Source organism: Serratia rhizosphaerae (assembly GCF_009817885.1).
GTDB classification, from domain to species: Bacteria; Pseudomonadota; Gammaproteobacteria; order Enterobacterales; family Enterobacteriaceae; genus Serratia_B; species Serratia_B rhizosphaerae.
The window spans coordinates 4,004,195-4,061,865 of sequence record NZ_CP041764.1; the positions used below are offsets into that span (position 1 = coordinate 4,004,195).

The 57,671-nt window shown below is 60.2% G+C and carries 47 protein-coding genes, 3 tRNA genes and 1 pseudogene (1 of these 51 cut by a window edge); 33 read left to right on the plus strand and 18 right to left on the minus strand.

Translation table 11 applies throughout. The features are described from left to right. Window positions 1–93 precede the first annotated feature (93 nt). Together FO014_RS18525 and FO014_RS18530 are read left to right on the plus strand one after the other, a co-directional pair. Complete coding sequence (locus tag FO014_RS18525) at window positions 94–864, plus strand: IclR family transcriptional regulator (protein WP_160030581.1); 771 nt, start codon at window positions 94–96, stop codon at window positions 862–864. Between the two features lie 250 nt (window positions 865–1,114). Next, window positions 1,115–1,552 (plus strand): cupin domain-containing protein, encoded by a 438-nt coding sequence (locus FO014_RS18530; RefSeq protein WP_160030582.1) that lies wholly within the window; start codon window positions 1,115–1,117, stop codon window positions 1,550–1,552. Between the two features lie 138 nt (window positions 1,553–1,690). Here the strand turns inward: FO014_RS18530 and blc are convergent, their stop codons facing one another. Next, window positions 1,691–2,215: an outer membrane lipoprotein Blc gene (gene blc / locus FO014_RS18535; protein ID WP_160030583.1), complete on the minus strand. Its 525-nt coding sequence runs from the start codon at window positions 2,213–2,215 to the stop codon at window positions 1,691–1,693. A 119-nt stretch (window positions 2,216–2,334) separates the two neighbouring features. On the opposite strand from blc, the gene FO014_RS18540 reads away from it, so the two are divergent. Both FO014_RS18540 and FO014_RS18545 read left to right on the plus strand, forming a co-directional pair. Next, complete coding sequence (locus tag FO014_RS18540) at window positions 2,335–3,060, plus strand: MerR family transcriptional regulator (RefSeq protein ID WP_160030584.1); 726 nt, start codon at window positions 2,335–2,337, stop codon at window positions 3,058–3,060. A gap of 435 nt (window positions 3,061–3,495) precedes the next feature. Further along, a complete protein-coding gene (locus FO014_RS18545; RefSeq protein WP_160030585.1) occupies window positions 3,496–4,455 on the plus strand; it encodes a YbgA family protein in 960 nt (319 codons plus the stop codon). A 189-nt stretch (window positions 4,456–4,644) separates the two neighbouring features. Here FO014_RS18545 and FO014_RS18550 read toward each other — a convergent pair. Both FO014_RS18550 and dpiA read right to left on the minus strand, forming a co-directional pair. Continuing rightward, a tRNA-Asn gene (locus FO014_RS18550) sits at window positions 4,645–4,720 on the minus strand. Window positions 4,721–4,882: 162 nt separating this feature from the next. Beyond that, entirely contained in the window at window positions 4,883–5,569 is a 687-nt protein-coding gene (gene dpiA, locus FO014_RS18555) for a two-component response regulator DpiA (RefSeq protein ID WP_160030586.1), read from the minus strand. Window positions 5,570–5,875: 306 nt separating this feature from the next. On the opposite strand from dpiA, the gene citC reads away from it, so the two are divergent. The 10 genes from citC to alkB all read left to right on the plus strand — a co-directional run bounded on the left by citC (window position 5,876) and on the right by alkB (window position 15,480). Further along, on the plus strand, window positions 5,876–6,946 hold the full coding sequence (gene citC, locus FO014_RS18560) for a [citrate (pro-3S)-lyase] ligase (RefSeq protein WP_160030587.1): 1,071 nt from the start codon (window positions 5,876–5,878) through the stop codon (window positions 6,944–6,946). Further along, window positions 6,946–7,254: a citrate lyase acyl carrier protein gene (citD, locus tag FO014_RS18565; protein WP_160031440.1), complete on the plus strand. Its 309-nt coding sequence runs from the start codon at window positions 6,946–6,948 to the stop codon at window positions 7,252–7,254. The genes citC and citD overlap by 1 nt, the downstream gene beginning before the upstream one ends. Beyond that, window positions 7,238–8,158 (plus strand): citrate (pro-3S)-lyase subunit beta, encoded by a 921-nt coding sequence (citE, locus tag FO014_RS18570; RefSeq protein WP_105231797.1) that lies wholly within the window; start codon window positions 7,238–7,240, stop codon window positions 8,156–8,158. The genes citD and citE overlap by 17 nt, the downstream gene beginning before the upstream one ends. Then, entirely contained in the window at window positions 8,155–9,660 is a 1,506-nt protein-coding gene (gene citF, locus FO014_RS18575) for a citrate lyase subunit alpha (RefSeq protein ID WP_160030588.1), read from the plus strand. Before citE ends, citF begins: the two co-directional genes overlap by 4 nt. A gap of 3 nt (window positions 9,661–9,663) precedes the next feature. Further along, the gene (citX, locus tag FO014_RS18580) at window positions 9,664–10,212 is read left to right on the plus strand and encodes a citrate lyase holo-[acyl-carrier protein] synthase (protein WP_160030589.1); all 549 of its coding nucleotides are present in this window, start codon (window positions 9,664–9,666) and stop codon (window positions 10,210–10,212) included. Then, window positions 10,190–11,080 carry a triphosphoribosyl-dephospho-CoA synthase CitG gene (citG, locus tag FO014_RS18585; protein WP_160030590.1) on the plus strand — a complete coding sequence of 297 codons (891 nt, stop codon included), beginning with the start codon at window positions 10,190–10,192 and terminating at the stop codon, window positions 11,078–11,080. Before citX ends, citG begins: the two co-directional genes overlap by 23 nt. Window positions 11,081–11,105: 25 nt before the next feature. Continuing rightward, window positions 11,106–12,569 carry an anion permease gene (locus FO014_RS18590; protein WP_160030591.1) on the plus strand — a complete coding sequence of 488 codons (1,464 nt, stop codon included), beginning with the start codon at window positions 11,106–11,108 and terminating at the stop codon, window positions 12,567–12,569. 141 nt (window positions 12,570–12,710) lie between these two features. After that, window positions 12,711–13,940, plus strand: coding sequence for a bifunctional glucose-1-phosphatase/inositol phosphatase (gene agp / locus FO014_RS18595; protein ID WP_160030592.1), 1,230 nt, complete (start codon window positions 12,711–12,713; stop codon window positions 13,938–13,940). 96 nt (window positions 13,941–14,036) lie between these two features. After that, window positions 14,037–14,732, plus strand: a complete 696-nt coding sequence (locus tag FO014_RS18600) for a 4'-phosphopantetheinyl transferase family protein (protein WP_160030593.1) — start codon at window positions 14,037–14,039, stop codon at window positions 14,730–14,732. Window positions 14,733–14,832: 100 nt separating this feature from the next. After that, window positions 14,833–15,480: a DNA oxidative demethylase AlkB gene (gene alkB, locus FO014_RS18605; protein WP_160030594.1), complete on the plus strand. Its 648-nt coding sequence runs from the start codon at window positions 14,833–14,835 to the stop codon at window positions 15,478–15,480. Here alkB and FO014_RS18610 read toward each other — a convergent pair. Continuing rightward, window positions 15,458–16,414, minus strand: a complete 957-nt coding sequence (locus FO014_RS18610; RefSeq protein ID WP_160030595.1) for a LysR family transcriptional regulator — start codon at window positions 16,412–16,414, stop codon at window positions 15,458–15,460. The genes alkB and FO014_RS18610 overlap by 23 nt on opposite strands. Before the next feature lie 76 nt (window positions 16,415–16,490). Here FO014_RS18610 and FO014_RS18615 point away from each other — a divergent pair, with 76 nt between their 5' ends. The 10 genes from FO014_RS18615 to FO014_RS18660 all read left to right on the plus strand — a co-directional run bounded on the left by FO014_RS18615 (window position 16,491) and on the right by FO014_RS18660 (window position 28,282). Next, entirely contained in the window at window positions 16,491–17,120 is a 630-nt protein-coding gene (locus FO014_RS18615; protein WP_160030596.1) for an alanyl-tRNA editing protein, read from the plus strand. A 231-nt stretch (window positions 17,121–17,351) separates the two neighbouring features. Next, window positions 17,352–17,675, plus strand: coding sequence for a PTS sugar transporter subunit IIB (locus FO014_RS18620; RefSeq protein ID WP_054307116.1), 324 nt, complete (start codon window positions 17,352–17,354; stop codon window positions 17,673–17,675). Then, on the plus strand, window positions 17,672–18,994 hold the full coding sequence (locus FO014_RS18625; RefSeq protein WP_105231790.1) for a PTS sugar transporter subunit IIC: 1,323 nt from the start codon (window positions 17,672–17,674) through the stop codon (window positions 18,992–18,994). The genes FO014_RS18620 and FO014_RS18625 overlap by 4 nt, the downstream gene beginning before the upstream one ends. A 14-nt stretch (window positions 18,995–19,008) precedes the next feature. Further along, on the plus strand, window positions 19,009–20,400 hold the full coding sequence (locus FO014_RS18630) for a glycoside hydrolase family 1 protein (protein WP_160030597.1): 1,392 nt from the start codon (window positions 19,009–19,011) through the stop codon (window positions 20,398–20,400). Then, the gene (locus FO014_RS18635) at window positions 20,400–20,723 is read left to right on the plus strand and encodes a PTS lactose/cellobiose transporter subunit IIA (protein ID WP_105231788.1); all 324 of its coding nucleotides are present in this window, start codon (window positions 20,400–20,402) and stop codon (window positions 20,721–20,723) included. The genes FO014_RS18630 and FO014_RS18635 overlap by 1 nt, the downstream gene beginning before the upstream one ends. Window positions 20,724–20,928: 205 nt before the next feature. Beyond that, a complete protein-coding gene (locus FO014_RS18640; RefSeq protein WP_105231787.1) occupies window positions 20,929–21,849 on the plus strand; it encodes a LacI family DNA-binding transcriptional regulator in 921 nt (306 codons plus the stop codon). 330 nt (window positions 21,850–22,179) lie between these two features. Continuing rightward, on the plus strand, window positions 22,180–23,160 hold the full coding sequence (locus tag FO014_RS18645) for a hypothetical protein (protein ID WP_160030598.1): 981 nt from the start codon (window positions 22,180–22,182) through the stop codon (window positions 23,158–23,160). A 323-nt stretch (window positions 23,161–23,483) separates the two neighbouring features. Next, a complete protein-coding gene (locus FO014_RS18650) occupies window positions 23,484–25,379 on the plus strand; it encodes a glucose PTS transporter subunit IIA (RefSeq protein ID WP_160030599.1) in 1,896 nt (631 codons plus the stop codon). A gap of 12 nt (window positions 25,380–25,391) precedes the next feature. Next, on the plus strand, window positions 25,392–26,825 hold the full coding sequence (locus FO014_RS18655) for a 6-phospho-beta-glucosidase (RefSeq protein ID WP_160030600.1): 1,434 nt from the start codon (window positions 25,392–25,394) through the stop codon (window positions 26,823–26,825). 185 nt (window positions 26,826–27,010) lie between these two features. Further along, window positions 27,011–28,282: a DUF2254 domain-containing protein gene (locus FO014_RS18660; RefSeq protein ID WP_246167991.1), complete on the plus strand. Its 1,272-nt coding sequence runs from the start codon at window positions 27,011–27,013 to the stop codon at window positions 28,280–28,282. Window positions 28,283–28,341: 59 nt separating this feature from the next. On the opposite strand, the gene FO014_RS18665 is transcribed toward FO014_RS18660, so the two are convergent. Then, window positions 28,342–28,417, minus strand: a tRNA-Asn gene (locus FO014_RS18665). A 318-nt stretch (window positions 28,418–28,735) separates the two neighbouring features. Between FO014_RS18665 and nac the strand changes: the two genes are divergently transcribed. The 4 genes from nac (at window position 28,736) to FO014_RS18685 (ending at window position 40,666) form a co-directional block, all read left to right on the plus strand. After that, window positions 28,736–29,659 (plus strand): nitrogen assimilation transcriptional regulator NAC, encoded by a 924-nt coding sequence (nac, locus tag FO014_RS18670; RefSeq protein WP_105231756.1) that lies wholly within the window; start codon window positions 28,736–28,738, stop codon window positions 29,657–29,659. A 157-nt stretch (window positions 29,660–29,816) separates the two neighbouring features. Continuing rightward, the gene (locus tag FO014_RS18675) at window positions 29,817–33,815 is read left to right on the plus strand and encodes an autotransporter outer membrane beta-barrel domain-containing protein (protein WP_160030602.1); all 3,999 of its coding nucleotides are present in this window, start codon (window positions 29,817–29,819) and stop codon (window positions 33,813–33,815) included. A gap of 164 nt (window positions 33,816–33,979) precedes the next feature. Beyond that, window positions 33,980–39,400, plus strand: a complete 5,421-nt coding sequence (locus tag FO014_RS18680) for an autotransporter outer membrane beta-barrel domain-containing protein (RefSeq protein WP_160030603.1) — start codon at window positions 33,980–33,982, stop codon at window positions 39,398–39,400. Between the two features lie 261 nt (window positions 39,401–39,661). Next, a complete protein-coding gene (locus tag FO014_RS18685; RefSeq protein WP_160030604.1) occupies window positions 39,662–40,666 on the plus strand; it encodes a LacI family DNA-binding transcriptional regulator in 1,005 nt (334 codons plus the stop codon). Here the strand turns inward: FO014_RS18685 and FO014_RS18690 are convergent. The 5 genes from FO014_RS18690 to mtfA all read right to left on the minus strand — a co-directional run bounded on the left by FO014_RS18690 (window position 40,659) and on the right by mtfA (window position 45,667). Further along, window positions 40,659–41,543 carry an NAD(P)-dependent oxidoreductase gene (locus tag FO014_RS18690; RefSeq protein ID WP_160030605.1) on the minus strand — a complete coding sequence of 295 codons (885 nt, stop codon included), beginning with the start codon at window positions 41,541–41,543 and terminating at the stop codon, window positions 40,659–40,661. The genes FO014_RS18685 and FO014_RS18690 overlap by 8 nt on opposite strands. Before the next feature lie 54 nt (window positions 41,544–41,597). Beyond that, a complete protein-coding gene (locus FO014_RS18695; protein WP_160030606.1) occupies window positions 41,598–42,953 on the minus strand; it encodes an NAD(P)H-dependent oxidoreductase in 1,356 nt (451 codons plus the stop codon). A 34-nt stretch (window positions 42,954–42,987) separates the two neighbouring features. Beyond that, window positions 42,988–44,346, minus strand: coding sequence for an MFS transporter (locus FO014_RS18700; RefSeq protein ID WP_160030607.1), 1,359 nt, complete (start codon window positions 44,344–44,346; stop codon window positions 42,988–42,990). A 354-nt stretch (window positions 44,347–44,700) separates the two neighbouring features. After that, a tRNA-Asn gene (locus tag FO014_RS18705) sits at window positions 44,701–44,776 on the minus strand. A 102-nt stretch (window positions 44,777–44,878) separates the two neighbouring features. Further along, a complete protein-coding gene (gene mtfA / locus FO014_RS18710) occupies window positions 44,879–45,667 on the minus strand; it encodes a DgsA anti-repressor MtfA (protein ID WP_160030608.1) in 789 nt (262 codons plus the stop codon). A gap of 376 nt (window positions 45,668–46,043) precedes the next feature. Between mtfA and FO014_RS18715 the strand changes: the two genes are divergently transcribed. The 4 genes from FO014_RS18715 (at window position 46,044) to FO014_RS18730 (ending at window position 49,928) form a co-directional block, all read left to right on the plus strand. Then, complete coding sequence (locus FO014_RS18715; protein WP_160030609.1) at window positions 46,044–46,847, plus strand: alpha/beta hydrolase; 804 nt, start codon at window positions 46,044–46,046, stop codon at window positions 46,845–46,847. Further along, on the plus strand, window positions 46,844–47,215 hold the full coding sequence (locus tag FO014_RS18720; protein ID WP_105231750.1) for a RidA family protein: 372 nt from the start codon (window positions 46,844–46,846) through the stop codon (window positions 47,213–47,215). Before FO014_RS18715 ends, FO014_RS18720 begins: the two co-directional genes overlap by 4 nt. Window positions 47,216–47,317: 102 nt before the next feature. After that, the gene (locus FO014_RS18725; protein ID WP_160030610.1) at window positions 47,318–48,508 is read left to right on the plus strand and encodes an amino acid aminotransferase; all 1,191 of its coding nucleotides are present in this window, start codon (window positions 47,318–47,320) and stop codon (window positions 48,506–48,508) included. A gap of 16 nt (window positions 48,509–48,524) precedes the next feature. Further along, window positions 48,525–49,928: an amino acid permease gene (locus tag FO014_RS18730; protein WP_105231749.1), complete on the plus strand. Its 1,404-nt coding sequence runs from the start codon at window positions 48,525–48,527 to the stop codon at window positions 49,926–49,928. A gap of 57 nt (window positions 49,929–49,985) precedes the next feature. Here FO014_RS18730 and FO014_RS18735 read toward each other — a convergent pair whose 3' ends face one another. Beyond that, on the minus strand, window positions 49,986–50,444 hold the full coding sequence (locus FO014_RS18735; protein ID WP_160030611.1) for a hypothetical protein: 459 nt from the start codon (window positions 50,442–50,444) through the stop codon (window positions 49,986–49,988). 171 nt (window positions 50,445–50,615) lie between these two features. Here FO014_RS18735 and FO014_RS18740 point away from each other — a divergent pair, with 171 nt between their 5' ends. After that, the gene (locus FO014_RS18740; RefSeq protein WP_212603822.1) at window positions 50,616–50,906 is read left to right on the plus strand and encodes a putative T6SS immunity periplasmic lipoprotein; all 291 of its coding nucleotides are present in this window, start codon (window positions 50,616–50,618) and stop codon (window positions 50,904–50,906) included. A 45-nt stretch (window positions 50,907–50,951) separates the two neighbouring features. On the opposite strand, the gene paaY is transcribed toward FO014_RS18740, so the two are convergent. The 7 genes and pseudogenes from paaY to paaG form a co-directional block, all read right to left on the minus strand. Continuing rightward, window positions 50,952–51,548 (minus strand): phenylacetic acid degradation protein PaaY, encoded by a 597-nt coding sequence (paaY, locus tag FO014_RS18745; protein WP_105231745.1) that lies wholly within the window; start codon window positions 51,546–51,548, stop codon window positions 50,952–50,954. An 11-nt stretch (window positions 51,549–51,559) separates the two neighbouring features. Further along, window positions 51,560–52,501: a phenylacetic acid degradation operon negative regulatory protein PaaX gene (gene paaX, locus FO014_RS18750; RefSeq protein ID WP_105231744.1), complete on the minus strand. Its 942-nt coding sequence runs from the start codon at window positions 52,499–52,501 to the stop codon at window positions 51,560–51,562. Between the two features lie 91 nt (window positions 52,502–52,592). Continuing rightward, complete coding sequence (gene paaK / locus FO014_RS18755) at window positions 52,593–53,900, minus strand: phenylacetate--CoA ligase PaaK (protein ID WP_160030613.1); 1,308 nt, start codon at window positions 53,898–53,900, stop codon at window positions 52,593–52,595. Window positions 53,901–53,910: 10 nt separating this feature from the next. Beyond that, on the minus strand, window positions 53,911–55,122 hold the full coding sequence (gene pcaF / locus FO014_RS18760) for a 3-oxoadipyl-CoA thiolase (protein WP_160031441.1): 1,212 nt from the start codon (window positions 55,120–55,122) through the stop codon (window positions 53,911–53,913). Next, entirely contained in the window at window positions 55,119–55,559 is a 441-nt protein-coding gene (gene paaI, locus FO014_RS18765) for a hydroxyphenylacetyl-CoA thioesterase PaaI (protein WP_160031442.1), read from the minus strand. The genes pcaF and paaI overlap by 4 nt, the downstream gene beginning before the upstream one ends. Before the next feature lie 25 nt (window positions 55,560–55,584). Beyond that, window positions 55,585–57,090, minus strand: a pseudogene (locus tag FO014_RS18770) (3-hydroxyacyl-CoA dehydrogenase); the annotation flags it as partial. 2 nt (window positions 57,091–57,092) lie between these two features. Next, window positions 57,093–57,671, minus strand: the 3' portion of a protein-coding gene (gene paaG / locus FO014_RS18775) for a 2-(1,2-epoxy-1,2-dihydrophenyl)acetyl-CoA isomerase PaaG (protein ID WP_105231739.1). 213 nt of this gene lie beyond the right edge of the window; only the last 579 of its 792 coding nucleotides appear in the window; the start codon falls outside the window, past its right edge — the gene reads right to left on this strand; the stop codon is at window positions 57,093–57,095.

Below are 57,671 nucleotides of genomic sequence, written 5' to 3' on the forward strand. Positions count from 1 at the left end.
GGTTCGGATGTCAATATACTGAAAACAAACGAATTTTGTAGGATGTGGCATTACGGCTACAATAACGGAAATTTTTCGAATGGGAGTAACGGGATGTCAGGTAGCGAGAGCACGAACTCTTCCAGCATTGATAAGGTTTTAACGCTGTTGGAAGAAATAGGAGACCATCCCGAAGGCATATCGCTGGCGGCGTTGGTCAAGCGTACCCAGATAGCGAAAACGACCGGATTCCGCATCCTGGAAACCCTCAAGGAGCGGCAGTATGTGATGCTGGACAGCGCGACGGAGCGCTATCATCTGGATCTGAAAAGTCTGGAACTGGGGATAAAAGGATTAATGAATGTGAACCTGGTTGAGGTTTCCATTCCGTACCTGAAGAAGCTTTCCGCCAAAACTGAAGAAACCTGTTTTCTGGGCGTCTACAACGACGGCCACGTGGTCTACCTGTACAAAAGCGAAGGGACGCTCTCCATCCAGACCAACGCACAGCTGGGTGCGCGTCTGCCGGCCTACTGCACCGGGATTGGCAAGGCGCTGCTGGCCTTCCAGCCGCAGGAAGAAATCGACCGCGTGCTCAGCAAACCGCTGACGGCGTTTACCGAGAAAACGCTGGTCGACCGCGTGGCGCTGTATGAGGTGCTGGCGGATATTCGCCTGAAAGGCTACTCCCTCGATAACGAAGAGAACGAAGAGGGGCTGACCTGCGTGGCGCACCCGATCTTCAACTATACCGGCAGCGTGGTCGGCGCGCTGAGCGTCGCGGGGCCGACGCACCGTATGCAGCGTAAAATCGAGCGGGTTAACCAGGAGCTGGAGCAGGTCTGCTCATTGATTTCCCGCCGTCTGGGCTACCTGGGGAAATAGGTTTTTCCCGCTGCGGATGCTTGCGGCACGGTTAACGCCGTGCCGTTTGCGAAGGGTCGGCATGGTTAACGAGAACGCCCGGCAGGACGTGCTGAATGATGTTGATGGCCGCAGTACAGGCGGCAGAAACTACCGTTAGCGCAATATTTGTACATACTGTGTAAAGCCGGGCAGTGTTTCCCGGATGCGCTGAAGGCCCGCCGGCGCTTCATGCGTTATTTATCAGGTTGTATAACATAAGGATTGCGCTATGCGTTGGCCTAAACACACCTTGGTAATCTGCACCGCCGCGATGTTATCCCTTCCCACCTTTTTTGCTCAGGCGCACGGCGATAAGCGCGGCGTCGACAGCGAAACGCTGCTGGAATCGGAACACGCCTGGGACGGTACGCGATATTCCGCCTATCCGCAGGGCACTCCGCAGCTTTCGGTGCTGAAGATCACCATTGCTCCCAACAGCAGCCTGGACTGGCATCAGCATCCGATCCCGAATGCCGCCTATGTACAGAGCGGCGTGGTGACGATAGAGAAGAAATCCAGCGGGGAAAAACGACAGGTCACCGCTGGCGAGGTGTTGCCCGAAGTGGTAGATATTGCCCATCGCGGCTATACCACCCAAGAGGGCGCGGTGCTGATTGTGTTTTACGCCGGCAAGAAGGGCGTGCCGCTGTCGGAGGCGGTTGAATAATAGATCTTGCCGGCCCCCGTGGAATAGTGATAACCCAGACGACCTCAACGCCTCCTCACCCTGTTGTGGCGGGGAGTGAGGCATCCATCACTAACCGGATCCCAGACCCGGCAAGCTTGAGAAATTTCACCCGTACGGTTACTGCTTCACCCAAACGAGCCGATCGATCTGGAAGCCTAGCTTCTGAGCCGTTTTCAGGTAATCCTGCTTAACGGCATCAGGCAGGGTCGGTGTGCGCGACAGCAGCCACAGATAGTCACGGTTTGGGCCGCTGACCAGTGCGTATTGATAATTATCGTCCAGTCTAAGGACGTTATAGCCGCCGTAAAAGGGGCCAAAAAACGAAACCTTCAACGCGGCGACGGTGGGTATACCGGTAAAATAGGCTTTGCCTTTGCTCTCTTTCCATGTGTTTTTCACCGGATCATAGCCACGATTAAGCACGCTAATGCCCTCATCGCTGCGCTTGCCGTATGTGGCGGTCACCTGCTCCAGCCCGCGTTCGAAACGGTTTTCCAGACGAGCAACTTCGTACCATTTTCCCAGATATCGATTGGCATCAAAGCCGCTGATGGGCTGAACACCTTTCGGTGGCGTAGGGGATTGACAGGCAACCAGGGTCAAGGCAATAGCAATGCCGGTCGCAACGGGCCATAGTTTCATGATAGCTCCTTTCATCTGCGCGGTTGGATGTACAGCGGGGTACAAACGTTGCCGCTTTCATTCAATCCGCCATTAGTCGTAGTATATTAAGCGCACTTCTTTGTTATAAGGCTTACTTTATGTCTTACTCCATAGGCGAATTTGCCCGACTTTGCGGGATAAATGCGACCACGCTACGCGCCTGGCAGCGTCGCTATGGCCTGCTAAAACCGCTGCGTACCGATGGCGGACATCGCCAGTACAGTGATGCCGATATCCAGCAGGCGCTCAAAATTCTCGACTGGGTAAAGAAAGGGGTCCCTGTCAGCCAGGTGAAACCGCTGCTGGTTCGTCCCGGCGCGCGCCAGACTGATAACTGGCTCACCCTGCAGGATAATATGCTGCAGCGGCTGAAAGAGGGAAAAATAGAGTCCCTGCGTCAGCTTATTCACGAAGCCGGACGCGACTATCCTCGCCCGGAACTGGTGGTAAACGTGCTACGCCCGCTGCGCAGCAAAGTCTCGGCCAACATCCCGGCCATCATGACCCTGCGCGAAATCCTCGATGGCATCATCCTTTCTTACACCGCATTTTGTCTTGAAGGGGACAGAAAAGCGCCGGGCGATACCTATCTGATTACCGGTTGGCATCTGGCTGACCCTTGCGAAATCTGGCTTGAAGCGCTCAAGCGAACCGGCCAAGGGCAGCGCATTGACGTGCTTCCCGTACCGCCAGCCACACTGGCCCCGGAAATTCTCCCGCAGCGGAAATGGCTGCTGGTTACCACCGGTAAGCTTACCTCCGCCCGCCAAAAACAGATTGACCTCTGGCAGCAGGCCGTTTCCCTCGAGGTTATCACTCTGTAATTTCGTTTCCCGACATGCGTCCCTGGGCCTGGCAGCTTCCCGGAGAGGCTGACGGGACAGTATGTGACGCCTGAAAAATACAACGCCTGTGAATCTGGTTTTATTTCAACGTATTGAAATGTTTGAGTAATACAACAATCTTACCTGAAAACTTGTACAAATAATTGTAGTTGTGTAATTTTAGTTATGCAATGGCTCCGTTGCCCAGGCAAGATGAAGCCCATGCGTGCCATACCCTCTGTCTTCAATCGGTTTTAACGGCAAGAAGCACAATAGGTATGGCATATCCGGCGCGTCAGCCGCTCTGGCATGAGCGGTGGATGTCTCAGCAGGATGAGACATATTTGTTTAATAGAACGGAGATCACGCAATTTGGCATCATCGCAGGAACAGCCACATTTTTTATCCGAGAAACGTAGTAACGAGGGTTGCGCCATGAAGACCTACCCCAACATTGGGATCAGCGGATGTTTAACCGGTTCTGCCGTACGGTTTGACGGCGGACATAAACGGATGGCCTTTGTCATGGATGAGTTGGCGCGGTGGGTAACCTTCAAACCCGTTTGCCCGGAAATGGCTATCGGCCTGCCCGTACCTCGCCCGGCGCTGCGCCTGGTAAAAACCAGCGAAGGGGATATCAGTATGCGTTTCAGCCATACGCCGCACGATGATGTGACGGAAAAAATGACCGGCTTCACCGCTGAGTATCTTTCACGTCTGGGCGAGTTGTCGGGTTTTATCGTCTGCGCCAAATCGCCGAGCTGCGGGATGGAGCGCGTGCGCATTTACGATGAAAAGGGTAACCGCGGGCGTAAAGAAGGCGTTGGGCTTTTTACCGGAGCTTTAATGGATAAATATCCGTGGCTTCCCGTTGAAGAGGATGGGCGTCTGCACGATCCGGCTCTGCGGGAAAATTTCGTTGAGCGCGTTTTTGCCCTGCATGAACTCAATACTCTGCGGGCTGAAGGTCTGACCCGCCGTGCGTTGCTGGGTTTCCATAGTCGTTACAAACTTCAGTTGCTGGCGCATCATCAGGCGGGCTATCGTGACCTCGGGCCGTTTGTCGCTTCGCTGCACCAGTGGGAGGATCTGGACGCGTTCTTCGCGGTATACCGCGAAAAGCTAATGGCGATCCTCAAACAACCAGCCTCACGGAAAAATCACACCAACGTACTGATGCATATCCAAGGTTATTTCCGTAATCAACTGAATGCTCGCCAGCGCGGCGAGCTACGTGACGTGATCCTCCACTACCGCGCCGGGCTGTTGCCGATACTGGCTCCGCTGACCCTGCTGAAACACTATCTGGCCGAATATCCGGATCGTTATTTGTTGACGCAGAACTACTTTGATCCCTACCCGAAAGACTTAGCCTTGCGTTTGATGATCAATTGACGAGGCAGGATATCTTTATCAAGGAGCCCGTGTGCGGGTCAGTGTCAGCGCGGTGCTGTTGTACAGGAGAGGTAATAGTGGACAGCTTTGCTATCGTGATGAACGATTGAACCTGTCTGGTTTAGCGTCTGCAATACGTTATCAAGCAAAAAGCCCGCTTAAGTTTCCTTAAGCGGGCTTTTCTGAATATGGCTCCTCTGACTGGACTCGAACCAGTGACATACGGATTAACAGTCCGCCGTTCTACCGACTGAACTACAGAGGAATCGTGTGAACGGAGCGAATCATAGCGAGCCGTCGCAGGCATGTCAAAGGGGGAATACGCATTCTGTGACCGTTTGCTTACAGAATGCGCAATTGCTTGAGTTTTTTGCAGATTTAGCGCATTTCACCGCCAAAATGCCGGCCCTGTATCGGGGCACAGCCGTCAGGATGCGGCGACGCCGCGATAAATCCGCTGGGGGCGGCCGACCTTGCCGTACACCATCTCCGCCGTCAGCTGCTGGTGCGCACTGCAAAACTCCAGGTAGCGGCGGGCGGTGGTGCGGCTCAGCCCCAGTTGCTGCGCCACGCTTTCGGCGGTGTGGCGGATGGCCGGGTCGGCGAACAGCTCGCGCACCTTGGCCAGCGTCAGCGCGTCGATGCCCGCCGGCAGCGTCGCCTGCCGCTCGCTGCGGGCATAGGTGTTGAACATCTCGTCAATGCGCTGCTGGCTGACGCGGGTTTTGCCCTTCAGCGCCTGCCGCCGCTGGCTGAAGCGCTGCAGGGTCTGCGTCAGCCGGTCGTAGGCCAGCGGTTTAATCAGATAGTCGAACACGCCGTAGCGCAGCGCTTCGGCCACCGTATCCATATCGCTGGCGGCGGTGATAAACACAATGCCGCCGCCGTAGCCCTGCAGCGTCAGCTCGCGCAGCAGCTCAATGCCGCGGCCGTCGGGCAGAAAATTGTCCAGCAGGATCAGATCGGGTTTAAAGCGTTCGCACATTGCGCGCGCCTGCGCCAGGTTGCCCGCCAGCCACATCTGCCGGCAGTTGCCGTGCTGCCTGATAAACTCGGCGTGCATCTCCGCCAGCGGCGTTTCGTCCTCAACGATTAAGATATTCAGCCATTCCATATGCTCCCCCTGATGAAATAACGCTTTAGCTGAAGGTAATGGATCTTCTGGCATTGGAGCGCCGTGCCAGATCAATAAAAGCGATAAAAATAATTAAGCAAATAAAAACCATTAAATAACTTATTAATCGCCAACGCTTTGTGAATTAGGTCAATTATTGCCGTAATAATTCCATTTACCATAATTTCCAGCTTACCTCTTTATTGTTATCTCCGGCGTAAAGTGATGGTTTCTAAGATGTTATTTCGCCAGGTTGTTAACTTTATCCGGTGTTTGTATTTGAATTGTTATATTAGCGAGCGAGTTATGTTGGCGGGCACCATATTTAATCGAGTCTACAGAACAGAGCATCAGGCCATTGCCGATATTCGCGCATTCCTGCGCGCCAATGACCTGAATATTGATACGACGGTGGAAGTGTTTATTACCGTTACGCAGAACGATAAATTGATGGCCTGCGGCGGCATCGCCGGCAATATTATTAAATGCGTCGCCATTAGCCCGCAAATGCGCGGCGAAGGGCTGGCGCTGTCGCTGGCGACCGAACTGGTCAATCTGGCGTACGAACGCCATCACAGCCAGCTGTTCATCTATACCAAAACGCAAAACGAAGGCCTGTTCCGCCAGTGCGGCTTTTACCCGATCGCCGATGTGCCGGGCATTGTGGTGCTGATGGAAAACAGCCCGTGCCGCCTGCAGCGCTATGCGGCGCGGCTGGCAACGCAGCGCCGGCCGGGCGAGGTGATCGGCAGTATCGTGATGAATGCCAACCCGTTCACCCGCGGTCACCAGTATCTGATCCGCCGCGCCGCCGCGCAGTGCGACTGGCTGCACCTGTTTCTGGTGCGTGAAGACACCTCGCGTTTTCCCTATGAAGACCGGCGCCGGCTGGTGATGCAGGGCAGTCGCGACATCGCCAACCTGACGGTGCACGAAGGTTCGCAGTATGTGATCTCGCGCGCCACTTTCCCCTGTTACTTCATCAAGGAGCAGGGAGTGGCCGACGACTGCTACACCGAAATCGATTTAAAAATCTTCCGCCAGTATCTGGCGCCGGCGCTGGGCATTACCCACCGCTTCGTCGGCAATGAGCCTTTCTGCGCCGTCACGGCGAAATATAACCGCGATATGCGCCACTGGCTGGAAACGCCGGCGCTGCCCAGCCCGCCGATCCAGCTGGTGGAGATTGAACGGCTGCAGTATCAGGGCACCGCCATCTCCGCCTCCTGGGTACGCAAACTGCTGGCCGCCGGCGATTTCCACGCCGCCGCGCCGCTGGTGCCGGAAGACACCCTTTACTACCTGCAGGATCTGCAGGCGCGACGCCAGTCTAACGCGGCGTCGCCGGAATTTGAGTCCGCACAATCAGGTGAATGATGAAGATAATCCGAGAAGCAATGGCCGGCACGCTGGAATCCAGCGATGTGATGGTGCGCATCGCGCCCTGCGACGGCCCGCAGCATGACCTGCTGATTGCCAGCAGCGTGGAAAAACAGTTCGGCGCGGCGATCCGCAGCACGCTGCTGCAGGTGCTGAACCAGTACGGCGTCGAGCCGGTACAGGTGATGGTCGACGACAAAGGCGCGCTGGACTGCGTGCTGCGCGCCCGGCTGGAAACCGCGCTGATGCGCGCCAGCGACGACGGCCAACTGCCCTGGGAGGTGAGCGATGAAAACGCTGAATAAATCCCGCCCGCGCCGCAGCATGCTGTTTGTGCCGGGGGCCAACGCGGCAATGGTCAGCAACGCCTTTATCTATCAGGCCGACGCGCTGATGTTCGATCTGGAAGATTCGGTGATCCTGCGGGAAAAAGACGCGGCGCGCCGTCTGGTGTACCACGCGCTGCAGCACCCGCTGTATCAGGAGGTGGAAACCATCGTGCGGGTCAACGCGCTGGATTCCGCCTACGGCCTGGCGGATCTGCAGGCGGTGGTGCGCGGCGGCGCCGACGTGGTGCGGCTGCCGAAAACCGACGGCGCGCAGGACGTGCTGGATATGGAGCGTGAAATCAGCGCCATCGAGCGCGCGTGCGGTCGTCCGCAGGGCAGCACCGGGCTGCTGGCGGCGATTGAGTCGGCGGCGGGCATCACCCACGCCGTTGCCATCGCTCAGGCGTCGCCGCGCCTGATCGGCATCGCGCTCGGCGCGGAAGATTACGTACGCAACCTGCGCACCGAACGTTCGCCGGAGGGGATTGAGCTGCTGTTCGCCCGCTGCTCTATTCTGCAGGCGGCCAGAGCGGCCGGCATTCAGGCGTTCGATACCGTCTATTCCGATGCCAACAACGAGGCCGGTTTCCTGCAGGAGGCGGCGCTGATCAAGCAGCTGGGCTTTGACGGCAAGTCGCTGATCAATCCGCGGCAGATAGAGCTGCTGCACAACCTGTACGCGCCGAGCGCCAAAGAGGTGGCGCACGCCGAGCGGGTGGTGAACGCCGCCGAAGCGGCGGAGCGTGAAGGGCGCGGCGTGGTGTCGCTGAACGGCAAGATGGTCGACAGCCCGGTGATTGAGCGGGCGCGTCTGGTGCTGCAACGCGCGGCATTGTCCGGCATTCGTGAAGAAGCAACGCACAGCGGGGAGGCGCAATGAAACGTCAACAAGGTCCGATCGATCTGCAGCAGCTGGCCGGCCTGGCCGTCTATCAGGAGAGTTCAAAAGCCAATCAGCAGGCGGCCAAACCGCGCGACAGAAAGCGCTGCGACTCGCTACAGGAGGCGGTGCGCCGCAGCGGCCTGCAGGACGGCATGACCATTTCGTTCCACCACGCGTTTCGCGGCGGCGATCTGACGCTGAACCAGGTGATGGACACGCTGGCGGCGATGGGCTTTCGCAACCTGACGCTGGCTTCCAGCTCGCTCAGCGAGTGCCATGCGCCGCTGGTGGAGCATATCCGCCACGGCGTGGTCAGCCGTATCTACACCTCCGGCCTGCGCGGCCCGCTGGCGGAAGAGATTTCTCGCGGCCTGCTGGCGCAGCCGGTGCAGATTCATTCCCACGGCGGGCGGGTCAACCTGATCGAGTCCGGCGAGCTGCATATCGACGTCGCCTTTCTCGGCGTGCCGGCCTGCGATGAGTTCGGCAACGCCAACGGCTACAGCGGCGACGCCTGCTGCGGTTCGCTCGGCTACGCCAAAGTGGATGCGCAGCACGCCGATACCGTGGTGCTGCTGACCGAGGCGCTGGTGCCGTACCCGCATCATCCCGCCAGTCTGGCGCAGGATCGGGTCGATCTGATCGTACAGCTGGAGCGGGTCGGGGATGCCGACAAGATCGGCGCCGACGCCACCCGCATGACCTCCAACCCGCGCGAACTGCTGATCGCCCGCCGCGCCGCCGAGGTGATCGCCGCCTCCGGCTACTTCAGCGAGGGCTTTTCGCTGCAGACCGGCACCGGCGGCGCGTCGCTGGCGGTAACGCGTTTTCTGGAAGACAAGATGCGCGCCCGCGGCGTGCGCGCCGGTTTTGCGCTCGGCGGCATCACCTCCACCATGGTGGATCTGCACGAGAAGGGGCTGATCGGCAAACTGCTGGACGTGCAGAGCTTTGACCGCGCCGCGGCCGGCTCGCTGGCGCGCAACCCGCAGCATATCGAAATCAGCGCCAATCAGTACGCCAACCTGACCTCGAAAGGGGCGGCGGTGGATCGGCTTGACGTGGTGGTGCTGAGCGCGCTGGAAATTGACGCCGGGTTCAACGTCAACGTGCTGACCGGTTCCGACGGCGTGCTGCGCGGCGCTTCCGGCGGCCACTGCGACACCGCCGCCGCCGCGCGGTTGGCGATTATCGTCGCTCCGCTGGTGCGCGGGCGCATCCCGACGCTGGTGGATGAGGTGACCACCTGCGTCACGCCGGGCTCCAGCATCGACATTCTGGTTACCGATCACGGCATTGCCGTCAACCCGGCGCGACCGGAACTGGCGCAGCGGCTGCGCGACGCCGGGCTGGCGGTGGTTGATATCGGCTGGCTGCGCCAGCGCGCTCTGACGCTGACCGGCGAACCGCAGCCGATCGCCTTCAGCGACAAGGTGGTGGCGGTAGTGCGCTACCGCGACGGTTCGGTGATTGACGTGGTGCGTCAGGTGGCGGAGTAGCGTATGACAATTCTCGCCCCCGAACAGGCCGCCAACCGCGCCGTCGGCCTGACGGAACTGCTCGCCGCCCGAGAGCGGCGGCGCGACCGTCAGCAGGCCTGGCTGACGCGCCATCCGGCGACGCTGGTGGTGCTGACGCCGCTGGCGCCGGGCGCGCTGAAAGACAGCCCGCTGACGCGGCGCATCTTCAACCTCGGCTGGCAGGCGCTGCGCGCCGAGCAACGGCGGCAGGGGTGGCGCTGCCTGCGCGCCGAGGCGCAGGGGCTGCCCAGCGGCGGCGAAGGCTTTTTGTCGCTGCAGGCGGCGGCACGGCAGGTGAAACAGTGCTGCATCCGGCTGGAGGATATGCATCCCGCCGGGCGGCTGTGGGATATCGACGTGCTGGATGCGCAGGGGCGCATTCTGTCGCGCGACGATGGCGGGCTGCCTGCCCGGCGCTGTCTGCTGTGCGATCGGCCGGCGCGCGTCTGTGCGCGGCAGCGCCGCCACGACGTTGAACGGCTGCTGGCCGCCATGGAGGAGACGCTTAATGCTGCACTCGCTGCCCGCTAGTTCCGCCAGTCCGTCGCCGCTGTCTGCGGCTGAACGGCGCTTTGCCCTGTATGCCTATCGCGCCTTGCTGACCGAGGTCAACCTGACGCCGAAGCCCGGACTGGTCGACCGCGACAACAACGGCGCGCATCAGGATATGCATATCGGCCATTTCTATCGCAGCGCGCGCGCCATCGGCGTCTGGCTGCCGCGCTTTATCCGTCAGGGGCGGCAGGACGCGGCGCTGCCGGCCGATCGCGTGTTGGCGCGGCTGCGGCCGCTCGGCCTGGCCTGCGAAAACCATATGTTCCGCGCCACCGGCGGCGTCAACACCCACAAGGGCAGCGTGTTTGCGCTCGGGCTGCTGTGCTGCGCATTCGGTCGTCTGCCGTCGCCGACGCCCGCTGCGCTGTGCGCGGAGGTGGCGGCTATCTGCCAGGGGGTGACGGCGCGTGAGCTGCAGCGCAACAACGCCGGGCAGAGCGCCGGCCAGCGGCTGTACCGCCGGTTTGGCCTGAGCGGCGCGCGCGGCGAGGCCGAAGCCGGCTTCCCGCTGGTGCTGCACGGCGCATTACCGCGCTATCTGCGGCGGCTGCGGCAGGGCGATAACGCGCAGAGCGCGCTGCAGGACTGCCTGCTGTGGCTGATGGCGCACAACGGCGATACCAATGTCGCCGCGCGCGGCGGCATGGCCGGGCTGCGCTGGCTGCAGCAGCGCGCGGCGCAGTTGCTGGCACAGGGCGGCGCCGGCGGCAGAGACGGTATCGCGCGGCTGCGCCAGTTTGACGCCGAGTGCACGGCCCGTCATCTCAGCCCCGGCGGCAGCGCCGACCTGCTGATAGTCACCTGGCTGCTGGCGCAGATATCGCCACCGGCCTTACAGGAATAATAATGCTGCGTTCAGGAGAACCTCTATGAGTCCGTTGAAACAAAAATTCGCCAAGGCGCTGGCGCCGCTGGTGGTGCTGGCGATCCTGCTGCTGATACCGGCGCCTGCCGGTATGCCGCCGCAGGCGTGGCGCTATTTCGCCATTTTTGTCGCCATGATTATCGGCATGATCCTGGAGCCGATCCCGGCGACCGCCATCAGCTTTATTGCGGTAACGGTGGGCGTGCTGGCCGCGCCCTGGGTGCTGTTCAGCCCGCAGGAACTGGCCGGGCCGGGCTTTAAGGCCGGCAAAGAGGCGCTGAAGTGGGGGCTGGCCGGCTTTTCCAGCACCACGGTGTGGCTGGTGTTCGGCGCATTCATCTTTGCGCTCGGTTACGAGGTCACGGGGCTGGGGCGGCGCATCGCGCTGTTTCTGGTGAAGTTTATGGGCAAGCGGACGCTGACGCTCGGCTATGCGGTGGTGATTATCGATATCCTGCTGGCGCCGTTTACTCCGTCCAACACCGCGCGCACCGGCGGCACGGTGTTCCCGGTGGTGAAAAACCTGCCGCCGCTGTTTGACTCGTTCCCGAACGATCCGTCGTCGCGGCGCATCGGCGGCTACCTGATGTGGATGATGGTGGTCGGCACCAGCCTCAGCTCGTCGATGTTCGTCACCGGCGCGGCGCCGAACGTACTGGGGATTGAGTTTGTCAGCAAAATCGCCGGCGTGCATATCAGCTGGATGCAGTGGTTTATGGCGTTTCTGCCGGTGGGGCTGGTGCTGCTGATTGTCGCGCCGCTGCTCTCCTATTACCTGTATAAACCGGGCGTCACCCACAGCAGCGAGGTGGCCGGTTGGGCCGACGGCGCGCTGGCGGAGATGGGCAAACTGAGCCGCCAGGAGTATACGCTGATCGGCCTGGTGCTGCTGAGCCTGTGCCTGTGGGTGTTCGGCGGGAAAGTGGTGAACGCCACGGCGGTGTGCCTGCTGGCGGTGTCGCTGATGCTGGCGCTGCACGTGGTGTCGTGGAAGGCGATCACCCAATACTCCAGCGCCTGGAATACGCTGGTGAATCTGGCGACGCTGGTGGTGATGGCCAACGGCCTGACGCGCTCCGGCTTTATTGACTGGTTCGCCACCACCATGAGCACCCACCTGAGCGACTTCTCGCCGACGATGACCGTGGTGGCGCTGGTGCTGGTGTTCTACTTTGCCCACTATCTGTTTGCCAGTCTGTCGGCCCATACCGCCACCATGCTGCCGGTGATCCTGGCGGTGGGCAAAGGGCTGCCGGGCGTACCGATGGAGCAGTTGTCGATTCTGCTGGTGCTGTCGATCGGCCTGATGGGCGTGCTGACGCCGTACGCCACCGGGCCGGGGGTGATCATCTACGGCTGCGGCTATGTGAAGTCGAAAGACTACTGGCGGCTGGGGGCGATCCTCGGCGTGCTGTATATCGCCGCCTTGCTGCTGATCGGCTGGCCGCTCCTCAGCCTGTGGTATTAAGCGTGATGTCGGCGGCCCGTTAGCGGGCCGCCGCTGCATTGCGCCGCACGTGACCCTCCTCACACCTTTTCTTGCCGAACCCCGCCATGATGTCGGTTCAGGCTAACTGATTAAAAATACACACAACAGGGACTCTTCGTGATGAAAAAAAACAAGATATTGCTCTGTCTGCCGCTGCTATTTTCCGCCTCGGCGCTGGCGGAAACCGCCGACTATCAGCTGGAGCAGGTGCTGGTGATGAGCCGTCATAATCTGCGCGCGCCGCTGGCCGATAACGGCAGCGTGCTGGCCAACTCAACGCCGCAGACCTGGCCGCAGTGGGAGACGCCGGGCGGCGAGCTGACCACCAAGGGCGGGGTGCTGGAAGTGTATATGGGGCACTATTTCAACGCCTGGCTGAAGCAGGCCGGCCTGCTGCCGCAGCAGGGCTGCCCGACGCCGGGCAGCGTCTACGTGTACGCCAACAGTCTGCAGCGTACGGTGGCCACCGCGCAGTTCTTTACCAACGGCGCGTTCCCGGGCTGCGACGTGGCGGTGCATCATCAGAATAAAATGGGGGCCATGGACCCGACCTTTAACCCGATCATTACCGACAACAGCGAGCAGTTTAACCAGCAGGCGCTGAAGGCGATGAATGACAAACTGCACTCGCTGCAGCTGGATGCCGCCTACCGGCAGCTGGCGAAAATCACCGACTATGCCGATTCCGACGCCTGTAAAACCGACAAGCAGTGCGACCTGACCGCAGAAACCAGCACCATGAGCGCGGTGCCGGGCAAGGAGCCGGGGGTTGCCGGTCCGCTGCGAGTGGGCAACTCGCTGGTGGATGCCTTCTTGCTGCAGTATTACGAAGGTTTTCCGATGGAGCAGGTGGCGTGGGGCAAGGTGAATAAACCGGAGCAGTGGCGGCAACTGATGCAACTGCGTGAAGGCTATCAGGATTCGTTGTTCACTTCGACCGTGGTGGCGCAGAACGTCGCCAAACCGCTGCTGAGTTACATCAACTCGGCGCTGATCGGCAAGGAGAAGGGCGACGCGCCCAGACTGACGGTGCTGGTGGGGCATGACTCCAACATCGCCTCGCTGCTGTCGGCGATGCGCTTCAAGCCTTATCAGCTGCCGCAGCAGTATGAAAGTACGCCGATCGGCGGCAAGCTGGTGTTCCAGCGCTGGCACGATAAGCAACACGACCGCGACCTGCTGAAGATTGAGTACGTCTATCAGTCCACGGAGCAGCTGCGCAACGCCGACAAGCTGACGCTGCAGCATCCGCCGCAGCGGGTGACAATGGCGCTGGAAGGCTGCCCGACCGATAAAGACGGCTTCTGCAGCTGGAGCGACTTTGAAAAAGCGATGAAAACAATGCTGTAACGGCCATCGCCCCTTTCTCCGGTGAGAGAGGGGCTGTACGCCAGCCCGTCACTCGAATTACACTGCTCCCCGTCGATCCTAAACTGCGGAACCGCCGTGCTCACTACGTTTCTTACCGATATCTGCTGGCTGCCGGTCAGCGACTTTCCCGGCCGGGTTATCCGCGGCCGTTTCAGCCTGACGGCCTACCATGACGCACTGTGGCAACAGGCTGCGCTGCCGTTCCCCGACCATCTGTCCGCGGCGGTGGCGAAGCGCCGCGCGGAGTATCTGGCCGGGCGTCTGCTGGCGCGCCAGGCGCTGGAGGCGTTGGGGCATCCGCAACGGGTGGTGGAGCGCGGCGCCGATCGCGCGCCGGTCTGGCCTGACGGTATCGTCGGCGCGCTGAGCCACAACGCGGATACCGCGCTGTGCGCCGTCGCGCCGGCGGCCGATAGCGGCGGCGTCGGGCTGGATGTGGAAACGCAGATGCCGATGCAGCGCGCCGAGCAACTGTGGAGCGGGATCGTCAATCCGGCAGAGCAGGCGTGGCTGCGGCAACAACCGCTGCCGTTCAACCTGTCGCTGACGCTGACGTTCTCCGCCAAAGAGAGCTTGTTCAAGGCGCTTTATCCGCAGGTGCAGCGCTACTTTGATTTTCTTGATGCGCAGATCGTCGCATTGGATCCGCAGGCGCAGACCTTTACGCTGGCGCTGCTGCAGGATTTAACGCCGCAGTGCCCGGCCGGGCGGCGTTTTGGCGGACGCTTTACGCTTGATGGTGACAATGTAACAACACTTATTTTCTTTTAAATCAATCAACTAAATGCATTCCGACGCCGGCTGCGGCGGCGCTGGACAAGCGTATTTTCGCCGCTACAATAAATACTGTTTAAATAAACAGGTGTTGGCGATGACGATCGACCTTTTTGAAGACGCGCTGCCGGCGCCGTGGCGTGAGGAGATAGCGCCCGGCGCGGTGGTGCTGCACGGATTTGTCCGCGACCACGGCCCCGAGCTGCTGGCGGCAGTGCGCAGCGTGGTGGCGCAGGTGCCGTGGCGGCATCTGACCACGCCCGGGGGCTATACCATGTCGGTGGCGATGAGCTGGTGCGGCAACGGCTGGACCAGCGACAGCCGCGGCTACCGCTACGCCGAACGCGACGCGGGCAGCGGCCGCCGCTGGCCGGCGATCCCGCCCATTCTGCTGGCGCTGGCGGACGAGGCTGCGCTGCAGGCCGGCTTTGGCCACTTTACGCCGGATTCCTGCCTGATTAACCGTTACGATCCCGGCAGCAAGCTGTCGCTGCATCAGGATAAAGACGAGCGCGACTTCGGCGCGCCGATCGTATCGGTGTCGCTCGGGCTGCCGGCGGTGTTTCAGTTCGGCGGCCTGCAGCGCAGCGACCGGGCGCGACGCATTCCGCTGGCGCACGGCGACGTGGTGGTATGGGGCGGCCCGTCGCGCCTGTGCTTCCACGGTATTTTACCGGTGAAGGAGGGCTATCACTCGCTGGTGGGATCGCACCGCATCAACATCACTTTGCGCAAGGCGCTGTAAGCCGCGGCTGCTGCGCCAGGCAGGCGACCAGATGGTCGATAAACACCCGCAGTCTGGCGGGTAGGTGCGGCGTCGGCGCATACAGCAGCCACAGCCCGCCGCGATAGTTACTGAGAAACTCCCAGTCCGGCAGCACCTGCACCAGTTCACCGTCCGCCAGCGCCTGACGGGCGGTAAAGTACGGCAGGCTGCCGATGCCGATATGCTGCCTGACCGCATCCAGCCGCACGCCGGTGTGGTTGGCGGCATAGCGCCCGCGCACGTTGACCGTCTGCGTCTTGCCTGCCCGGCGGAAGCGCCAGCGCGCGTCGTTCGGCGTCTCTCCCAGATAGATGCAGCTGTGCTGCGTCAGCGCCTGCGGCTGCTGCGGCGTACCGTGCTGCGCCAGATAGTGCGGCGTGGCGCACAGCAGGTGCTCAATATCCATCAGTTTACGGCCGATCAGCCCCGGCGACGGGCTGTCGGTGATGCGCAGCGCCAGATCCACGCCGTCGTCAATCAAATCCATATAGCGGTCTTCCAGCCGCAGGCGCACGTCCACCTTGGGGTAGCGTTGCAAAAATGCCGGCATATGCGGGTGCAGCACAAAGCGGCCGACCGCTTTCGGCACGCTGATGCTGACCAGCCCTTCCGGCTCGGCGTCGTTTTGTCCGCTGAGGCTGAGCACCGCGTCGGCCGCCGCCAGCATCTGCCGGCAGTATTGCAGGGCGGTTTCTCCCTGCTCGCTCAGGCGCAGCTTACGGGTGGTGCGGTGCAGCAGCCGCAGCGCCAGCGCCCGTTCCAGCTTGCTGACGCTGCGGCTGACGGCCGAGGGCGAAGCGCCCAGCTGGCGGGCGGCGGCGGAGAAACTGCCGCTTTCCGCCACCTGGACGAATACGGCCATCTCGGCCAGTAATGCGGCGGCTTGATTTGTGATCACAGCGCAAAGGTCCATTCTTCTGATAACGGATTATCCTCTGATTATGACATGAATATACTGGGTGCAGGGTCAATTAACCGGGGAATAAACGATGACAGAACGACATTACTATCACAGCGATGCACTGCAGTTGCAGGCGCAGGTGCTGGCCTGCCAGCCGCTGGAGGACGGCAACTATGCGCTGGAGCTGGATGCTACGCTGTTTCATCCGCAGGGCGGCGGACAGCCGGCCGATGGCGGCACTCTGAACGGCGAACCGCTGCTGCGGCTGGTGCCGCGCGGTGAGGATATTCTGCACGTGGTGGCGCGCCCGCAGCCGTTAGGGGCGGCCAGCCTGGAGATTGACGGCCGGCTGCGGGTACTGCATGCGCGCTGGCACTCCGCCGGCCATCTGATCGGCTATCTGGGGGAAACGCAGGGCTGGCGCCCGGTGAAGGCGCATCACTGGCCGGGGGAAGGGCGCATTACCTTTATGCCCGGCGACGGTGTAAAAGCGCTGGAGCAGGCATGGCTGCAGGAGGCGCTGACGCGCCTGATCGCCGCCGATTTACCGCGCCGTCAGCGGCAGGAAAACGGCATGCGCCAGGTCGGCTTCGGCGATCTGCCGGCCTACGGCTGCGGCGGCACCCACGTGCGCTCGCTGGCTGAGCTGGGTGAGGTGACCATCAGCGCGCTGAAAATGAAAAAAGGTCAGTTGGTGGTTTATTACGATCTCAGATAACGGCGCGACATTTCGGCCGGCAATTTTTCTGCCCGTAGCACGTGCTACGGGTTTTTTATGCCGTCATGCCTGCCGCTTGCGTAACTTGTGAGCCGCCTCACGCCGTTTCCCTTATTTTATTCCTGATGCTTGAGAACGCTCTCATTCCTTTTTATTAGTGTTGGAAACCGGTTTCCACATCGTTTCCAATGGCGGTGAGAAATGCATCCAACCATCACTGGGGTAATAACAATGAAGAAAATCATGCTTTGCTGTTCTGCGGGGATGTCGACCAGTCTGCTGGTAAAGAAAATGACGGCGGAGGCCGCCAGCCGCGATCTGCCGGTGGAGATTGCCGCCTATAGCGCGGGGGAATTTGATGAGCAGTTCAGCCGCTATCAGGTGGTGCTGCTGGGGCCGCAGGTGAAATATATGCTGCCGGCGCTGTCTGCGCGCGCGGCGGAGCAGGGCATTCCGGTCGCGGCGATCGATATGATGGATTACGGCATGCAGCGCGGCGATAAGGTGCTGGATTTCGCCCTGGCGCTGATCGCGCAGCAGGGAGAGCCGGCATGACCTCTCTCTATCAGGCGATGGTCAACCTTATCGAGCAGAAGGTGACGCCGCTGGCCGGCAGCGTCGGCCAGCAACGCCATGTGATTGCCATCCGCGACGGCTTTGTCTCCGCGCTGCCGTTTATGATCATCGGCTCATTTATGCTGGTATTTATCTTTCCGCCGTTCTCCGCCGACAGCAGCTGGGCGTTCGCCCGCGGCTGGCTGAACTTTTCACTGCAATACCGTGAACAGCTGATGCTGCCGTTTCACCTCAGCATGGGGGTGATGACTTTCTTTATCTCGGTGGGGATCGGCGCCAGTCTGGGGCGGCACCATAAACTGGACCCGATCATGACCGGCCTGCTGGCGCTGATGGCGTTTTTACTGGTGGCGGCGCCGTACCGCGACGGCGTGATAGATACGCAGTATTTCTCCGGCGAGGGGATTTTCACCGCCATCATTACCGCGCTGTATGCCGGTGAACTGTACGCCTGGCTGAAGCGGCACAATATCACCATCCGGCTGCCGCAGGAGGTGCCGACCGGCGTCGCGCGATCGTTTGAGATCCTGATCCCGGTGGTGGCGATCGTCGCCACCCTGCATCCGCTCAATCTGCTGGTGCAGAGCTATACCGGCATGATCATTCCCCAGGCGATTATGCATCTGCTGCAGCCGCTGGTGTCCGCCTCGGACTCGCTGCCGGCGATCCTGATTTCCGTGTTTATCTGCCAACTGCTGTGGTTCGCCGGTATTCACGGCGCGCTGATCGTCACCGGCATCATGAACCCGTTCTGGATGACCAACCTGGCGCTGAACCAGACCGCGCTGGCGGCGGGCGCACCGCTGCCGCATATTTACCTGCAGGGCTTCTGGGACCACTACCTGCTGATCGGCGGCGTCGGCTCTACGTTGCCGCTGGCGTTTTTACTGCTGCGCAGCCGGGCGGCGCATCTGCGCAGTATCGGCAAGATGGGCGTGGTGCCCAGCGTGTTCAATATCAACGAGCCGATTCTGTTCGGTGCGCCGATCATCATGAATCCGGTGTTTTTCCTGCCGTTTATTCTGGTGCCGATGATTAACGCCACCTTCGCCTATATCGCCACCAAACTGGGCTGGGTAGCGCAGGTGGTATCGCTGACGCCGTGGACCACGCCGGCGCCGATTGGCGCCTCATGGGCGGCGAACTGGGCGGTAAGCCCGCTGCTGATGTGCCTGTTCTGCATGGTGCTGTCGGCGCTGATGTATTACCCGTTCCTGAAGGCTTATGAGCGCACGCTGCTCAAGCAGGAGCAGGAAAAACAACAACCACAGGGCGGAGAAGCCGCCGTTAATTCCTGACGTAAGGGGTCGTGATGAAATATGCATTCCCGCAAGATTTCTGGTGGGGCAGCGCCAGTTCGGCGCCGCAGAGTGAAGGCGAGAGCCTCAGTTTCGGCAAAAGCGCCACCATCTGGGACGAGTGGTTCCGGCTGCAGCCGGAGCGTTTTAACCAGCAGGTCGGCCCGCAGCAGACCTCGGATTTCTACCGCTGCTGGCGCGACGACATCGCGTTGCTGAAACGGCTGAACCACAACAGTTTCCGCACCTCCATTTCCTGGGCGCGGCTGATCCCGCAGGGGCGCGGCGAGGTTAATCCGCAGGCGGTGGCGTTTTATAACCAGGTGATTGACGAGATGTTGGCGCAGGGCATTACGCCGTTTATCAACCTGTTTCACTTTGATATGCCGCTGGCGATGCAGCAGCAGGGCGGCTGGGAAAGTCGCGCAGTGGTGCAGGCCTACGCCGAGTTTGCCGATGTCTGTTTCCGCCTGTTCGGCGACCGGGTCAAGCACTGGTTTACCTTTAACGAGCCGATTGTGCCGGTGGAGGGCGGCTATCTGTATGATTTCCACTACCCGAACGTGGTGGACTTCAGTCGCGCCGCGACGGTGGCCTACCACACCATGCTGGCGCACGCGCTGGCGGTGCGGAACTACCGCGCCCGCGGGCAGGACGGGGAGATCGGCATCATCCTCAATCTGACGCCTTCCTATCCGCGCTCCGCCAACCCGGCCGATGTGCAGGCGGCAAACATCGCCGATCTGATGTTTAACCGCAGTTTCCTCGACCCGGCGCTGCGCGGCAGCTACCCGCAGGAGCTGGTGGCGCTGCTGCGTCAGCATGACCAACTGCCGCCATGCCAGGCGGAGGACGCCGCATTGCTGGCGCAGGGCGTGGTGGATCTGCTGGGTATCAACTATTACCAGCCGCGCCGCATTCAGTGCCGCGACAGCCTGGTCAATCCGGACAGTCCGTTTATGCCTGAGTGGTTTTTCAGCCACTATGCGATGCCGGGCCGCAAGATGAATCCGTACCGCGGCTGGGAGATTTACGAAAAGGGCATCTACGATATTCTCACCAACCTGCGGGAAAACTACGGCAACCCACGCTGCTTTATTTCCGAGAACGGCATGGGCGTGGAGGATGAACGGCGTTTTGAGCAGAACGGGCAGATTCAGGACGACTACCGCATCGATTTTATCCGCGAGCATCTGCAGTGGGTGCACCGGGGCATCAGCGAGGGCAGCCGCTGCCTGGGCTACCATATGTGGACCTTTATCGATAACTGGTCATGGAGCAACGCCTACAAGAACCGCTATGGCTTTGTGCAGCTGGATCTGGCGAGCCAGCAGCGCACTATCAAGAAAAGCGGCGAATGGTTCGCCGCAACCGCCGCCGCCAACGGTTTTGAGGAGCAACGCTGATGGACGATTTGGAAAGTACGGTGATGGAGATTATCGTCAATGCCGGCCAGACGCGCAGCCTGTGTTTCAGCGCGCTGCAGGCGGCACGCGACGGCGATTTTGCACTGGCGCAGACGCAGCTGCAGCAGGCCGATGAGTTTTCCCGCGCCGCACACCGGGTGCAGACCCGGCTGATTGAGCAGGACGGCGGTGAGGGTAAAACGCCGATGACGCTGATTATGGTGCATGCGCAGGATCATCTGATGAATGCGATACTGGCGCGGGAACTGATTGCCGAAATGGTCGAACTTTATCAACGACAACGGCCATCGGCTCAGGGATAATCACTAGCGGGCCGCCGGCCCGTTTGAGGTTGATGACAACGTCGACTGATGATTCGTGATACCCGGGCCTAGCGTAACGAGGGGCGCTTCGGCGGCTTACGCCGCTACGACCCCATTGTCACGCTCTCCCTAATAGTTGGCTTTATCAGTCGTCTGTAGCGGGCCGCCGGCCCGTTTTTCTCTATCAGCAGGAAGACCCGCAGTTATGGCCAATATCAATGATGTTTCCCGCCTGGCGCAGGTATCGAAAGCCACGGTGTCCCGGGTGCTGAGCGGCAGTCGCGGGGTAAAGGAAGAGAGCCGGCAGGCGGTGCTGCGGGCGGTGGAAACGTTGAACTATCGTCCGAACGCCGTCGCCCAGTCGCTCACCAGCCAGAGCACCGGCTGTATCGGCGTGATTTGCGCCACGGAACATATTCAGCAGGCGACCGGTTATCTCCAGGCGCTGGAGAAGCAGCTGAGCCGTCAGCAGAAGCATCTGCTGCTGCGTTTCGCCAATGACGCCGCCGCGCTGGCGGCCGCGGCGGCGGAGCTGAGCAGCGGCTGGTGCGATGCGCTGATCGTGGTCGGCGCGCGTTTCGCGCTGCCGCCGCTGCCGGACAGCACGGTGTGTCTGGACTGTGTCACCGCGTCCACGGCGAAAAGCGTGGGCTTTGACCACCAGTTTGCGGCAGAAACCGCGGTGCATTACCTCGCCAGTCAGCAGCGGCGGCAGATCGCCCTGATTAACTTTGCCGCCGGCGACGCCGCCGAACAGGTGCTGCAGGGCTATTGCCACGCGCTGGAAACGCACCTTATCCCCTATAACCGCCAGCTGGTGGTGGAAGACGAAGCGGTGACGCGCATTGCGCTGCAGCGCCTGCTCAACAGCACGATGCCGTTTAATGCGCTGCTGGTGACCGACGACTGTCAGGCGCAGGAGGCGCTGACGGTGCTGGCGCAGTATCAGCGTCAGGTGCCGGCGCAGGTGATGGTGTTCAGTCTGGACGGTTCGCTGCAGTGGCCCGGCGCGCCGACGGTGCCGTCGATTGAGTATTCGCTGGATGCGCTGGCGCAGCGTGCGCTGGCGCTGCTGAGCGGCGCAGAAGAGCCTGGTTTACTGCGCGGCAGCCTGACGGCGCGCTGAATTGCCTTCGCCTTCCGCTTTTCTCGCCGCTTGCCGGCAAGCAACCGCATAACACTTTCACGCCGATGGCGAAGCTGTGATGCGGTTGCTGTCTCGCCATGGCGGAGAGCCGCCCGCCGTTTTTTATTCATGCCGACCGATGTCAGATATCTTAAAAAACGGCAGGGTATTGATAATCGATTATGCTTAATTTTCTTTAGGAATTTTTTTATCCCTTCATTCATTCGAACAGCGTCCCGGTATTCATGGGTGCAGTCAACGCTGATACCGCCTGATAGCTCACGGAAATAGCGTGGTTGATGGCGGACAATCAAATAGGGTTGATAACAGATGATGAGACATCGCTGTGTGGTACTGACGACGGTGCTGGTCTGGGCCGGTAGTGGTGATGCCGTGGCCGAACCGTTGCCGATCAGCCCGGAAGAACTGCGCCCGACGCTGCGTGATAATGCACGCGATCTGAAAAATCTCTATCAGGAATTGTCTATTATCGGCACGACGCCCGGCATCAGCGCGGCGAATTTCCGTCTGACCCATGACACTTCCGATCCGCTGGAGATTGACTCCTACAAAATATCGCCGACCCATGCTTTTGATATTGGCGTCGACGGCTTCAGACCGTATATCGAAGGCACGTTCGGTTATGTCAAAAGCGATCAGACACTGGCGTTTGGCGACGATGACGGGGTGTCCGATCGCCTGAGCCTGGACACCAGAACCCTGTCGGCCATGGGGGGCGCCGGGGCCGAATTTGATATCGTCCCAGGCACGATTCTGCGCCCGATGATGCTGTTTGGCTATTCACGCACCTCAAATGACACCTCCTCCAGCGGCTCGCTAGGCGATTTGCTCCATGAAGCGGGGCGTGGACTGGCTTTTGATTTTAAAATCAATAGCCTGCTGTACGGCGGCGCGGTGGAAATAGAACAGAATCATCGTTGGGAAAATGATGTGAAGCTGACGGCCAATCTGCGTTACAACTATCTGGTTGATGACAGTTATCGCGCCAGCGACCCGGAGTTGGAAGGGCGCAATGATTTCAGCGTGATGACCGCCGCGACAGAGTTAAATGGCCCGACATACCTGTCGCTGTTCGGTCAGCCGCTGCGTTGGATTGGTTTTGTCACCGGCACCTATATGCCGGAGATAAAAGACAATATCGGTTTTGACTACTTTGTCGAAATCGGCGGCGGTATAGAAATTGTCGACAGCGGCGTCATACCCGGTATTGGCGGCGTCAGCCTGCGCGGCTCCGGCCTTGTGGGGGACGGGGTTGAAGGCTGGAGCCTTGGGCTGGCCGCCGAGTTTTGAGCGTGAACGCGGATGAGGCCGCCATACTACCGTCGGCAGATAAGCACCGGTCGTACCGTTTGCGCGTCATTCTGTCAGTCTGCGTGATGTTCTCCTGAGGTTTTTGCCATATTGACCAGAGCGGCCTGCCGTCTGACGGGCTTTTTCCCTTCATCCTATCCGTTGTCGCGTGTTATCACTTTTCATGCAAATTGTTACTTCACACACATTCTTTACTGAAACCGGTTGCAGAAATGGTTTTCAGTTTCTATTCTGCAACCGGTTTCATTCTTTGAGAAACACGTAGGCGGCAGTCATAACCTTTACGATAAGGTATTAAAATAATGACAAAAATAAGAAACTACGCCCAGCTTGCCGGCGATATTCTGGCGGAGGTCGGCGGGCAGGATAATCTGGTCAGTTTTACCCGTTGCGCCACCCGTCTGCGGCTGGTGCTGAAGGAGACGCCGCCGCAGGCGGCAGAGCGGATTAAACAGCTGCCGGGCGTCATCATGGTGGTGCTCAGCGGCGGACAGTTTCAGGTGGTGATCGGCGTACATGTGGCGGAGGTGTTTGACGCTTTTTCCGGCCTGGTCGATCAGAGCCAGCTAAAGACCGACGGCGCGAAAGTCCGTCTGCTGGACGTGGTCATCGGCTCCATGTCGGCGATTTTCGCGCCGATCGTGTTTGTGCTGGCGGCGGCGGGCATTCTGCAGGGCGCCCTGATCGTCGCCAGACATTTTGCGCCGCAGCTGGCGAACGGCGGCACCTTCGCGGTGCTCAACTTCATGTCCTGGACGCCGTTTGCTTTCCTGCCGGTGCTGATTGCCATTACCGCGTCGCGCTTTTTCCGCTGCAACACCTTTATTGCGGTGCTGTGCAGCTGCGCGCTGATCAATCCGGACTGGGGCGCCATCGCCGCGCGTATCGCGCAGGGCGAAGCGATCACCTTCCTCGGTCTGCCGCTGGCGGAAACGGTGTACACCTCGTCGGTGCTGCCGCCGATCTTTATGATCTGGTGCCTGTCATACGTGGAAAAATATGCCCGCCGCGCGATCCCCGACGTCGTCAGCGAATTATTTACCCCGCTGGTCTGCATGCTGATTATGGTGCCGTTTACGTTGCTGCTGATTGGCCCGATCACCAGTTCGGCGGCGTTCGCCATTGCCGGCGGCTACAACTGGCTGTTTGACACCGCGCCGGCGCTGGCCGCCGCGCTGATCGGCGGCGTATGGCAAATGGTGGTGATCTTCGGCGTGCACTGGGGGATTACGCCGGTGGTGATGGCCAACTTTGACGCGCACGGCCGCGACTCTTTTCAGGCTTTCCAGACCATTGCTGTGGTGGCGCAGATGGCGGCGGCGCTGGCCGTCGGCTTTAAGTCACGTAATCCGCAGTTTAAAACCACCGCGTTTTCCGCCGGCGTTACCGGCGTGTTCGGCATTACTGAACCTGCGCTGTACGGCGTGACCCTGCGCCTGAAAAAGCCGTTTATCTGCGGCTGTATCGGCGGCGCGCTGGGCGCTTTGGTCACCAGCTTCTTCGGCAGCTACTACTATGCTTATGCTGGATTACCCAGCCTGCTGACCGTGGTGAACGCCATCAGCCCGGAGAACCCGATGTCGTTTATCGGCGAGTTGGCGGGCGTTGCCACGGCGATAATCAGCACCATGGCGATGGTGTACGCGGTGGGCTTTGACGATCCGCCGCTGGCGGCGGACGGCGCGGCGCCAGCGGCATCAGCAGCACCAAAGACGCCGGCGGCCGGTGAGCCGGCGGCGCAGCCACGGGCGGTGACGCTGCTGTCCCCGGCTGCGGGGCATTATGTGCCGCTGGAGCAGGTGAACGATCCCAGCTTTGCGCAGAAATTGCTGGGCGAAGGCGTGGCGATCCGTCCGGTGGACGGCCAGATCCTGGCGCCCTGCGACGCGGTGGTTTCCTCGGTGATCGACAGCCGGCATGCGGTCGGGCTGACCTGCGCCAACGGCGCCGAATTGCTGATCCACGTCGGGCTGGATACGGTCAAGCTGCAGGGGCGGCATTTTGACACGCTGGTGGCGGTGGGCCAGCAGGTGAAAGCGGGCGATCCGCTGATCCGTTTTGAGCAACAGGCGATAGAAGCGGCGGGGTATGACGTGACCACGCCGTTTGTGGTGCTGAACAGCGATGAGTTCGCGGTGCGCCTGCTGGACGTAAACAGAGAGGTTGCCTGCGGGCAGCCGGTTATGCAGATTGGGTAACAAACAGGAGCGATGATGAAAAGCGTATTTCCGCAGGATTTTCTTTGGGGCGGCGCGGTTGCCGCACACCAGGTTGAAGGTGGTTGGGATCAGGGGGGCAAAGGCCCGAGCATTTGTGATGTGCTGACCGGCGGCGCGCACGGCGTGCCGCGCGAGATCACCCAGGAAGTGGTGCCGGGTAAATATTACCCGAACCATGAGGCGGTGGACTTCTATCACCACTATAAAGATGACATCAAACTGTTCGCCGATATGGGGTTCAAATGCTTCCGCACCTCGATTGCCTGGACGCGCATTTTTCCCAAGGGCGACGAGGCGGAGCCGAATGAAGAGGGGCTGCGTTTCTACGACGACATGTTCGACGAGCTGCTCAAGCACAATATTGAGCCGGTCATCACCCTGTCGCACTTCGAAATGCCGCTGCATCTGGTGCAGCAGTATGGCGGCTGGACCAACCGTCAGGTGGTCGATTTCTTCGTCCGCTTCGCCGAAGTGGTGTTTGAACGTTACAAACACAAGGTGAAGTACTGGATGACCTTCAACGAGATCAATAACCAGCGCAACTGGCGCGCGCCGCTGTTCGGCTACTGCTGTTCCGGCGTGGTGTACACCGAACATGATAATCCGGAAGAGACCATGTATCAGGTGCTGCACCACCAGTTTGTCGCCAGCGCGCTGGCGGTGAAGATCGGCCACCGCATCAACCCGGAGATGAAGATCGGCTGCATGCTGGCGATGGTGCCGCTGTATCCGTTCTCCTGTAAGCCGGAAGATGTGATGTATGCGCAGGAATCCATGCGCGAACGCTATGTCTTCACCGATGTGCAGCTGCGCGGCTATTATCCGTCCTACGTACTGAACGAGTGGCAGCGGCGCGGCTTTAACATCAGGATGGAAGCGGGCGACGAGCAGATCCTGCGCGAAGGCTGCTGCGACTATCTGGGCTTCAGCTACTACATGACCAACGCGGTGCAGGCCGCCGGCGGCGAGGGCGACGCCATTTCCGGCTTTGAGGGCAGCGTGCCTAACCCGCACGTCAAAGCCTCCGACTGGGGCTGGCAGATTGACCCGGTCGGCTTGCGCTATGCGCTGTGCGAGCTGTATGAGCGTTATCAGAAGCCGCTGTTTATCGTCGAGAACGGCTTTGGCGCCTACGACAAGGTGGAAGCCGACGGCAGCATCAATGATGATTACCGCATCGACTACCTGAAGTCGCATATTGCCGAAATGGGCAAGGCCGTCAGCCATGACGGGGTGGAGCTGCTGGGCTATACGCCGTGGGGCTGCATCGACTGCGTTTCCTTTACCACCGGCCAGTACAGCAAACGCTATGGCTTTATCTATGTGAACAAACATGACGACGGCAGCGGCGATCAGTCGCGTTCGCGCAAGAAGTCGTTCTACTGGTATCAGGGCGTAATCGCCTCTAACGGCGAAACCCTTTAATGGCGGGCTAATCCCGTTATTGATAGCGGTCGTAATACTGAAAAACCTGCCCGGGTGGCAGGTTTTTTATCTCCCGGTGGTGATAACGGCGTAACACGACGGGATTTCGGTCGACGCGAAACGTGATGCAGATGAAACAGTCTGGGCTATAGTGATTAGCATGTGCTCACAACGGAATGTTTACCATGTCAAAATGGCACTGGCTGTTTAGCCAGTTAACCCGCAAACTCTGGTTCCGCGCATGTTTATTCGCGCTTCTGGCGGTCATTTCAGCGTTAGTTTCCATCGTGGTTAAGCCCTTTATTCCGTCCGGCATCGGCGGCGTGGTCGGCGCCGATGCGGTGGATAAAATCCTCAATATTTTGGCCTCGAGCATGTTGGCGGTGACGACCTTTTCGTTGAGTATTATGGTGTCGGCCTACAGTTCAGCGACGACGAGCGTGACGCCGCGCGCGACGCGGCTGGTGATGGAAGACAGCACGACGCAAAACGTACTGGCGACCTTTATCGGCTCTTTCCTGTTCAGTCTGGTGGGTATCGTGGCGCTGAGTATGGGCGCCTACGGGCAGCGGGGCCGCGTGGTGTTATTTGTCGTTACGCTGCTGGTGATTGCATTAATTGTTATCACGCTTTTACGCTGGATCCAGCATCTTTCATTACTGGGGCGCGTCGGGGAAACGACATCGCGGGTGGAAGAGGCTGCGCGCAATGCGCTGGAGAATCGCGTTAACATCCCTTATATGGGGGGCAAAGCGTGGTTACCCGGTTTGCAGCCACCTGCGGAAGTCATGGCACTCTACCCGACAGACATTGGGTATATTCAGCATATTGATATGCAGATGCTGGATGACCGGCTGCAAGAAATTGAAGGGGAGCTTTATTTAACCTGTCAGGCTGGCGCATTTGTGCATCCGGGGCATCCCGTGGGCTGGATTGTTGCACCAACTCCTAACCCCGATACGGCAGCACTATTGGCTGCCATCACCATCGGAGCGGAGCGCTCATTTGATCAGGATCCCCGCTTTGGCCTTGCGGTATTGGCGGAGATCGCCTCCCGCGCGTTGTCGCCGGCCGTTAACGATCCTGGCACGGCGATTGATGTTATCGGCCGCGCGGTGAGACTGCTGGCGGTATGGGGCAGAAACAAGCCGGAACCTGACGCGGTGATCTATCACAACGTGTGGGTCAAACCTATCATGACGGCAGATCTCCTCGATGACATTGTAAATCCCATTGCTCGCGACGGCGCAGGGCTGATTGAAGTACAGCTCCGTTTGCTCAAAGGATTACAGGCGCTCGATCGGATGAATACGGCTGTTTTTGCTGAGGACGTGCGTAGATATGTCGCTATCATCCAGCACCTGGCTGAGCAACAAATGGTATCGCAACAGGATCTTGAGAGACTCAACGTCTGGATACGGCAGTCAGATTTGAACATCATCGAAGCATCGCAATGACGCGATCGCCAGACGGTAAAAAGCCCGCTTAAGTTGCCTTAAGCGGGCTTTTCTAAATATGGCTCCTCTGACTGGACTCGAACCAGTGACATACGGATTAACAGTCCGCCGTTCTACCGACTGAACTACAGAGGAATCGTGTGAACGGGGCGCATAATAGCGAGGCGGCAGGGGCTTGTAAAGCATCAAAAAACGCATTTTGACGCGTTTGCTGTAAGAATGCCCAACCTGCTGCATTATTGAGTGATTGGGCGTGTTTCTGCGGGCGGCGCTGCTTCTTTTTGGTGCAGCGCGCCGGCGTAGCCGGCCTTCGGCGGCGGGCGGCGGTGGCCGGAGTGCGCCGGTTTTCTCTGCCTTTTTAGCCTGTTGGCGGCGTCATTGGCTTTTTCCCCGGATTATGGCCCGGATCTTGCTGTGGGGTTAGCGTTGTTTTTTGCGCATAACGGGGGCTCCATGAATTTCAGACGTCTTAAATACTTTGTCAAAATCGTCGATATCGGCAGCCTGACGCAGGCAGCGGAAGTGCTGCATATTGCGCAACCGGCGTTAAGCCAGCAGCTGGCGACGCTGGAAGGCGAACTTCAGCAGCAACTGCTGATTCGCAGTAAGCGCGGCGTCATGCCGACCGAAGCGGGCAACATTCTCTATGCCCATGCGCAGACGATTTTGCGCATGTGTGAGCAGACGCAGGCCGCCGTCAGCAACATCGGGCTGGCGGTCAGCGGGCAGGTTGCCCTTGGCGTCGCGTCCGGCTGCGCCGCCGCGCAGCTGGCGATGCCGCTGCTGCAGGCGATGCGCGATGCGCACCCCGGCATTCTGCTGCGCCTGCATGAGGATACCGGCCCGGCGCTGACCGATCAGGTGGCCAACTGCGCGCTGGATATGGCGGTTATTTATGGCACCAAGGCGCCGCAGGGGTTTAATACCACGGTACTGGCGAAAGAGGATCTGTATCTGGTGGCGTCACGTTCGGTGCCTAATCCCGGCGACTATATCGATCTGCGGGCGCTGGCGCGGCTGAATCTGTTTTTACCGCACCGGGGAGACAGCGTGCGCGATCAGATTGAAGACGCGATGGCGGTGCGCAAACTGGCGTTGAATGTCGTCGGCGAGATCGAATCGCCGACCATGCTCAGCGCCGCCATCGCCGGCGGGCTGGGGGCAACCATTTTGCCGGAGTCCGCCGCGCGGGCGCTGACCGGCCCGGCCAGAGCCTGGATGGCGCGTATCAGCAACCCGTCGCTGGCATTGCCGCTGGCGCTGTGCGTGTCCGTTCAGCAGCCGCTGTCTGAAGCGGCGCAGGCGGTGAAAGCGCAACTCTTGGCGATGATTGCCGCTCCGGGCCAGCCGAAACGCGCGCTGACGCTGGTGCAGTAACGCGAGGCTGACTTTTCTCCTCAATCTCTCGCCGTGTGAGAGATTTTCGCACGCCTTTTCTGAATTATTGCGCCCGTGTGGCGCATTCCCCGTCCCTATGCCAGCCTTATTGTGCCGCGGTTGGCGGCGCAATAATAATCAAAAAGAGGGAGGGTATATGGAGAAGCTCTGGGGGCATCCATCGTTACCGGTCAAAATCCGGCTGTCGCGGCTGTATGTCGCGCTGACGGCGGCGCTGACGCTGGCCGGCACGGTCGGCGCGGCCTATGCGGAAAACATCAGCGTCGAAAACGGCGAAAAGCGAATCAGGGAGGTGGACTTTGCCGGGTTAGGTAAGGTCAGCGGTAAGGGCAGCGAGTGGCGGGTTAGTGATGCGTTGGCGATCAGCGACGGGCTGTATGTGCTGGATGGCGGCGTGATGAGCGTCGGCCGGCTGGAAGCATCAGGCTCGTTTGTTGGCACTAACAGTTCGACGGAAATTGTCGTCAGCGGCAGCGGTTCGCATCTGCAAATAGAAAATTATCCAAGGATGGAAATCCTCTCGCTGTCCGATCATGGCCGTTTTAGCAGCGCGAGTAATGCGTTAGAAATCCATGGCGGCCTGATAATAGGCAGTCGCGGCACCCTGGATGGCCATGCGCAGGATGATGAGGATGTGGTGGAGAAAGGGTGGGATATTTTTACCCTGGGGGAAGCGCAGGCGCCCGGCGTATTGGATCCTAATATTGTCGTCTTCTTTGATCGGGATACGTATTTGGGCGGGCGCTGGAACTCCCTCATCTTCAACCATACTGCGGATGACTATCAGTTTGCCAACAGCGTCAGGGACGACGAGGGACATGCGTCGATAGCCAATTTTGCCGGCAATACCACCATGTCCGGCGATCTCAGCAATTTCCATGGCGATATCTTCGTCAAAGGCGGCAAGCTGACGATTAATTCTGATGTGGGGCGCTACAAGATTGATCCTCCTTATCAAGGATTATACGTTGAGCGCGGCGGCACATTGATCCTCAACGGCACCATCGGGGGATTTGGCCGCGGCATCGGCTTTACTACCTCGCTGTTTGTTGATCCCGGAGCGGTGCTGGGCGGCGATGCGACCATCGGCCGTACGATTGTCGAGGACGGTGGGCATATTGCTCCCGGCGACGGCAGTACGGGCAAGTTTGATATCAACAGCTATCTGACCTTTAAAGACGGCGCGTTTTATGATGTGGATATCGCCGCAGACGGTCGCAGCGATACCATGGCGGTGGTCGGTCAGACGACGATCGGCAACAACGTGAAGGTGCTGGTGAATATGCTGGATCCCTACACCAGCTACCAGGACGAACAGACCTACCGCATACTCACCTCCGAAAAAGATATTGCCGGCATGTTCAGCGAAGCGGTGCTGGATTCGGCCTTTCTGGAAGCGACCTTTAAACGCGGCCAGCAGTTTATCGATCTGCTGATTAAACAAATTACCCCCGGCGGTGATGTGACGCTGGACGGCGATCGCCACGTTTCTCAGTCGGTCTCCTATGCCGGCGCGGTCAGTATGGGTCAGGATAAAGCCAGCGAGTGGTTGATAGACGGCGGTACCTTCAGCGCTAAAAAGCTGATTATCGGCTCTGAACGCCAGTCGCAGGCGGTGGTGCGGGTGGAAAACGGCGCTAAATTGGTGACCGAACGGGCAAGGATCGACTACGGTCTGGATGATGCCGACTATCAACACCGGCCGATGGCGACAATCAGCGGTAAAGGCAGTGAGTGGCAGGTCAACGACTGGCTGTCGCTCGCCGGCAAGTTGGACGTGCTGGACGGCGCGCAGGTGAGCGTCGGCGATCTGCTGGCCTCTGAACGTCCCGCCGAGGCGAAAAAGTCCGCGGATATTTACGTCAGCGGTGAAGGCTCGCATCTGCACACCCGGGGAAGTACCGACGCCGATGTGCTGGCGCTGGCGAACGGCGGGCGCTTCAGTAACGATAATAAACAGTTAACGCCGCGCAGCGCGCTGGTGATCGGCAGCCGCGCCTCTTTTGACGGCTATTCGGCGGATGGCCCCTACGGTCGTGAAATCTGGCCGCTGCCGACGCTGGGCGAGGCGCAGGCGCCCGGCGTGATTGACCGCGATATTGTGATCACCACGCCAACCGATCATCGGGGTATGCGGGGGGCGATTATTTTTAACCATACGTCGGACAACTATCAGTTCGCCAATACCATCATCGGCAGTGGTTCGATGGCCAACGTGGCCGGGCAGACCACGCTGACCGGCGATCTCACCCGCTACAACGGCGATATCTTCGTTAAGGGCGGCAAGCTGACTGTTAACGGGGATATGGGAACGAAGGCGGATCCCTTACTGGTACAGAGTTTGCAGGTAGAGAATGGCGGAACGTTGCATCTTAAAGGCAATGTAGGCGTCTCCGGTTCTTCAACGATTTCAGTGAAAACCGGTGGCGTACTCACGGGGCAGGCGACGGTTGGTTTTGTGGACATCGAACGCAACAGCCATATCGCTCCTGGTGATGATGGTATCGGTAAAATGACCGTTAAGGGATATCTCGATTTCTTTGATGGATCGTTTTATGACGTTGATATCGCTGCGGACGGCCGCAGCGATACTTTAGGAACGCAGTATGCCACGACCATCGGCAAGAACGTCAAGGTGCTGGTCAATACCCTCGATCCGCACACCAGCTATCGGGATGGGCAAACCTACCGCATTCTGACCGCCGGCGGCGGCGTTAACGGTATGTTCAGTGAAGCGGTGCTGGATTCGGCCTTTTTGGACACGGAGTTGACGCGCGACCGGCAAAACGTCGATCTGACCATCCGGCAGAAAGAGACCGGCGGTGGTGACGACGGCCATACCGGCGGCGGTGACGACGGCGATAGCGGCGGCGGTGACGATGGCCATACCGGCGGTGGTGACGACGGCCATAGCGGCGGTGGTGACGACGGTCATACCGGCGGCGGTGACGATGGCCATACAGGCGGCGGTGACGACGGCGATATCGGTGGTAACCCGAACGCGCCGGGGATCTTCCAGACGGTGGCGACCAGCGACAACCAGTGGAACACCGCCGGGGCGCTGAGCTCGCTGGCGCAGCAGGGGCCGTCGCTCGGCCTGTACAACTCGCTGCTGATGTTGAATGCGGGGCAGGCGCGCGAGGCGTTTAACCAGCTGTCCGGCGAGCAGTATGCGTCGGTGCAGGCGAGCCTGCTGCAGAGCGGTACGCTGGTGGGCAGCGTGGTGAACCAGCATATGCAGACGATGTTCGACGGCGACAGCCTGACGGTGCCGCCGCTGGCGATGAGTCTGGTGCAGGGTCCGGAGCGCGAGCGCAACGGCGCCTGGGGACAGATGTTCGGCAGCTGGACGCGCAGCAAGGGCGACGGCAACACCGGCAAGCTGGACAGCAACACCGGCGGCTTCCTGGTGGGGGCGGACCGTGAGCTGAGCGACGGAGTGCGCGCCGGCGCTTATGCGGGCTACAGCCGCACCCATTTCGACGTTGACAGCCGTGCGTCGTCGGGCCACAGCAACAACTACCACCTGGGTCTGTATGGCGCGGGGCAGCGCGATGCGCTGGCGCTGCGCGGCGGCCTGGGCTACAGCTGGCACCGGATAGAGAGCGAGCGCAACGTCGGCTTCGGCGGCTATAGCGACCGGCTGAAGGGGGATTACGACGGTAATACGCTGCAGGCGTTTACGGAGCTGGGCTACCGGCTGCGCTATGAGTCATCGAGCGTGGAGCCGTTCGTCAACCTGAGCTACGTGCGTCTGCATACGGATGCGGTGCAGGAGCAGGGCGGCGCGGCGGCGCTGAGCGTGCAGGATGAGACGATGAACACCTTCTACTCGACGCTGGGCCTGCGCGGGGCGACGGATATCCCGGTCTCGGGCGTTGACGTCACGCTGCACGGCAATCTGGGCTGGCAGCACGCCTACGGCGACACGGACACTTCGGCGCGGATGGCGTTCGCCACCGGCGACAGCTTTGCCACCAAGGGTGCGCCGGTGGATAAGGACGTGGCGGTGGTCGGCGTCGGTCTGGACGTGCCGCTGACGCGTTCGACGCGTGTCGGCGTCTCCTATCAGGGACAGTACGGCTCGCAGCTGCAGGCCAACTCGGTCAATGCGCAGCTGACGGTCTCTTTCTAAACGCTGCCGTTAGCGCACGGGCTGCCAGATCCTCTGGCAGCCCGTTTCATTTCAAGAGATGTCATTCTGAATTCTGCCGCCTGTATGGCGCATTCCCCATCCCTATGCCAGCCTTATTGTGCCGCGGTTGGCGGCGCAATAATAATCAAAGAGAGGGAGGGTATATGGAGAAGCTCTGGGGGCATCCATCGTTACCGGTCAATACCCGGCTGTCGCGGCTGTACGTTGCGCTGGCGGCGGCGCTGGCGCTGGCCGGCACGGTCGGCACGGCCTATGCGGACGATTTCAGCATAGAAAACGGCGAAAAGCGGGTGGAGGAATTAGGTACTGCCGGATTCGCTCTGGTCAGCGGCAAGGGCAGCGAGTGGCGGGTGAGTGATGAACTGAATTTTTTCAACGGGCTGGATGTGTTAGATGGCGGTAAGATTATCGCCGGTAAGTTGTATTCATATTTAGGGGGGCTGGATAGCCGGGAATCCCAAGAAATCTATATCAGCGGTACGGGGTCGCAGATACAGGTTACCGGTGAACAATTGGTTGATGTTCTCGCTTTAGCCGACCATGGACGTTTCACCAATGAGAGTAAGCAATTGTATGTGGGCGGGCTGCTGGTGATTGGCAGTCGCGGTACTTTCGACGGTCATTCAAGGTCTGATGAAAATGTTGAGGGGAAAGAGTGGACGATGCCGACATTAGGCGCAGCGCAGGCGCCTGGCGATCTTGATCCTGACATTGAGGTCGACACCGGCACCTATACGCAGGGAATGTGGCGCTCCATTATCTTTAACCATACTGCAGATGATTACCGCTTTGTGAATACCGTCATCGGTGACGGAGCAATCGTGAACGTTGCCGGAAATACGGAGTTAACCGGCGATCTCAGTCATTATAACGGCCATATTCTCGCCAAAGACGGCAAGCTGACGGTTAATACCGATATCGGCACGGAAGATGACCTGCTGATCAGAACGCAGCATCTCTATGCCGAAGATGGCGGGACGTTGATCCTTAACGGCACGATAGGGAGATTTGCGCGCAATATCGGTTTTTCAACCTCGCTGTTTGTTGAATCCGGCGGCGTACTGGGCGGCAATGCGACCATCGGCCGCACGGTAGTGGAGCGTGACGGGCATTTTTCCCCCGGCGACGGCGGCATCGGCAAGTTTGATATCAACAGCTATCTGACCTTTAACGACGGCGCGCTCTATGATGTGGATATCGCCGCGGACGGCCGCAGCGACAGTACGGCGGTATTGGGCCAGACCACCATCGGCAAGGACGTCAAGGTGCAGGTCAATGCCCTTGACCCGCATGCCAGCTATCAGGATGGACAAACTTACCGCATCCTCACCTCTGAAAAGGATATCGCCGGCACGTTCAGCGCCGCGGTGCTGGACTCGGCGTTTTTAGACGCAACGCTTGAGCACGGCAAGCAGTTTATCGATCTGATTATTAAGCAGCTCCAGCCCGTCGGCGATGCGATTCTTGATGGCAGCCGGCATATCTCCCAGTCGGTCTCCTACGGCGGTACGGTCAGCGTCGGGCAGAATCAGGTCAGCGATTTACTGATTGACGGCGGCACCTTCAGCGCCAAAAAACTGGTGGTCGGCTCCGAGAGCCAGCCGCAGGCGACGGTGCGGGTGGAGAACGGCGCCCACCTGGTCACCGATGATGCCACGGTGAACTACGGCCCGGACGATACCGACTACCGATACGGCCCGAAAGTGGCCGTCGCCGGTAACGGCAGCGAATGGCAGATTGCCAACCGGCTGGCGCTGGCCGGCAAGCTGGACGTGCTGGACGGCGCGCAGGTGACGGCCGGCGAGCTGGCGGTGGCCGACCGGCCCTGGAACGGCACAAAAAGTTCGGATATTTACGTCAGCGGTGAAGGCTCACGCCTGCATTCCCGGGGGCGCAGCGATATTGATGTCCTGTCATTAGCTGACAATGGCCGTTTCAGCAACGACGGCGGCAGGCTGGCGCTGAAAACGGCGCTGATTATCGGTAGCCGTGGTTATTTTGACGGTCATGTGCCTGCAGATGATGATAACAGTTGGATGCCGCCTATGCTGGGTGGGGCGCAAGCGCCCGGCATCCTTGATCCGGGCATTGCCCTGACCGCGCCGACCATTATTTTTAACCATACCGCGGATGATTATGCATTCGGCAATACCCTCACCGGCAGCGGTGTAATGGCTAATGTCGCCGGTCAGACGATATTGACGGGCGATCTCGGCAATTACTTTGGCGATGTGTTCGTCAAAGAGGGTAAGCTGACCATCAATACCGATCTGGGCACTAATCCTGATTATCAGCTGTTAAAAGAGCATAAACTGCGCGTTGAGGACGGCGGAACGCTGATCCTTAATGGCACCATGGGAATGTTTGCCCGCAATGTCGGCTTTTCGACCTCGCTGTTTGTTGAGCCCGGCGGCGTACTGGGCGGCGATGCGACCATTGGCCGCACGGTGGTGGAAAACGGCGGCCATCTCTCCCCCGGCGACGGCGGTATCGGCAAGTTTGATATCAACAGTTATCTGACCTTTAACGACGGCGCATTATATGATGTGGATATTGCCGCGGACGGCCGCAGCGACAGCACGGCGGTGTTAGGTCAGACCACTATCGGCAAAAACGTCAAGGTACAGGTCAATGCCCTTGACCCGAACGTCAGCTATCAGGACGGGCAAACCTACCGCATACTCACTTCTGAAAAGGATATCGCCGGCACGTTCAGCGCCGCAGTGCTGGACTCGGCGTTTTTAGACGCAACGCTTGAGCACGGCAAGCAGTTTGTCGATCTGATCGTGAAGCAGCTCGGGCCCATCGGCGATGCGCTGCTTGACGGTAGCCGGCATATTTCCCATTCGGTTTCCTATGGCGGTACGGCCAGCGTCGGGCAGGATAAGGTCAGTCATTTACTGATTGACGGCGGTACCTTCAGCGCCAAAAAACTGGTGGTCGGTTCTGAGCGCCAGCCGCAGGCGACGGTGCAGGTGGAAAATGGCGCCCGGCTGGTCACCGGCGATGCCACGGTGAGCTACGGCCCGGACAATACCGACTACCGATACAGCCCGAAAGTGGCTATTGCCGGTAAAGGCAGTGAATGGCAGGTAGGCAACCAGCTGGCGCTGGCCGGGGAGCTGGACGTGCTGGATGGCGCGCAGGTGACCGCCGGCGAATTAGTGGTGGCCGACCATCCTTGGGACAGTACAAAAACGTCAGAGATTTATATCAGTGGTGACGGGGCGCACCTGCACTCTCGGGGAATCAGCGGAGTGGGCGTGCTGTCATTAGCCAACAATGGCCGTTTCAGCAACGACGGCAGTAAACTAGCGCTTAATACGGCGCTGATTATCGGCAGCCGCGGCTATTTTGACGGTTATTCACCTACGGATGTCAATGGTCATGAGATCTGGACGCTGCCGGCGTTGGGTGAGGCGCAAGCGCCAGGCATCCTGGACCCGAACATTGTGGTGGATACCTTAACCTACAATATGGGCATGCAGCACTCCATCATCTTTAATCACACTGCAAGCGATTACCAATTTGCCAATACCGTCAACGGCGACGGCACGATGGTTAATGTGGCCGGTCAGACGACGCTGAGCGGCGATCTTACCGGATACAATGGGTATATTTTCGTGAAGGGCGGCAAGTTGACGGTCAACGGCGACATGGCGACCAATATTAGTTTTTACCCGAGGTACCAGGAGCTGCGTGTGGAAGATGGCGGTACGCTGATTCTCAACGGCACCGTGGGCGCGTTTATCGAGCAATCGTTGGGCAATCCGGGCTTTTCCAGTTCGCTGTTTGTTGAATCCGGCGGCGTTCTGGGCGGCAATGCGACCATTGGCCGCACGGTGGTGGAACGTGGTGGGCATCTTTCCCCCGGCGATGGCGGTATCGGTAAACTGACCGTCAGGAGCTACCTGACCTTCAAGGACGGCGCGTTCTACGACGTAGATATTGCCGCGGACGGCCGCAGCGACACGGTAGGGATGCAGGGCGAAACCACTATCGGCAAGGACGTTAAGGTGCTGGTTAACGCACTCGATCCGCATAGCAGCTATCAGGACGGACAAACCTATCGCATTTTAACTTCTGGCGACGGTATTAAAGGCATGTTCAGCGAAGCGGTGCTGGACTCGGCCTTTTTAGAGACGGCGCTGACGCGCGACCGGCAAAACGTCGATCTGACCATCCGGCAGAAAGACACCGGCGGGGGTGATGACGGCCATACCGGCGGCGGTGACGATGGCCATACCGGCGGCGGTGACGATGGCCATACCGGCGGCGGTGACGACGGTCATACCGGCGGTGGTGACGATGGCGATACCGGCGGTGGTGATGACGGCGATACCGGCGGTGGTGACGATGGCGATACCGGCGGTGGTGACGATGGCGATACCGGCGGCGGTGACGACGGCGATATCGGTGGTAACCCGAACGCGCCGGGGATCTTCCAGACGGTGGCGACCAGCGACAACCAGTGGAACACCGCCGGGGCGCTGAGCTCGCTGGCGCAGCAGGGGCCGTCGCTCGGCCTGTACAACTCGCTGCTGATGCTGAATGCGGGACAGGCGCGCGAGGCGTTTAACCAGCTGTCCGGCGAGCAGTATGCGTCGGTGCAGGCGAGCCTGCAGCAGAGTGGCACGCTGGTGGGCAGCGTGGTGAACCAGCATATGCAGACGATGTTCGACGGCGACAGCCTGACGGTGCCGCCGCTGGCGATGAGCCTGGTGCAGAGTCCGGAGCGCGAGCGCAACGGGGCCTGGGGCCAGATGTTCGGCAGTTGGACGCGCAGCAAGGGCGACGGCAACACCGGCAAGCTGGACAGCAACACCGGCGGCTTCCTGGTGGGGGCGGACCGTGAGCTGAGCGACGGGGTGCGCGCCGGCGCCTACGCGGGCTACAGCCGTACCCATTTCGACGTTGACAGCCGTGCGTCATCGGGCCACAGCAACAACTACCACCTGGGTCTGTATGGCGCGGGGCAGCGCGATGCGCTGGCGCTGCGCGGCGGCCTGGGCTACAGCTGGCACCGGATAGAGAGCGAGCGCAACGTCGGCTTCGGCGGCTATCGCGACCGGCTGAAGGGGGATTACGACGGCAATACGCTGCAGGCGTTTACGGAGCTGGGCTACCGGCTGCGTTATGAGTCATCGAGCGTGGAGCCGTTCGTCAACCTGAGCTACGTGCGTCTGCATACGGATGCGGTGCAGGAGCAGGGCGGCGCGGCGGCGCTGAGCGTGCAGGATGAGACGATGAACACCTTCTACTCGACGCTGGGCCTGCGCGGGGCGACGGATATCCCGGTCTCGGGCGTTGACGTCACGCTGCACGGCAATCTGGGCTGGCAGCACGCCTACGGCGACACGGACACTTCGGCGCGGATGGCGTTCGCCACCGGCGACAGCTTTGCCACCAAGGGCGCGCCGGTGGATAAGGACGTGGCGGTGGTCGGCGTCGGTCTGGACGTGCCGCTGACGCGTTCGACGCGTGTCGGCGTCTCCTATCAGGGACAGTACGGCTCGCAGCTGCAGGCCAACTCGGTCAATGCACAGCTGACGGTCTCCTTCTAACTACAGGCACCCGGTTAACGCGCCGGGTCAACCGTAATCAGGCCCGCTCACGTTCTCTTGAGCGGGCTTTTCCAATTATGGCGATCTGAACGGGAGTGCTTTGGCGGGCCACTGGTTAATTGCCCGCCTGTCCTGCAAGCGGCGTCATTCAACCCGGCGCCTTGTAAACCATGATGATGATGATGCAAGAACATTTATCTTGTCAGGTGATTAATCTACCATGAGCTTATCCGGGCGAATGATGCGAGGCTGAGTATTACATTGACAGGTAAAAAGAAAAGTACCATCAAAGAGGTCGCAGCCTTGGCGGAGGTGTCGATCGGCGTGGTTTCCCGGGTGTTGAACCCTGGCTCTGGCTCCGTGTCTGAACGCACCCGCCAGCGTATTCTCAAAGCCATGCAAACGCTGAACTATACCCCGCAGAGCGCCGCCCGTGAGCTAAAAACCAGTTTGAATAACACCATTGGCCTGGTGGTGGCAGATATCGCCAACGATTTTTTCGCTGAAATTGCCGATCTTATTGTCCGTCGCGCCAGAGAAATGGCGATGAATGTCATTTTGGTCACCACCCAGGAGGACCCGCAGCTGGAGCGGGAAAGCCTGGAAATGCTGATGCAAAAACGGGTAAAGGCCATCATCGCCACGCCGACCAGCGACAACAGCGATATGTGGCAATCCATCAGCGAAATGGGGATCGCGGTGATCTTCATCGATCGCTATCTCAAGGACGTAGCGCACGCCAGCGTCATTGGTTTTAATAATGAAGCTTCCGCCCGTGAGGCCACCTGCTATCTTGCCCGGCAGGGACATCGGCGCATTGGCTGGATCAGCGGGCCGCTGAACACGTCAACCTCTTTGCAGAGGCTGGAGGGGTACCAGCAAGGATTGCAAGCCAGCGGCATTGGCTGGGAGCCGCAGTATGCGGTGGTGAAGAACTTTCGCGATCCGCTTGCCAGCCAGGCGCTTGACGAGCTGCTGGCGCTGCAGAACCCGCCGACGGCCATTATTATCGGCAATACTTCAATTGCGCCGATGATTATGTCGCGCATCCGGGCGCTGAAACTTGCCGTCCCGGAAGATCTGTCGCTGATTGTTTATCACGACAGCCACTGGAGCCGGTTACTGAGCCCGTCCATCAGCGTTATCAAACATCCGCTGGAAGCGCTGGCCGATAAGGCGTTATCCAGCCTGTCTGGTGAGAAGCAGGAACCCTGTGAACTCAACAGCCGGTTAATCAAGCGCGAGAGCGTGCTCCGGATTAAATAGGCGAACCGTTCAACCGCCGGATTTGCCTGATAATGGCGCAGTGATCCAGTTCCCCGTCGCCGGCGGCAATCATCTGGCTGAAGAGCGTATTTATCGTTTCCGTCAGCGGTAGTGTCAGACCCAGTTGCTGAGCCAGCGCCACAGCGCTGCGCGTGTCTTTGAGCTGCCACTTTGCCGCGCCGCGCGCCTTAAAGTCCTCGTTCACCATCCGCGCGCCGTGTTGCTGCAGCAGGGTCGAATCGGCAAATCCGCCCAGCAGTGCTTCGCGTACTTTTGCCGGATCGGCGCCGCCTCGCTGGGCGAGCGTAAAGGCTTCCGACAATAAACTCAGGGTGCCTGCGACAATGATCTGATTGGCGAGTTTAGCCAACTGCCCGGCTCCGACGTCACCGATACGCGTGACGGTTCCCAGATGAGCGAGCAGGGGGCGCAGGCGATCGATGTCCTCAGCATTACCGCCGGCCATTAATGATAACGTACCGTTTTCTGCTCCCGCCGTGCCGCCGGACACCGGCATATCGATATACTCAGCCTGCGCGCTCATTGCCTGACGTTGCTGCTCCATCACTATCGCGGGCGACAGGGTGCTCATCATGACAATCACCGTGCCGTTGGCGATATGCCGCAGCGCGTTAGCGTCGAAAATCACCTCATTGCAGGCCTGCGCATCGCTTAATAAACAGATGATGACCTGACTGCCGGCCAGCAACTGGGCGGAGGAGTCCGCGACTGCAATACCATATTCCTCCAGGGCGCGCGCTTTTTCCCTGGAGCGATTCCACACCGTGACGGTATAACCGGCGGCGGCCAGGCGTCTCGCCACCGGTTGCCCCATGAGTCCGGTCCCTAACAATCCAATGCGTGTTTCGGCTGCCATGTTTCCTCCTGAGATAACCGCCGCGCCGTATAGCGCAGCGGGTCATGCCGTTATTTATAAGCCTGCCAGACTGACCATCTGCTTACGCAGCTCGACGATATCCAGATTGTTGTCAAACTGAACATCGGAGAAGCGCACCGCCTGGTTTTTGGCAACATCGCGAACCAGACGGACGTGGTGCGCCAGCCCCATCGGCAAGAGATCCTGCGCCACGCTGATGCTGGCCGGCAGCGCATTGGCCCAGACGGTGAAGCCGCCTTCGCCATCCAGCATTTCTCCGGCTTTCAGATCGCGCTTGGCGGTCGCCACCGCATCGCCCCGGAAGCTTAATGCCGAACCGGTGGCCTCTCCGCGCAACACCGCAGAAAGAATGCTGATGCTGGTCTCAAGGCCAATCAGGTGGAAGGGGCGCCACATGGAGGCATACCATCCGCTGGGGTCTGTCAGCAAGCCATACTGTTTGAAACAGGCGCGGCTGTACTCATCTTTGGCTTTAAAGGTGACAAATACGCCGTAGCGGATGTTGTTGAGCACTTCCCGCCCGTCCGGCTCCTGGCTGGCGGCAATGTCGACCAGACCGCTGCGGCTCAGCCGCCCGCCGTCAGATTCCGGTGAGAACACGCGCGCCAGGTCATGCACGCCGGCAGGGGGGAAAGCCAGCCCGTTATCGGGGCAGTCCAGCCCGGTGGCGTTGGCCACCGCCGCCATTTCAATCGCCGCTTTGGTGCCGTCGGTGAAAGAGTTGTACATCTTGGGGTTGAAGTCGCCGGCCGCCACTTCCTCTTCGCTCCAGCCGAAAAATCCCCACACGGTATCGGGCGTGGAGTAGCGATAGCGCGGTTCAAAATTCATGCCTTTACCTGCGGCCACGATGTCAAATCCGCAGGCCCTGGCCCAGTCCACCAGCTCACAAATAATGGCCGGCTGATCCCCGTAAGCCATGCTGTAAATGACGCCGTTTTTACGCGCACGTTCGGCGATCAACGGCCCGCACAAGACATCGGCTTCGACATTCACCATCACCACGTGCTTGCCATGTTCGACGGCATGGAGTGCGTGACGCGTGCCTGCCAGCGGGTGTCCCGTCGCTTCGACAATACAGTCAATCTGCTCGCAGCGGAACAGCTCTTCCGCGTCCTCAACCACGCAGGTTGATCCTTCGCGCAGTGCCGCCTCAATATTTGCGGCCTGATACTGGGAATCCGGCCAGCCGACACGCGCCAGCGCCGTCCGTGCTTTTTTCACATCAAGATCGGCGACGGCCACCACCTGCAAGCCGGCAAGATGGCGTAACTGGGCAAGAACCATCGAGCCAAATTTACCTGCGCCGATAATGCCAACCCGGACGGGCTGCGCGGAACCTGACTTTACGGCACCGGCGCGCTCGGCTAACAATGCTGCTAAGTTCATGTGCTACTCCTTTACAAGGTGTGATGTGTCGGATTTAACGCCAGCCAGCGACCTGGCGGCGGCTTTTACTCAGGAGATAAATCAGTAACGGCGAAAACAGCACCAGAATCGATAACAGGTAGAGACCATTTTGCGATTTACCGCTAAGGGAGATGGTGAGCCCCACCAGGAAGGGGCCGAAAAAACCGCCGATATTGCCGATGGAATTAATCAACGCCAGACCGCCGGCCGAACCTTGGCGGGTCAGGAAAGAGGCGGGCAGGGTATAGAACGTCGGGACGCACGACAGCATGCCGACGGTCGACAGCGTCAGCCCCAGCATGGAAATCACCGGCGAATCACTGATGGCGGCAACCACAAATCCGACAGAAAACAGCAGCGAAGGCAGGATGAAATGCCAGGTGCGCTCGTTGGTTTTATCAGAATGGTTTGACCACCAGCACATCACGACGGCGCCAACAATATAGGGAATGGTGCCCAGCAGTCCGACCACGGTATCAGAGTAATCAAAGCGCTTAATAAATTGCGGCATCCAAAAGCCGAGGCCGGTCAGGCCAATCACCGTAAAGAAGTAAGCCATGCCTAAAACCCAGACGCGGCGATCCTTGAACATCGCCTTTAAGCCGGCGTGGCCGACCGCTAATGTCGCCTGCCGCTCTTTTTCCATCAGCGTCTGGTAGGCCCGGCGCTCTTCAGAACTGAGCCAGGAAGCCTTGGCCGGTTCGTCGGTGAGGTAAAGAAAGACAATCAGCGATAAAATGACCGGCGGGCAGCCTTCAAGTAAAAACAGCCACTGCCAGCTTTCCAGGCCGCCGACCTGATGAAAATTGTCCAGAATATAGCCGGAGAGGGGGTTGGCGATAATCGCCGCCAGCGGCACCCCCAGGTAGTAAATGGAAAATACCTTGGCCAGCTCCTGTTTAGGAAACCAGGTGGTGAGATAGAAAATAATGCCCGGCGCCAGACCCGCTTCGGCCACGCCGAGTAAAAAGCGCAAAATACTGAGGCTGACCACCCCTTGGGCAAAGGCCATCGCCATGGAAATCACGCCCCAGGTGATCATGATCCTGGCCAGCCAAAAGCGCGCGCCGTAGCGTTCCAGCAGCACGTTGCTGGGGATCTCAAACAGGATATAGCCAAAAGAGAAAATGCCGACGGCAAAACCAAACTGCTCCGGCGTTAACCCGAGAGCGTGGTTCATGGTTAATGCCGCCATGCCGATATTGGAGCGATCAATAAACGCCAGCAGATACATCATCAGGATCAGCGGCATTAAACGCATCCGAGCTTTTTTGATCGCGCCACTCGCCAGTGGCGAGATTTCTGTCTGAGGCTGGCCCGGCGTAACGTCAGCGCCGGCCAGTGAACTGTCATACTCTTCTACGTGTTTCATGATGAATCCCAGTAGTGTTTTAACCCCCGGAAATATCACGGAAAATGCATAGATACCGCGATGCCTGAATAAAAGTAAAACGTTTTACTTTTTTGTGAGTTTTACGACAGACCGTTAAACAGTCAAGGGGATGTCGCAGAGAAGTTAAAAAATTGTGACTAAGTTAACGTGTCGCCTTGGCGGCTAAAAAGCGCGCCGAGGGTGAAGACTTACCGCTGGCGGCAGGGGAGGCGGGAACTGTTGTTTGATACTGAACGGCTGAAGATAACGTCGGTTGCCGGGGCATCTGCCGGCACAGAGAAATGGAAAAGCAAAAAGCCCGCTTAAGTTTCCTTAAGCGGGCTTCTCTAAATATGGCTCCTCTGACTGGACTCGAACCAGTGACATACGGATTAACAGTCCGCCGTTCTACCGACTGAACTACAGAGGAATCGTGTGAACGGGGCGCATCATATCCAGCCGCTCCGGGTGTGTCAACGCTAATTTAGCGCTTTTGATTCAACTGTTCAGCAACTGAGCAGGGCGGGCGTAGTTAGGCCTCGCCGCCACCGTGTTCGCTCTGCCAGCGCTGCAGCCGCGCCAGCGGATCCTGGCGGTAGAAGCGGCAGAACTGCGGGTATAGCGTGGGGAAACGCTGGGCCAGCAGATCCGGCGCGCTGAAGAAATATTCCGACAGCACCGCAAAGCACTCGGCGGGATCGCTGGCGGCATAGGCGTCGATGCTGGCGGCTTCCTCGCCGACCAGATCGATCTCGTCCTGAATGGCCTCCATCGCGCCGTGCAGTTCGTGCTCCCAGGCCGCCACCTCGCGCAGCGGCATCGGCGGTACGCCGTTGGCGACGCCGCCGTTGCGCATATCCAGCTTATGCGTCGCTTCGTGGATCACCAGGTTAAAGCCGGACAGATCGAACGAGTCCTGCACGTCCTGCCAGTTCAGCACGATGGGGCCTTGCTCCCAGCTCTGTCCGGACTGCACCACCGGCCCGGAATGCACCAGCCCCAGATCGTCCTGCCACTCCTCTTCCACCACAAACGGGGAAGGATACAGCAGGATTTCATTGAAGCCGTCCAGAACGTCGACGCCCAGCTCCAGCACCGGCAGGGCGAACAGCAGGGCAATGCGCATCTGCATCAGCGGCGTCAGCGGTAGCCCCTGCAGCGGCACGATGCGTTTTTGCTGCAGCAGTTTCTCGGCAAGCGCCGCCAGTCGGCGGCATTCATCGTCATCAAGCGGCATCAGCAACGGAATCGCCAGCGCTTCCTGCCATTGGGCGGGCGTCAGCGCCGGGGAGGGCGTGGTTTTCCATGGCCATCTAATCATCAGGGCACTCATCAATGCTTATAGGTTCGGTAGCGTCAGGCTTGCTTGAGTAAAAATGCCGCAAAATCAGCCGTGATAGCAAGTGTTTTAAGCGAGAGGCATCGCCGCCAGGGCAAAAATGCGTATAGTGACCATTCAAACACTTAGCGCCGTTTGCGTCAGCGACCGCAATCACAGTTAAGCGATATGATGACGACGCGATGTCGCAGGTATTTATTGGCAGATTTGCGGAAAAAAGTTTCACCGGTAAAACTTTATCGCGCAATCATTTATTTTATTCTACCGGACGCGCATTGCGTTTGTTCACTTCTTGACAACATTTTGGCCGGTTGCTAATAGTTAATCCATATATTAAATAATAAACAAAGTTCAATATATGAAACTAATGCCGGGGAGTTATGATAATGGCACTACGGTGGATGATGAGGCGGAAATTCTGGCTTCATTTCAGCACCGCAGCCGCGAGGTTTATCAAAAATTCAATTCTGACGGTGATGTTCCCTATGGGGAATTGCCGCGTCAAACCATTGATTGGCTATATTCTCCCCATTCGGTTGTCGGAACGCTGATATTTATTCACGGCGGTTACTGGCAATTTTGTAATAAAGAAGATTTTGCCTTTATCGCTGCGGTGCCGCTGACTCTGGGGCTGGACGTGGTGTTGGTGGAATATAGCCATGCGCCGCAGGCGACGCTGACGGATATCGACGGGGAAATCGGCGCGGCGCTGAGCGAGATCCAACGCCGGCTGGCGCAGCGACCGCCGTGCGGGCCGGTCTATCTGGCCGGGCATTCGGCCGGCGGGCAGCTGGTTGCCCGCTGGCAGCAGCATCCGCTGGCGGATGCTGTGTTCCCGATCAGCGGTATCTTTGAGCTGGAGCCGCTGCTGTCTACCTACGTCAACCACCGCCTGCAGCTGACGGCGGCCGAAATCGCCGCGCTCAGCCCGGCGCGGCATATTCCCGCACGGCTTACGCCGATGACGCTGTTCTACGGCGCGCAGGAGCTGCCGGAGCTGATCGGCCAAAGCGAACACTACTGCCAGGCGCTGCGTCAGCAGGGCTTGTCGGTCGGGCTGCAGGCGGTGGACGGCGCCAATCATTACAACGTGCTGGACGCGCTGTTTGCCGCTGACGGGGCGTTAATTCATCTACTGGAACAGGGGGAAGATGGCCGATGAGAACCATCGTCGACACCGGGCTGCCGGATATCGGGCAGCCCTTTTCATGGGCGACACGCGGCGGCGGTATGTTGTTTACCGCCCACGGCCCGGTGCGTGCGGACGGCACGATTGAAACCGGCGCGGCGGAGCGGCAGATAGCGCTGACGTTCGATAATCTGGCGCAAACGCTGCGCGCCGCCAACAGCCACAGCGATAACGTGCTGCAGGTGATTGTTTATCTGACCGACGTGAATGACGTCAAACTGCTCGATGAAATATATAAACGCTATTTTAATCCGCCTTATCCCAACCGTTCGACGGTCATTGTCGATAAACTGGTGGTGCCGGGAATGAAAATAGAAATCACCGTCAGCGCCTGCGATTAAATTATTTAAATAATCTGCTTATTAACGCCGTGCCATTTTTATTTGGCGGCGTTATTTATTCCATTTACCTGCCGGCCCATTAATGATGGGCTAAGGATAACTATGTTCGCACATCTGCAACCTTCCGCCGCCGATCCTATTATGTCGTTAATGGAGGCCTATTTACGGGATGATAATCCGCAAAAGGTTAATTTAGGTATCGGCCTGTATTACGACGAACAGGGCAATATCCCGCTGATGCAGGCGGTGCGGCAGGCGGAGCAACGCTTACTGACGCAGGGTCATCCGCACGGTTATCCGCCGATTGAAGGCAGCGCGGCCTTTGCCGCGCAGGTACAGCGTCTGCTGCTGGGCGAGGAGGTCTCCGCATGCGGACTGGCGACGGTGCAGACGGTCGGTGGTTCCGGGGCGCTAAAGCTGGCGGCGGATTTTCTGCGTGATTATCTTTCCCGCGAGGAGATCTGGCTGTCAGACCCGACCTGGGCCAACCACGGGGCGATTTTCGCCGGCGCCGGCCTGCAAACGCACAGCTATCCCTATTTTGACGATATCGCCGGCGAGCTGCGCTTTGAGGCGATGCTGGAATGCTTCAACGGCCTGCCGGCCGGGGCGGTGGTGTTATTGCATCCCTGCTGCCATAACCCGACCGGCACCGATCTGACGCCGGCGCAGTGGCGCACGGTGATTGAGGTGATGCAGCAGCGTCGCCTGCTGCCGCTGTTTGACATCGCCTATCAGGGATTCGGCGATGGTCTGGAGCAGGACGCCTATGCGCTGCGCGCGGCGCATCGGGCCGGGCTGGACTGCCTGATCGCCAACTCATTTTCCAAAAACGCGGCGCTGTACGGCCTGCGGCTGGGGGCGTTGACGCTGTGCTGCGGCGATGCGCAGACGGCGTCGAATGCGCAAGGCGCGCTGAAAACCCTGATCCGCCGCAGCTACTCCTGCCCGCCGACCCACGGCGGCCGAATTATGGAAACCATTCTGACGGATGATGCACTGCGTCACCTGTGGCGCAGCGAACTTGACGCCATGCGCGATCGCATCCGTCAGATGCGCCTGCGGCTGGCCAGCGGGCTTGAGCAGGGCGGTTCGGCGCTGGACTACCGGCGAATTCGCGACCAGCGCGGCATGTTCAGCTACACCGGCCTCAATCCGCAGCAGTTGGAGACGCTGCGGCAGCGCTACGCCATCTACCTGGTGGCGCCCGGTCGCATGTGCCTGCCGGGCCTGAACCTGAACAATATCGACTATGTCGCCGACGCCATTCTGGCCGTTTCCCGCAGCGTGTGAACAAGGTGGATTAACGATGAAAGATCAGGCGCGTTTTGATGAAATCGCCCGGCGGCAGGGCGGGCTGAAAAAGCAGCTGACGGCCGGGCAGATGTCGATGCTGGCCATCGGCGGCGCGATAGGCACCGGCCTGTTTCTCGGCAGCGCTTACGCGATACAGATGGCCGGGCCGAGCGTACTGCTGAGTTACCTGATTGGCGGCGTGGTGGCGCTGCTGCTGATGGGCTGCCTGGCGGAGATGACCTCGCAGCACCCGACCTCCGGTTCGTTCGGCGATTACGCGGAGTTTTACCTCAGCCCGCTGTGCGGTTTTTTAGTGCGTTACTCCTACTGGTCGTGCGTGGTGCTGGCGGTGGGCACCGAGGTGACCGCCATCGGCATGTATATGCAGTTCTGGTTCCCGGATACGCCGGCCTGGCCGTGGGTGCTGCTGTTCTCCGCCGCGGTGGTCGTCATTAATCTGGTCGGCGTGAAGTCTTTCGGCCAGGTGGAGTATGCGCTGTCGGCCATCAAGGTGCTGGCGATTGGCGCGTTTATCGCCATCGGCGTCGGCATCCTGATCTTTTCCGCCAACCCGCATTTTGGCCTGCACAACTTTACCGCCGGCGGCGGCTTTTTCCCGTTTGGCCTGAGCGGTATGTGGTTTGCGGTGATCGTGTCGATCTTCAGCTACCTGAGCATTGAGATGATTGCGGTAGCCGCCGGCGAGGCGAAAAATCCGGTGGTGGCGGTACGCAGCGCCTTTAAGGGCACCATCTTACGGCTGTTTATTTTCTATATGTTGTCGATTGCGCTGATGCTGGCGATTGTGCCCTGGCGCCAGTCCGGTACCGGGGAAAGTCCGTTTCTGGTGGCGATGAACGTTATCCACCTGCCGGCGGCCGGCGGCATCTTCAACTTTGTCGTGCTGATTGCCGCCCTGTCGGCGATGAACAGCCAGCTGTATATCACTACCCGCATGATGTTTTCGCTGGCGCGCGCCGGGCAGGCGCCGGCGGCGCTGGGGCGCGTCAGCAAGCGCGGAATCCCGCTCAACGCGCTGGCGATGTCATGCATCGGCATTGTGGTGTCGATTGTGCTGAGCCTGGTGGCGCCGGAACAGTCCTTCGCCGCGATGATGTCGATATCGGTGTTCGGCGCCTGTTTCACCTGGCTGATGATTTTTATCACTCACCTGTTTTTCCGCCGCCATCACGGCGGGATGCCTCTGAAGTTCCGCATGTGGGGCTTCCCCTATACCACGTTGCTCGGGGCGGGGCTGATGCTGGCGCTGATGATCTCCACCGCCTTTACCGACTTTTTCCATATGACGCTGTGGTTCGGCATCCCGTTTACCCTGCTGCTGGCGGGCATCTATCTGTATCGCCTGCGCCGCCGGCCGGCGGCCCACGCGGTGAGGCCGACGCCGGGCATGGAGTAGCGGGGGCGGACGCGCCTCCTGCAGGAGGCGCGAAGTGTCCGTTAAGATACCGGAAAATTATGATGTGAAATCATAGACTACTTGCACAACGACACCTTTTTCACTTTTCAGTTTCATGACCATGACCATGACCATGACCATGACCATGACCATGACCGTTTCCACGGGGTCTTTGCCTTTCCAGCATTCATTGTCAATATTACAGTTATCCTGACGCTGGTAGCCAATGGATGTCAGGTAATTATCAATTTTGCTGGTATCCTCAGTCGCGTAAAAGTTTACGGCGTACACATGCGTTGAAGGACCTGTAATGTTGGCGAAGTCAAAGTCATAACGGGGGGAGATTCGTGGCATTTTTTTCAGGATATCTGGGGTATAAAATGCATACTCTCGCTTATCCTGCTCGGTATAGTGTGCACTGCCGGCAAACTCCATCTGGATTAACGGCCAGGAATAGAGCAACCCCGCGACAATCAGCACTGCCACGATGCCAACGATTTTCGACGACTTTTTCATAATGGCAAGATTCCCCCCCGTGCTCTGTCGATAAATGAGCCATTGCGAGACGCTACTACAACGTTGCCAGATTTGAAATCGCTATAAGGCCGGATTGTCTTCATAATGTGCTGCTGACTGCCTGCGAGTCCAGGCTGTGCCGACGTGACTATTAAAGATAACCGTCTGTGCGTGTCTATCCCGGCAGGGAAAAATGAATACCTGAACGGATTACAAATCGTTGATGCTGAGGGCCGCATTTTCCGCAAATACTTGGCTGCAGACGCCAGCGTGGCGCCTATTCCTGTACTTTCCGGCCGCTGTATTCCTGATTTCGGTTATCCGTTTAAGGCGGGCGGCCAATATGGTATCCAGGTGGAAACTTTCTTTACCGATGCCCGGCGGCCCGGTGGGAACAGCTACTCGGCGTCGTTCAGACTGTACCGCGAGCAGGGCGTGCTCAAGGTGGCCAGGGCAGGGTGACGGGGCGTCCGTGGCGGCAGGGTCAGCGTTAACCCCGCCGGCGGATTACAGCTGGCTTTTCGGCACCAGACGATCGCCGAAGGTCAGGCGCTGGCGGTCTGGCTCGGCTTCGCTCAGCGGCGCGACTTCCCGCAGGGTGGTTTTGCAGCGCGTCACCAGATCCTGATACTCCTGGGTGCCGACGCGTTTCCAGGCCAGCTCCTGTTCGCTCAGCTCGCGCAGCACCCGCGCCGGGCTGCCGAGCACCAGCTTATTGGCGTCGAACACCGCCGCGGCCTTGATAAACGAACAGGCGCCGACGATGGTGTTTTCACCGACGACCGCGCCGTCCATCACCACCGCATTCATGCCGACCATCGCGTTGCGGCCGATGCGGCAGCCGTGCAGGATGGCGCCGTGGCCGATATGACCATCCTGTTCCACCACCGTGTCCTGCTGCGGGAAACCGTGCATCACGCAGTTGTCCTGAATATTGGCGCCGTCCTCAATCACCAGCCGGCCAAAGTCGCCGCGCAGGCTGGCGTTGGGGCCGATATACACCCCTTTGCCGATAATCACATCGCCGATCAGCACCGCCGTCGGGTGCACATAGCTGCTGGGGTCGACTACCGGCGTCAGGCCGTCAATTTGATACACAGGCATGTGGCTACTCCTCAATAGGTGACGTTATCGCGCGGCAGGCCGCCAAAGCGCCGGTAATAGCCGGCGGCGGGCGCCGGCAGGGCGCCGATGGTGGTTTCCGCCAGCGCGCTGACATACTCCGTCGCGGCGCGGTCGACGCGCTGATAAATATTGATGCACAGGTTGCGGGCGATTTGTCCCTCCCACTGGGCGGGCAGCAGCGCATCCGGCAGCAGCGGGTCTTTCAGCACCACGCGGCGGAAGAAGTGAATTAATAATAGCTTGATCTGGAAGCAGCGCCGGGGCGTCAGCACCGCGTCGTCCGCCTCGCGCAGCAGCGCCATCAGCGGGCGGAAAGAGACGATAAACTCATGGTAATAACCGGCGACCTGCTCCAGCGCCCAGCAGTCGGCCACCCGCTGGCGCAGGGTGGTTTCGGAGCGGGCGTAGGGGTAGTCGGCGCGGAAGTAGATCACCTGTTCGCTGGCGTTCAGCTCGCCGAGCAGGGCGGTGACGTCGGTCTGCGCGTGCGTCGGCGCCGCCATCAGGTTACTGGCCAACTGGCCGAACCCCAGCCAGCCCAGCTCCTTCTTCAGCCGCGCGCGCTCGCTTTTTTCCGCCGTTTCCAGCAGCAACAGCTCCCATTTGCCGTCCCATTCCGGCTGTTCACTCAGGTAAATTTTGGATTCGGCGTGGCGAAACTGGCGCATGCCCTGTTCGGTTACGCGGTAATAGCTGCGGCGGCCGATTTTCTCCACGTCGAGCCAGCCCTCTTTTTGCAGCCGGAATACCGAGGTGCGCACAAAGCGATCGCCAAACCCCATCGATTCCAGCAGGGCGCTCAGGCTGCCCAGCCACACTTCGCCGCCGCGATGGCTCAGCGCATCGCCATACAGGGAAATAATCAGCGACGTGCCGCTAATCGGCTGAGCCTCTAAAGCATGGTGGATAAAGTCATCCAGTTTTTGTTCCATATTTTTCCACGAGTTAGGCTACGGTGACTCACCACATTACCATATCCCCCGGCGGCTGCCAGCGGCGGCGCCATCCCTGGCGTCGGCGGCGTCAGCGGGGACGCAGGTCGACCACCCGCAGCGCCTTGCCTTCCGAGCGCGGAATATCGCCGCAGTTGGCGATGCTGACGTCGGTGCTGACGCCGACGATCGATTTGATATGGTGGCGCAGCTGGTGGCAGATATCGCAGCGCTGCTGGTGGCTGAGACTGAGCGCCGACTCTTTGAGCTCCACCCGCACCGCGAGCGTATCCAGGTGGCCGGCGCGGCTGACCTGCAGCTGATAATGGGGCGACAGCTGCTCGAACTGCATAATCTGCTCTTCAAGCTGCGACGGGAAGACGTTGACGCCGCGGATGATCAGCATATCGTCGGAACGACCGGTGATTTTGTCCATGCGCCGCATCTGGCGCGCGTCGCCCGGCAGCAGGCGGGTCAGATCGCGGGTGCGGTAGCGGATCACCGGCAGCGCTTCTTTGGTCAGCGTGGTGAACACCAGTTCGCCGTGCTCGCCGCCCGCCAGCGGCGCGCCGCTGTCCGGGTCGATAATTTCCGGCAGAAAGTGGTCTTCCCAGATGGTGGGGCCGCCGCCGCTTTCGGCGCACTCCATCGCCACGCCCGGCCCCATCACTTCCGACAGGCCGTAAATATCCAGCGCCTTGATGCCCATGCGGCTTTCTATTTCATGGCGCAGCGCTTCGGTCCACGGCTCGGCGCCGAACACGCCGATACGCAGCGAGCAGCCGCGCGCGTCGCCGCCCAGTTTGCGCTCCAGCTCGTCAATCAGCGTCAGGCAGTAGGACGGGGTGACCATAATCACGTCGGGCTTAAAGTCGAGAATCAGCTGCGCCTGCTTTTCCGTCTGGCCGCCGGACATCGGGATCACCGTCGCCCCCAGCCGCTCTGCGCCGTAGTGGGCGCCCAGTCCGCCGGTAAACAGGCCGTAACCATAGGCGACGTGCACCTTATCCCGCGGTGTGGCGCCGGCGGCGCGCAGGCTGCGGGCGACGATGTCGGCCCAGTTGTCGATATCGCGCTGGGTATAGCCCACCACCGTCGGCCGCCCGGTGGTGCCGGAGGAGGCGTGGATGCGCACCACCTGTTCCATCGGCACGGCGAAAGTGTCGAACGGGTAGTTATCGCGCAGATCCTGTTTGGTGGTGTAGGGGAACAGCGCCAGATCGCTCAGCTGGCGTAAATCGTCAGGGTGGACGCCGGCCTGATCGAATTTGCGTTTATACATCGGCACGTTTTGGTAGGCGTGGTTCAGGGTCCATTTCAGGCGCCGCAGCTGCAGTGCTTCAATCTCATCGCGCGAGGCGAATTCAATGGTGTCGAGGGGCTGGGGATTGGTTGTCATTATTTTGGCCTCAGTGTTGGACGCGTTCAATAATCATGGCGATGCCCTGACCGACGCCGATGCACATGGTGCACAGCGCATAGCGGCCGTCCCGCCGTTCCAGTTCGTGCATGGCGGCCAGCGCCAGTCTGGCGCCGCTCATGCCCAGCGGGTGTCCGAGTGCGATGGCGCCGCCGTTGGGGTTGACCTGCTCGGCGTCGTCCGGCAGGCCGAGCTGGCGCAGCACCGCCAGCGCCTGGGCGGCGAACGCCTCGTTAAGCTCAATCACGTCCATTTGCCCCAGGCTCAGCCCGGCGATTTCCAGCACCCGGCGGGCGGCCGGCAGCGGGCCGATGCCCATCAGACGCGGCTCCACGCCGCAGGCGGCGGTGGCGACAATGCGCGCGCGCGGCGTCAGCCCCTGCTGCTGCGCCATTGCCTCCGAGGCGACGATCAGCGCCGCCGCGCCGTCGTTAACCCCGGACGCGTTGCCGGCGGTCACGGTGCCGGGCTGGCGGAACGGGGTTTTCAACGCCTGCAGCTGCGCCAGCGAGGTTTCGGGGCGCGGGTGCTCATCGTCACTGACCTGGGTAAGCGCACCTTTTTTCCCCGCAATGCTGACCGGCACGATTTCCTGCGCCAAAATGCCGGCGGCCTGCGCCCTGGCGGCGCGCTGCTGGCTGCGCAGGGCGAAGGCGTCCTGATCGGCGCGGCTGATGTTGAACTGTGCGGCGACGTTTTCAGCGGTTTCCGGCATCGAGTCGGTGCCGAACTGCTGCTGCATCAGCGGGTTGACGAAACGCCAGCCGATGGTGGTGTCGAACAGCTGCGCCTGACGGCTAAAGGCGCTGTCGGCCTTGCCCATCACTAGCGGCGCACGGGTCATCGACTCTGCACCGCCGGCCAGCACCCACTGGGCTTCGCCGGCCTTGATGCTGCGGGCGGCCATTGCCAGCGCGTCCAGGCCGGAGCCGCACAGACGGTTGATGGTGGTGCCGGAAACGCTCTGCGGCAGTCCGGCCAGCAGCAGCGCCATGCGCGCCAGATTGCGGTTATCTTCCCCGGCCTGGTTGGCGCAGCCGAGGATCACATCGTCAACCTGCGTCCAGTCGGCCTGCGGGTGGCGCGCCATCAGCGCCCGCAGCGGCAGGGCGGCCAGATCGTCGGCGCGCACCGTCGCCAGCGCGCCGCCGTAGCGGCCAATCGGCGTGCGTACGCCGTCGCAGATGAAGGCGTGGTTCATGGCTGTTCCTCCAGGACCTGATGGCCAAGGCGATGGGCGCGGCCGCGGAACCAGGCCACGGTTTTCCCCTGTTGGTTGATAATCTCCACGTCGTACAGCCCGCTGGTTTTTCCCTGATGGCGCACTTCGGCGCTGGCGATCAGCCGGTCGCCGGCCAGCGCAGGGCGGATAAAGTCGATGCTGCAGCCGGCGGCGACCGCCGCCAGCCCCTGACTGTTGCAGGCGTAGGCGAAGGCGGTATCGGCCAGGCTGAACAGCTGGCCGCCGTGGCAGGTGCGGTGGCCGTTCAGCATCTGCGGGCCGACCTCCATACTGACCTGCGCAAAACCGCAGTCGACCGCATCCAGACGCATGCCCATCGCCTGGGCGCAGCTGTCTTGTTGAAACATATGTTCGGCGCAGCGTTGCGCCAGCGCGCGCGGCGTATTGGCGTTCATTGTTCGGCTCCTGAAGGGGAAGGGCGTGACCGGCGGCGCAGCGGCGCAGCAGCGGCATCGGGCGGTAGCGCTCTTCAAGGTAGAAGCGCTGCAGGTTTTCCAGCGTGGCGAGGATCTGTTTCCAGCCCAGCGCCTGTCCCCAGGCCAGCGGCCCGCGCGGATAGTTGACCCCGAAACGCATGGCGTTATCGGTATCGGCCGCGCTGGCGATGCCTTTGTTGACCACGTCCAGCGCCTCGTTGACCAGCATGGCGACGGTGCGCATCACCAGCAGACCGGGATAATCCGGCAGTGTGATGACCCGTTTGCCCAGCGACTGCAAGCATTGAATCACTTTGGCGTTGTCCTGAGGGTTGTTTTGCGCCGCGCAGCCGATCGCCAGGGTATTTGCCCGCCGGTAGTCGGCTGACAGATCGAACAGCACCACCGGCGTGCCGATGTCTTCGGCGACCTGACTGGCTGACTTGCCATTTGTTAACATAAAAGTAACATCATCGATCATCGCCAGCGGGCTGGTCTGGCCGGGTTGTTTGACCGACGCCGCATTTTCCGTCAGCAGCGCGGCGAAATCCGCCAGCGGCGACCAGTCGCCGTGCAGCGTGACCCGAGCAGCCGGGCCGGCGTTAGCGGCAGCGGCGTAGCTGGCCTGCGGCGCATCGACATCGTCGCCATAGCGGTAAAAACCACGGCCGCTTTTGCGCCCCAGATGGCCGGCGGCCACCCGTTCCTGCTGCAACAGCGACGGGGTGAAGCGCGTGTCGTTGAAGAAGGCGTGGAACACCGATTGGGTGACGGCGAAATTAACGTCCTGACCGATCAGATCGGTCAGCTGCAGCGGCCCCATGGCGAAGCCGCCGGCGTCGCGCAGCACGGCGTCCAGCGTCGCCGCATCGGCGAGCTGCTCCTCCAGCGCCCGCAGCGTTTCGGCATAGAACGGCCGGGCGACGCGGTTGACGATAAAGCCCGGCGTCGAACGGCACACAACCGGTCGTTTGCCCCATTGCTGCGCCAGCTGGCTCAGGCGATCGCGCGTTGCGGCGCTGGTTTCCAGCCCGGTGACGATCTCTACCAGCTGCATCAGCGGCGCCGGATTGAAAAAGTGCATGCCGGCCATGCGTTGCGGGTGGCGCAGCGCGGCGGCGATAGCGGTAATCGACAGCGACGAGGTGTTGCTGGCGAACACCGTATCCGCCGGACAAATCGCTTCCAACTCGCGGAACAGGCTCTGTTTGACCGCCAGCTTTTCCGCTACGGCCTCGATCACCAGCGCGCTGTCGGCCAGTTCTTCCAGCGCTTCGGCGATGCGGATGCGGGCCAGCAGCTGTTCGCTGGCGCGGCGATCCGCCTTGCCGGCCTCGACCCGGCGCATCAGGCGCTGGCTCAGTGTCTCGCAGGCGCGCTCGGCGGCGGCGCGGTCAATATCGAACACGGTGACCGGATGCCCGGCGGCGGCGGCCACCTGCGCGATGCCGATGCCCATGGTGCCCGCGCCAATCACCGCAACGGGTGAGGTAAGGGGAATTGCGTTCATGATTATTTTCCGCTGAAGACCGGTGGGCGTTTGGCGAAGAATGCGCTGACGCCTTCGCGATAGTCATCGCTGCGGCCGCCAAGGCGCTGCAGGTCGCGTTCCAGATCCAACTGTTGGTCCAGCGTGTTGGTGGCGGCGCTGTAGATGGCTTTTTTGATCAGCCCCAGGCCGTAGGTCGGCTGGGTCGCCAGATGGCGCGCCAGCGCCCGGGTATGGGCCTCCAGTTCGCTGCCGTCCACCACCTGCCAGATCATGCCCCACTCCTGCGCCTGACGGGCGCTGATTTTATCGCCGAGCATCGCCATGCCCATTGCGCGCGCGTGGCCTGCCAGACGCGGCAGGAACCAGCTGCCGCCGGAGTCCGGCACCAGCCCGAGTTTGCAGAAAGATTGGATAAAATTGGCGTTGTCGGCGGCGATAACGATATCGCAGGCCATCGCCAGCGCCGCGCCGGCGCCGGCGGCTACGCCGTTCACCGCGCAGACGATCGGTTTGGGCAGCGCGGTCAGACGGCGGATCAGCGGGTTATAGAAACGCTCGACCGACAGGCCGAGGTCCGGCGCCTGCTGGTCGGCGTTGAC

What these genes read in the sequence shown, in the direction of transcription:
- FO014_RS18525 (WP_160030581.1), top strand. Translation starts at nt 94, where the DNA reads ATGTCAGGTAGCGAGAGCACGAACTCTTCCAGCATTGATAAGGTTTTA.
- FO014_RS18530 (WP_160030582.1), top strand. Translation starts at nt 1,115, where the DNA reads ATGCGTTGGCCTAAACACACCTTGGTAATCTGCACCGCCGCGATGTTA.
- blc (WP_160030583.1), bottom strand. Translation starts at nt 2,215, where the DNA reads ATGAAACTATGGCCCGTTGCGACCGGCATTGCTATTGCCTTGACCCTG.
- FO014_RS18540 (WP_160030584.1), top strand. Translation starts at nt 2,335, where the DNA reads ATGTCTTACTCCATAGGCGAATTTGCCCGACTTTGCGGGATAAATGCG.
- FO014_RS18545 (WP_160030585.1), top strand. Translation starts at nt 3,496, where the DNA reads ATGAAGACCTACCCCAACATTGGGATCAGCGGATGTTTAACCGGTTCT.
- dpiA (WP_160030586.1), bottom strand. Translation starts at nt 5,569, where the DNA reads ATGGAATGGCTGAATATCTTAATCGTTGAGGACGAAACGCCGCTGGCG.
- citC (WP_160030587.1), top strand. Translation starts at nt 5,876, where the DNA reads ATGTTGGCGGGCACCATATTTAATCGAGTCTACAGAACAGAGCATCAG.
- citD (WP_160031440.1), top strand. Translation starts at nt 6,946, where the DNA reads ATGAAGATAATCCGAGAAGCAATGGCCGGCACGCTGGAATCCAGCGAT.
- citE (WP_105231797.1), top strand. Translation starts at nt 7,238, where the DNA reads ATGAAAACGCTGAATAAATCCCGCCCGCGCCGCAGCATGCTGTTTGTG.
- citF (WP_160030588.1), top strand. Translation starts at nt 8,155, where the DNA reads ATGAAACGTCAACAAGGTCCGATCGATCTGCAGCAGCTGGCCGGCCTG.
- citX (WP_160030589.1), top strand. Translation starts at nt 9,664, where the DNA reads ATGACAATTCTCGCCCCCGAACAGGCCGCCAACCGCGCCGTCGGCCTG.
- citG (WP_160030590.1), top strand. Translation starts at nt 10,190, where the DNA reads ATGCTGCACTCGCTGCCCGCTAGTTCCGCCAGTCCGTCGCCGCTGTCT.
- FO014_RS18590 (WP_160030591.1), top strand. Translation starts at nt 11,106, where the DNA reads ATGAGTCCGTTGAAACAAAAATTCGCCAAGGCGCTGGCGCCGCTGGTG.
- agp (WP_160030592.1), top strand. Translation starts at nt 12,711, where the DNA reads ATGAAAAAAAACAAGATATTGCTCTGTCTGCCGCTGCTATTTTCCGCC.
- alkB (WP_160030594.1), top strand. Translation starts at nt 14,833, where the DNA reads ATGACGATCGACCTTTTTGAAGACGCGCTGCCGGCGCCGTGGCGTGAG.
- FO014_RS18610 (WP_160030595.1), bottom strand. Translation starts at nt 16,414, where the DNA reads ATGGACCTTTGCGCTGTGATCACAAATCAAGCCGCCGCATTACTGGCC.
- FO014_RS18615 (WP_160030596.1), top strand. Translation starts at nt 16,491, where the DNA reads ATGACAGAACGACATTACTATCACAGCGATGCACTGCAGTTGCAGGCG.
- FO014_RS18620 (WP_054307116.1), top strand. Translation starts at nt 17,352, where the DNA reads ATGAAGAAAATCATGCTTTGCTGTTCTGCGGGGATGTCGACCAGTCTG.
- FO014_RS18625 (WP_105231790.1), top strand. Translation starts at nt 17,672, where the DNA reads ATGACCTCTCTCTATCAGGCGATGGTCAACCTTATCGAGCAGAAGGTG.
- FO014_RS18630 (WP_160030597.1), top strand. Translation starts at nt 19,009, where the DNA reads ATGAAATATGCATTCCCGCAAGATTTCTGGTGGGGCAGCGCCAGTTCG.
- FO014_RS18635 (WP_105231788.1), top strand. Translation starts at nt 20,400, where the DNA reads ATGGACGATTTGGAAAGTACGGTGATGGAGATTATCGTCAATGCCGGC.
- FO014_RS18640 (WP_105231787.1), top strand. Translation starts at nt 20,929, where the DNA reads ATGGCCAATATCAATGATGTTTCCCGCCTGGCGCAGGTATCGAAAGCC.
- FO014_RS18645 (WP_160030598.1), top strand. Translation starts at nt 22,180, where the DNA reads ATGATGAGACATCGCTGTGTGGTACTGACGACGGTGCTGGTCTGGGCC.
- FO014_RS18650 (WP_160030599.1), top strand. Translation starts at nt 23,484, where the DNA reads ATGACAAAAATAAGAAACTACGCCCAGCTTGCCGGCGATATTCTGGCG.
- FO014_RS18655 (WP_160030600.1), top strand. Translation starts at nt 25,392, where the DNA reads ATGATGAAAAGCGTATTTCCGCAGGATTTTCTTTGGGGCGGCGCGGTT.
- FO014_RS18660 (WP_246167991.1), top strand. Translation starts at nt 27,011, where the DNA reads ATGTCAAAATGGCACTGGCTGTTTAGCCAGTTAACCCGCAAACTCTGG.
- nac (WP_105231756.1), top strand. Translation starts at nt 28,736, where the DNA reads ATGAATTTCAGACGTCTTAAATACTTTGTCAAAATCGTCGATATCGGC.
- FO014_RS18675 (WP_160030602.1), top strand. Translation starts at nt 29,817, where the DNA reads ATGGAGAAGCTCTGGGGGCATCCATCGTTACCGGTCAAAATCCGGCTG.
- FO014_RS18680 (WP_160030603.1), top strand. Translation starts at nt 33,980, where the DNA reads ATGGAGAAGCTCTGGGGGCATCCATCGTTACCGGTCAATACCCGGCTG.
- FO014_RS18690 (WP_160030605.1), bottom strand. Translation starts at nt 41,543, where the DNA reads ATGGCAGCCGAAACACGCATTGGATTGTTAGGGACCGGACTCATGGGG.
- FO014_RS18695 (WP_160030606.1), bottom strand. Translation starts at nt 42,953, where the DNA reads ATGAACTTAGCAGCATTGTTAGCCGAGCGCGCCGGTGCCGTAAAGTCA.
- FO014_RS18700 (WP_160030607.1), bottom strand. Translation starts at nt 44,346, where the DNA reads ATGAAACACGTAGAAGAGTATGACAGTTCACTGGCCGGCGCTGACGTT.
- mtfA (WP_160030608.1), bottom strand. Translation starts at nt 45,667, where the DNA reads ATGATTAGATGGCCATGGAAAACCACGCCCTCCCCGGCGCTGACGCCC.
- FO014_RS18715 (WP_160030609.1), top strand. Translation starts at nt 46,044, where the DNA reads ATGAAACTAATGCCGGGGAGTTATGATAATGGCACTACGGTGGATGAT.
- FO014_RS18720 (WP_105231750.1), top strand. Translation starts at nt 46,844, where the DNA reads ATGAGAACCATCGTCGACACCGGGCTGCCGGATATCGGGCAGCCCTTT.
- FO014_RS18725 (WP_160030610.1), top strand. Translation starts at nt 47,318, where the DNA reads ATGTTCGCACATCTGCAACCTTCCGCCGCCGATCCTATTATGTCGTTA.
- FO014_RS18730 (WP_105231749.1), top strand. Translation starts at nt 48,525, where the DNA reads ATGAAAGATCAGGCGCGTTTTGATGAAATCGCCCGGCGGCAGGGCGGG.
- FO014_RS18735 (WP_160030611.1), bottom strand. Translation starts at nt 50,444, where the DNA reads ATGAAAAAGTCGTCGAAAATCGTTGGCATCGTGGCAGTGCTGATTGTC.
- paaY (WP_105231745.1), bottom strand. Translation starts at nt 51,548, where the DNA reads ATGCCTGTGTATCAAATTGACGGCCTGACGCCGGTAGTCGACCCCAGC.
- paaX (WP_105231744.1), bottom strand. Translation starts at nt 52,501, where the DNA reads ATGGAACAAAAACTGGATGACTTTATCCACCATGCTTTAGAGGCTCAG.
- paaK (WP_160030613.1), bottom strand. Translation starts at nt 53,900, where the DNA reads ATGACAACCAATCCCCAGCCCCTCGACACCATTGAATTCGCCTCGCGC.
- pcaF (WP_160031441.1), bottom strand. Translation starts at nt 55,122, where the DNA reads ATGAACCACGCCTTCATCTGCGACGGCGTACGCACGCCGATTGGCCGC.
- paaI (WP_160031442.1), bottom strand. Translation starts at nt 55,559, where the DNA reads ATGAACGCCAATACGCCGCGCGCGCTGGCGCAACGCTGCGCCGAACAT.